The sequence below is a fragment of the Enterococcus sp. AZ078 genome (assembly GCF_051714985.1).
Classification (GTDB): domain Bacteria; phylum Bacillota; class Bacilli; order Lactobacillales; family Enterococcaceae; genus Enterococcus_B; species Enterococcus_B hirae.
On sequence record NZ_JBIOSW010000001.1, the window covers coordinates 57,672 to 115,342 of the forward strand.

General features: G+C 38.0%; 62 protein-coding genes and 1 pseudogene (2 of these 63 cut by a window edge). 61 read left to right on the plus strand and 2 right to left on the minus strand.

Annotated features, from left to right (window positions below):
* The 48 genes and pseudogenes from fusA to IGJ18_RS00495 all read left to right on the plus strand — a co-directional run.
* Nucleotides 1–671, plus strand: the end of a protein-coding gene (gene fusA / locus IGJ18_RS00260) for an elongation factor G (RefSeq protein WP_010720460.1). 1,414 nt of this gene lie to the left of the window's left edge; 671 of the gene's 2,085 nt are visible here — the last part of the coding sequence; its start codon lies off the left edge, out of view; it ends in the stop codon at nucleotides 669–671.
* Nucleotides 672–842: 171 nt separating this feature from the next.
* Nucleotides 843–2,030 carry an elongation factor Tu gene (gene tuf, locus IGJ18_RS00265; protein ID WP_010720459.1) on the plus strand — a complete coding sequence of 396 codons (1,188 nt, stop codon included), beginning with the start codon at nucleotides 843–845 and terminating at the stop codon, nucleotides 2,028–2,030.
* A 353-nt stretch (nucleotides 2,031–2,383) separates the two neighbouring features.
* Nucleotides 2,384–3,221, plus strand: a pseudogene (locus tag IGJ18_RS00270) (PRD domain-containing protein).
* Between the two features lie 9 nt (nucleotides 3,222–3,230).
* Nucleotides 3,231–5,207 carry an N-acetylglucosamine-specific PTS transporter subunit IIBC gene (nagE, locus tag IGJ18_RS00275; RefSeq protein WP_438842709.1) on the plus strand — a complete coding sequence of 659 codons (1,977 nt, stop codon included), beginning with the start codon at nucleotides 3,231–3,233 and terminating at the stop codon, nucleotides 5,205–5,207.
* A gap of 240 nt (nucleotides 5,208–5,447) precedes the next feature.
* A complete protein-coding gene (locus tag IGJ18_RS00280; RefSeq protein ID WP_438842710.1) occupies nucleotides 5,448–6,917 on the plus strand; it encodes a BglG family transcription antiterminator in 1,470 nt (489 codons plus the stop codon).
* Nucleotide 6,918: 1 nt separating this feature from the next.
* Nucleotides 6,919–7,407 carry a PTS sugar transporter subunit IIA gene (locus IGJ18_RS00285; protein ID WP_010720455.1) on the plus strand — a complete coding sequence of 163 codons (489 nt, stop codon included), beginning with the start codon at nucleotides 6,919–6,921 and terminating at the stop codon, nucleotides 7,405–7,407.
* Nucleotides 7,408–7,427: 20 nt separating this feature from the next.
* Nucleotides 7,428–7,742, plus strand: coding sequence for a PTS fructose transporter subunit IIB (locus tag IGJ18_RS00290; protein ID WP_010736797.1), 315 nt, complete (start codon nucleotides 7,428–7,430; stop codon nucleotides 7,740–7,742).
* A gap of 15 nt (nucleotides 7,743–7,757) precedes the next feature.
* Nucleotides 7,758–8,840: a PTS fructose transporter subunit IIC gene (locus IGJ18_RS00295; RefSeq protein ID WP_438842711.1), complete on the plus strand. Its 1,083-nt coding sequence runs from the start codon at nucleotides 7,758–7,760 to the stop codon at nucleotides 8,838–8,840.
* Between the two features lie 24 nt (nucleotides 8,841–8,864).
* Nucleotides 8,865–9,716, plus strand: coding sequence for a class II fructose-bisphosphate aldolase (locus tag IGJ18_RS00300; protein WP_207413853.1), 852 nt, complete (start codon nucleotides 8,865–8,867; stop codon nucleotides 9,714–9,716).
* Nucleotides 9,717–9,734: 18 nt separating this feature from the next.
* Entirely contained in the window at nucleotides 9,735–10,634 is a 900-nt protein-coding gene (locus IGJ18_RS00305) for a ketose-bisphosphate aldolase (protein WP_034697718.1), read from the plus strand.
* A gap of 459 nt (nucleotides 10,635–11,093) precedes the next feature.
* Nucleotides 11,094–11,402 (plus strand): 30S ribosomal protein S10, encoded by a 309-nt coding sequence (rpsJ, locus tag IGJ18_RS00310; RefSeq protein WP_010720450.1) that lies wholly within the window; start codon nucleotides 11,094–11,096, stop codon nucleotides 11,400–11,402.
* Nucleotides 11,403–11,432: 30 nt separating this feature from the next.
* Nucleotides 11,433–12,062 (plus strand): 50S ribosomal protein L3, encoded by a 630-nt coding sequence (rplC, locus tag IGJ18_RS00315; protein WP_002290445.1) that lies wholly within the window; start codon nucleotides 11,433–11,435, stop codon nucleotides 12,060–12,062.
* A gap of 27 nt (nucleotides 12,063–12,089) precedes the next feature.
* Entirely contained in the window at nucleotides 12,090–12,713 is a 624-nt protein-coding gene (gene rplD / locus IGJ18_RS00320; RefSeq protein WP_010720449.1) for a 50S ribosomal protein L4, read from the plus strand.
* Nucleotides 12,713–13,003: a 50S ribosomal protein L23 gene (gene rplW, locus IGJ18_RS00325; protein WP_002290449.1), complete on the plus strand. Its 291-nt coding sequence runs from the start codon at nucleotides 12,713–12,715 to the stop codon at nucleotides 13,001–13,003. The genes rplD and rplW overlap by 1 nt, the downstream gene beginning before the upstream one ends.
* Nucleotides 13,004–13,042: 39 nt before the next feature.
* Complete coding sequence (rplB, locus tag IGJ18_RS00330; RefSeq protein WP_010720448.1) at nucleotides 13,043–13,876, plus strand: 50S ribosomal protein L2; 834 nt, start codon at nucleotides 13,043–13,045, stop codon at nucleotides 13,874–13,876.
* 42 nt (nucleotides 13,877–13,918) lie between these two features.
* Complete coding sequence (rpsS, locus tag IGJ18_RS00335) at nucleotides 13,919–14,197, plus strand: 30S ribosomal protein S19 (protein WP_010720447.1); 279 nt, start codon at nucleotides 13,919–13,921, stop codon at nucleotides 14,195–14,197.
* 21 nt (nucleotides 14,198–14,218) lie between these two features.
* Nucleotides 14,219–14,566, plus strand: a complete 348-nt coding sequence (rplV, locus tag IGJ18_RS00340; RefSeq protein WP_002288657.1) for a 50S ribosomal protein L22 — start codon at nucleotides 14,219–14,221, stop codon at nucleotides 14,564–14,566.
* A 13-nt stretch (nucleotides 14,567–14,579) separates the two neighbouring features.
* On the plus strand, nucleotides 14,580–15,236 hold the full coding sequence (rpsC, locus tag IGJ18_RS00345) for a 30S ribosomal protein S3 (RefSeq protein ID WP_010720446.1): 657 nt from the start codon (nucleotides 14,580–14,582) through the stop codon (nucleotides 15,234–15,236).
* Nucleotides 15,237–15,238: 2 nt separating this feature from the next.
* Complete coding sequence (gene rplP / locus IGJ18_RS00350) at nucleotides 15,239–15,673, plus strand: 50S ribosomal protein L16 (protein WP_010720445.1); 435 nt, start codon at nucleotides 15,239–15,241, stop codon at nucleotides 15,671–15,673.
* Nucleotides 15,663–15,851: a 50S ribosomal protein L29 gene (rpmC, locus tag IGJ18_RS00355; protein ID WP_002288664.1), complete on the plus strand. Its 189-nt coding sequence runs from the start codon at nucleotides 15,663–15,665 to the stop codon at nucleotides 15,849–15,851. Before rplP ends, rpmC begins: the two co-directional genes overlap by 11 nt.
* Before the next feature lie 24 nt (nucleotides 15,852–15,875).
* Nucleotides 15,876–16,142, plus strand: coding sequence for a 30S ribosomal protein S17 (gene rpsQ, locus IGJ18_RS00360; RefSeq protein ID WP_010720444.1), 267 nt, complete (start codon nucleotides 15,876–15,878; stop codon nucleotides 16,140–16,142).
* Nucleotides 16,143–16,199: 57 nt separating this feature from the next.
* Nucleotides 16,200–16,568 (plus strand): 50S ribosomal protein L14, encoded by a 369-nt coding sequence (gene rplN / locus IGJ18_RS00365; protein ID WP_002288669.1) that lies wholly within the window; start codon nucleotides 16,200–16,202, stop codon nucleotides 16,566–16,568.
* Nucleotides 16,569–16,604: 36 nt separating this feature from the next.
* The gene (gene rplX, locus IGJ18_RS00370; RefSeq protein ID WP_010720443.1) at nucleotides 16,605–16,916 is read left to right on the plus strand and encodes a 50S ribosomal protein L24; all 312 of its coding nucleotides are present in this window, start codon (nucleotides 16,605–16,607) and stop codon (nucleotides 16,914–16,916) included.
* Nucleotides 16,917–16,941: 25 nt separating this feature from the next.
* Nucleotides 16,942–17,481 carry a 50S ribosomal protein L5 gene (gene rplE, locus IGJ18_RS00375; protein WP_002288671.1) on the plus strand — a complete coding sequence of 180 codons (540 nt, stop codon included), beginning with the start codon at nucleotides 16,942–16,944 and terminating at the stop codon, nucleotides 17,479–17,481.
* Between the two features lie 18 nt (nucleotides 17,482–17,499).
* Nucleotides 17,500–17,685 (plus strand): type Z 30S ribosomal protein S14, encoded by a 186-nt coding sequence (locus IGJ18_RS00380; RefSeq protein WP_002356214.1) that lies wholly within the window; start codon nucleotides 17,500–17,502, stop codon nucleotides 17,683–17,685.
* A 36-nt stretch (nucleotides 17,686–17,721) separates the two neighbouring features.
* On the plus strand, nucleotides 17,722–18,120 hold the full coding sequence (gene rpsH, locus IGJ18_RS00385) for a 30S ribosomal protein S8 (protein ID WP_002288675.1): 399 nt from the start codon (nucleotides 17,722–17,724) through the stop codon (nucleotides 18,118–18,120).
* A 31-nt stretch (nucleotides 18,121–18,151) separates the two neighbouring features.
* Complete coding sequence (gene rplF / locus IGJ18_RS00390) at nucleotides 18,152–18,688, plus strand: 50S ribosomal protein L6 (RefSeq protein ID WP_010720442.1); 537 nt, start codon at nucleotides 18,152–18,154, stop codon at nucleotides 18,686–18,688.
* A 158-nt stretch (nucleotides 18,689–18,846) separates the two neighbouring features.
* A complete protein-coding gene (gene rplR / locus IGJ18_RS00395; RefSeq protein ID WP_005880747.1) occupies nucleotides 18,847–19,203 on the plus strand; it encodes a 50S ribosomal protein L18 in 357 nt (118 codons plus the stop codon).
* Between the two features lie 20 nt (nucleotides 19,204–19,223).
* Complete coding sequence (gene rpsE / locus IGJ18_RS00400; RefSeq protein WP_002288681.1) at nucleotides 19,224–19,724, plus strand: 30S ribosomal protein S5; 501 nt, start codon at nucleotides 19,224–19,226, stop codon at nucleotides 19,722–19,724.
* A gap of 14 nt (nucleotides 19,725–19,738) precedes the next feature.
* Nucleotides 19,739–19,918, plus strand: a complete 180-nt coding sequence (gene rpmD, locus IGJ18_RS00405) for a 50S ribosomal protein L30 (protein ID WP_010720441.1) — start codon at nucleotides 19,739–19,741, stop codon at nucleotides 19,916–19,918.
* Nucleotides 19,919–19,979: 61 nt separating this feature from the next.
* The gene (gene rplO, locus IGJ18_RS00410) at nucleotides 19,980–20,420 is read left to right on the plus strand and encodes a 50S ribosomal protein L15 (protein WP_010720440.1); all 441 of its coding nucleotides are present in this window, start codon (nucleotides 19,980–19,982) and stop codon (nucleotides 20,418–20,420) included.
* Nucleotides 20,420–21,715: a preprotein translocase subunit SecY gene (gene secY, locus IGJ18_RS00415; RefSeq protein WP_010720439.1), complete on the plus strand. Its 1,296-nt coding sequence runs from the start codon at nucleotides 20,420–20,422 to the stop codon at nucleotides 21,713–21,715. The genes rplO and secY overlap by 1 nt, the downstream gene beginning before the upstream one ends.
* A gap of 59 nt (nucleotides 21,716–21,774) precedes the next feature.
* Nucleotides 21,775–22,422: an adenylate kinase gene (locus IGJ18_RS00420; RefSeq protein ID WP_010720438.1), complete on the plus strand. Its 648-nt coding sequence runs from the start codon at nucleotides 21,775–21,777 to the stop codon at nucleotides 22,420–22,422.
* Between the two features lie 191 nt (nucleotides 22,423–22,613).
* Nucleotides 22,614–22,832 carry a translation initiation factor IF-1 gene (gene infA / locus IGJ18_RS00425; RefSeq protein WP_002288695.1) on the plus strand — a complete coding sequence of 73 codons (219 nt, stop codon included), beginning with the start codon at nucleotides 22,614–22,616 and terminating at the stop codon, nucleotides 22,830–22,832.
* A 32-nt stretch (nucleotides 22,833–22,864) separates the two neighbouring features.
* Nucleotides 22,865–22,981: a 50S ribosomal protein L36 gene (rpmJ, locus tag IGJ18_RS00430; RefSeq protein WP_002288710.1), complete on the plus strand. Its 117-nt coding sequence runs from the start codon at nucleotides 22,865–22,867 to the stop codon at nucleotides 22,979–22,981.
* Between the two features lie 17 nt (nucleotides 22,982–22,998).
* Nucleotides 22,999–23,364: a 30S ribosomal protein S13 gene (gene rpsM, locus IGJ18_RS00435; RefSeq protein ID WP_002288713.1), complete on the plus strand. Its 366-nt coding sequence runs from the start codon at nucleotides 22,999–23,001 to the stop codon at nucleotides 23,362–23,364.
* 27 nt (nucleotides 23,365–23,391) lie between these two features.
* Complete coding sequence (gene rpsK / locus IGJ18_RS00440; RefSeq protein ID WP_002288714.1) at nucleotides 23,392–23,781, plus strand: 30S ribosomal protein S11; 390 nt, start codon at nucleotides 23,392–23,394, stop codon at nucleotides 23,779–23,781.
* A gap of 79 nt (nucleotides 23,782–23,860) precedes the next feature.
* Complete coding sequence (locus IGJ18_RS00445; RefSeq protein WP_005880735.1) at nucleotides 23,861–24,799, plus strand: DNA-directed RNA polymerase subunit alpha; 939 nt, start codon at nucleotides 23,861–23,863, stop codon at nucleotides 24,797–24,799.
* Between the two features lie 27 nt (nucleotides 24,800–24,826).
* Nucleotides 24,827–25,207 (plus strand): 50S ribosomal protein L17, encoded by a 381-nt coding sequence (gene rplQ, locus IGJ18_RS00450; RefSeq protein ID WP_005880733.1) that lies wholly within the window; start codon nucleotides 24,827–24,829, stop codon nucleotides 25,205–25,207.
* A gap of 272 nt (nucleotides 25,208–25,479) precedes the next feature.
* Nucleotides 25,480–26,319 carry an energy-coupling factor ABC transporter ATP-binding protein gene (locus IGJ18_RS00455; RefSeq protein WP_034697737.1) on the plus strand — a complete coding sequence of 280 codons (840 nt, stop codon included), beginning with the start codon at nucleotides 25,480–25,482 and terminating at the stop codon, nucleotides 26,317–26,319.
* Entirely contained in the window at nucleotides 26,295–27,164 is an 870-nt protein-coding gene (locus tag IGJ18_RS00460) for an energy-coupling factor ABC transporter ATP-binding protein (RefSeq protein WP_025480273.1), read from the plus strand. The genes IGJ18_RS00455 and IGJ18_RS00460 overlap by 25 nt, the downstream gene beginning before the upstream one ends.
* Entirely contained in the window at nucleotides 27,154–27,951 is a 798-nt protein-coding gene (locus IGJ18_RS00465; protein WP_010720435.1) for an energy-coupling factor transporter transmembrane component T family protein, read from the plus strand. Before IGJ18_RS00460 ends, IGJ18_RS00465 begins: the two co-directional genes overlap by 11 nt.
* Nucleotides 27,952–27,966: 15 nt before the next feature.
* A complete protein-coding gene (truA, locus tag IGJ18_RS00470) occupies nucleotides 27,967–28,713 on the plus strand; it encodes a tRNA pseudouridine(38-40) synthase TruA (RefSeq protein ID WP_010720434.1) in 747 nt (248 codons plus the stop codon).
* Nucleotides 28,714–28,998: 285 nt separating this feature from the next.
* Nucleotides 28,999–30,555 (plus strand): hypothetical protein, encoded by a 1,557-nt coding sequence (locus tag IGJ18_RS00475; protein WP_438842712.1) that lies wholly within the window; start codon nucleotides 28,999–29,001, stop codon nucleotides 30,553–30,555.
* A gap of 360 nt (nucleotides 30,556–30,915) precedes the next feature.
* Nucleotides 30,916–33,543 (plus strand): hypothetical protein, encoded by a 2,628-nt coding sequence (locus tag IGJ18_RS00480; RefSeq protein ID WP_438842713.1) that lies wholly within the window; start codon nucleotides 30,916–30,918, stop codon nucleotides 33,541–33,543.
* Between the two features lie 310 nt (nucleotides 33,544–33,853).
* Nucleotides 33,854–34,192 (plus strand): hypothetical protein, encoded by a 339-nt coding sequence (locus tag IGJ18_RS00485; protein WP_096709759.1) that lies wholly within the window; start codon nucleotides 33,854–33,856, stop codon nucleotides 34,190–34,192.
* Between the two features lie 404 nt (nucleotides 34,193–34,596).
* Nucleotides 34,597–35,736 carry a hypothetical protein gene (locus tag IGJ18_RS00490; protein WP_438842714.1) on the plus strand — a complete coding sequence of 380 codons (1,140 nt, stop codon included), beginning with the start codon at nucleotides 34,597–34,599 and terminating at the stop codon, nucleotides 35,734–35,736.
* A 99-nt stretch (nucleotides 35,737–35,835) separates the two neighbouring features.
* Nucleotides 35,836–37,476 carry a hypothetical protein gene (locus IGJ18_RS00495; protein WP_438842715.1) on the plus strand — a complete coding sequence of 547 codons (1,641 nt, stop codon included), beginning with the start codon at nucleotides 35,836–35,838 and terminating at the stop codon, nucleotides 37,474–37,476.
* 486 nt (nucleotides 37,477–37,962) lie between these two features.
* On the opposite strand, the gene IGJ18_RS00500 is transcribed toward IGJ18_RS00495, so the two are convergent.
* Both IGJ18_RS00500 and rpmB read right to left on the minus strand, forming a co-directional pair.
* Complete coding sequence (locus IGJ18_RS00500) at nucleotides 37,963–40,587, minus strand: YfhO family protein (protein ID WP_438842716.1); 2,625 nt, start codon at nucleotides 40,585–40,587, stop codon at nucleotides 37,963–37,965.
* Between the two features lie 360 nt (nucleotides 40,588–40,947).
* Nucleotides 40,948–41,136 (minus strand): 50S ribosomal protein L28, encoded by a 189-nt coding sequence (gene rpmB, locus IGJ18_RS00505; protein WP_010720425.1) that lies wholly within the window; start codon nucleotides 41,134–41,136, stop codon nucleotides 40,948–40,950.
* A gap of 270 nt (nucleotides 41,137–41,406) precedes the next feature.
* Between rpmB and IGJ18_RS00510 the strand changes: the two genes are divergently transcribed.
* From IGJ18_RS00510 to IGJ18_RS00570, 13 genes are all read left to right on the plus strand, one after another.
* Nucleotides 41,407–41,769, plus strand: coding sequence for an Asp23/Gls24 family envelope stress response protein (locus tag IGJ18_RS00510; RefSeq protein ID WP_010720424.1), 363 nt, complete (start codon nucleotides 41,407–41,409; stop codon nucleotides 41,767–41,769).
* A gap of 52 nt (nucleotides 41,770–41,821) precedes the next feature.
* Complete coding sequence (locus IGJ18_RS00515) at nucleotides 41,822–43,495, plus strand: DAK2 domain-containing protein (protein ID WP_034698624.1); 1,674 nt, start codon at nucleotides 41,822–41,824, stop codon at nucleotides 43,493–43,495.
* Between the two features lie 123 nt (nucleotides 43,496–43,618).
* Nucleotides 43,619–45,655 carry an ATP-dependent DNA helicase RecG gene (gene recG / locus IGJ18_RS00520; protein WP_438842717.1) on the plus strand — a complete coding sequence of 679 codons (2,037 nt, stop codon included), beginning with the start codon at nucleotides 43,619–43,621 and terminating at the stop codon, nucleotides 45,653–45,655.
* Between the two features lie 47 nt (nucleotides 45,656–45,702).
* Entirely contained in the window at nucleotides 45,703–46,704 is a 1,002-nt protein-coding gene (gene plsX, locus IGJ18_RS00525; RefSeq protein WP_010720421.1) for a phosphate acyltransferase PlsX, read from the plus strand.
* Between the two features lie 121 nt (nucleotides 46,705–46,825).
* A complete protein-coding gene (acpP, locus tag IGJ18_RS00530) occupies nucleotides 46,826–47,068 on the plus strand; it encodes an acyl carrier protein (protein WP_010720420.1) in 243 nt (80 codons plus the stop codon).
* 270 nt (nucleotides 47,069–47,338) lie between these two features.
* Entirely contained in the window at nucleotides 47,339–48,343 is a 1,005-nt protein-coding gene (locus IGJ18_RS00535) for an ABC transporter ATP-binding protein (RefSeq protein ID WP_010736807.1), read from the plus strand.
* Complete coding sequence (locus IGJ18_RS00540) at nucleotides 48,344–49,288, plus strand: ABC transporter ATP-binding protein (protein WP_010720418.1); 945 nt, start codon at nucleotides 48,344–48,346, stop codon at nucleotides 49,286–49,288.
* Nucleotides 49,288–50,250 carry an oligopeptide ABC transporter permease gene (gene opp4B, locus IGJ18_RS00545; protein WP_010720417.1) on the plus strand — a complete coding sequence of 321 codons (963 nt, stop codon included), beginning with the start codon at nucleotides 49,288–49,290 and terminating at the stop codon, nucleotides 50,248–50,250. Before IGJ18_RS00540 ends, opp4B begins: the two co-directional genes overlap by 1 nt.
* Nucleotides 50,251–50,277: 27 nt before the next feature.
* Nucleotides 50,278–51,192 carry an ABC transporter permease gene (locus IGJ18_RS00550; RefSeq protein WP_010720416.1) on the plus strand — a complete coding sequence of 305 codons (915 nt, stop codon included), beginning with the start codon at nucleotides 50,278–50,280 and terminating at the stop codon, nucleotides 51,190–51,192.
* Between the two features lie 27 nt (nucleotides 51,193–51,219).
* Nucleotides 51,220–52,998 (plus strand): oligopeptide ABC transporter substrate-binding protein, encoded by a 1,779-nt coding sequence (locus IGJ18_RS00555; RefSeq protein WP_010720415.1) that lies wholly within the window; start codon nucleotides 51,220–51,222, stop codon nucleotides 52,996–52,998.
* Between the two features lie 291 nt (nucleotides 52,999–53,289).
* Nucleotides 53,290–53,976 carry a ribonuclease III gene (gene rnc / locus IGJ18_RS00560; protein WP_010720414.1) on the plus strand — a complete coding sequence of 229 codons (687 nt, stop codon included), beginning with the start codon at nucleotides 53,290–53,292 and terminating at the stop codon, nucleotides 53,974–53,976.
* Nucleotides 53,977–53,997: 21 nt separating this feature from the next.
* Nucleotides 53,998–57,576: a chromosome segregation protein SMC gene (gene smc, locus IGJ18_RS00565; protein WP_438842718.1), complete on the plus strand. Its 3,579-nt coding sequence runs from the start codon at nucleotides 53,998–54,000 to the stop codon at nucleotides 57,574–57,576.
* Nucleotides 57,577–57,584: 8 nt separating this feature from the next.
* Nucleotides 57,585–57,671, plus strand: the beginning of a protein-coding gene (locus IGJ18_RS00570; RefSeq protein ID WP_161652151.1) for a Cof-type HAD-IIB family hydrolase. The gene runs 723 nt beyond the window's last position; only the first 87 of its 810 coding nucleotides appear in the window; the start codon lies at nucleotides 57,585–57,587; its stop codon lies off the right edge, out of view.

A 57,671-nucleotide genomic window follows, 5' to 3' on the forward strand; every position in this document is an offset into this window, starting at 1 on the left:
CAAACGTTGGTGCTCCACAAGTTTCATACCGTGAAACATTCCGTGAAGCAACAAAAGCTGAAGGTAAATTCGTACGTCAGTCTGGTGGTAAAGGTCAATACGGTCACGTATGGGTTGAATTTACACCAAACGAAGAAGGTAAAGGCTTCGAATTTGAAAATGCAATCGTCGGTGGGGTCGTTCCTCGTGAATACATCCCTGCTGTTGAAAAAGGACTAGAAGAATCTATGAATAACGGTGTTCTTGCTGGCTATCCATTAGTGGATATCAAAGCAAAACTTTACGATGGTTCATACCATGACGTCGATTCAAATGAAACAGCCTTCCGTGTTGCTGCATCTATGGCTTTAAGAGCTGCTGCAAAACACGCACGTCCTGTTATTTTAGAACCAATGATGAAAGTAACGATTACTGTTCCAGAAGATTACTTAGGTGATATCATGGGACACGTAACTAGCCGACGCGGTCGCGTTGAAGGTATGGAAGCACATGGTAACTCACAAATCGTTAATGCGATTGTTCCATTGGCTGAAATGTTCGGTTACGCAACAACATTGCGTTCAGCAACTCAAGGACGCGGTACATTTATGATGGTATTTGACCACTATGAAGATGTTCCTAAATCAGTCCAAGAAGAAATCATTAAGAAAAACGGCGGTAAAGCTGAATAATTTCTTAAAACAAGATCGTCTGTTTGACAGATTATCTAAAGAGACTGTATTTTTAATATAGTTTCGTGTAAAATAATTATCGATGATATGGGCATGTGATAGACTTTTGGTTTATCACATACCTATCAGACAAATAAAAAATATATTGTATTTTTAGGAGGACATTTTAAAATGGCAAAAGAAAAATTTGACCGTTCTAAACCACACGTTAACATTGGTACAATCGGGCACGTTGACCACGGTAAAACAACTTTAACAGCAGCAATCACAACTGTACTATCTAAGAAAAACGGCGGCCAAGCTATGGCTTACGATCAAATCGATGGTGCTCCAGAAGAACGCGAACGCGGAATCACAATTTCAACAGCTCACGTTGAGTACGAAACTGACACTCGTCACTACGCTCACGTTGACTGCCCAGGACACGCGGACTACGTTAAAAACATGATCACTGGTGCTGCACAAATGGACGGAGCTATCTTAGTAGTATCTGCTGCTGATGGTCCTATGCCTCAAACTCGTGAACATATCCTATTATCTCGTCAAGTTGGTGTTCCATACATCGTTGTATTCTTGAACAAAGTAGATATGGTTGACGACGAAGAATTACTAGAATTAGTTGAAATGGAAGTTCGTGACTTATTAACAGAATACGAATTCCCTGGTGACGATGTTCCTGTAGTTGCTGGTTCAGCTTTGAAAGCTTTAGAAGGCGACGCTTCATACGAAGAAAAAATCCTTGAATTGATGGCTGCAGTTGACGAATATATCCCAACTCCAGAACGTGACAACGACAAACCATTCATGATGCCAGTCGAAGACGTATTCTCAATCACTGGTCGTGGTACTGTTGCTACAGGTCGTGTTGAACGTGGACAAGTTCGCGTTGGTGACGTTGTAGATATCGTTGGTATCGCAGAAGAAACAGCTCAAACAACAGTTACTGGTGTTGAAATGTTCCGTAAATTATTAGACTACGCTGAAGCTGGAGACAACATTGGTGCTTTACTACGTGGTGTTGCACGTGAAGACATCCAACGTGGACAAGTTTTAGCTAAACCAGGTACAATCACACCTCATACAAAATTCTCTGCAGAAGTATACGTGTTGACAAAAGAAGAAGGTGGACGTCATACTCCATTCTTCACTAACTACCGTCCACAATTCTACTTCCGTACAACTGACGTAACAGGTGTTGTTGAATTACCAGAAGGAACTGAAATGGTTATGCCTGGCGACAACGTAACAATGGAAGTTGAATTAATCCACCCAATCGCTATCGAAAACGGTACTAAATTCTCAATCCGTGAAGGCGGACGTACAGTTGGTGCCGGTGTCGTTACTGAAATCAAAGCTTAATCTTTGATCAACTGAATTGTAAGCAACATTGTATTCGGACAATAAAAAGTCATGGTGTCATTAGACATCATGGCTTTTTTTATGGCTTATTTTAAACTTTATTGAGTAAATGAAAGCATTTTGTTTGACAAAAGGAAAAAAAGATGTTGACAAAAAAACGTTCCCTCGATAAAATTAAAGCGTTAACATATTTATTTTTCATGTGACTAGATCATACTAGGCATGGGAAGATTCCGTCGATAAGGAGACTTTGGTGGAATTTTTCTATGCTTTTTTTGTTGTCAAGCTTAAGATTGATAAAGGATGATTGGTCCATGAAGTAACTTTAATTCTGCAGAAAAAGGGTTATTATTATGAAAATCAAAAAGATTTTTAATCAAAATGCGGTCTTAGTCGATGACGATGGACAAGAAAAGGTCGCAATTGGTAAAGGTGTTGGATTCGATAAAAAGCGCAATGACTTGATTTTTCATCGAGAAATTGAGCGGATGTTTGTGATGGAGCCAGAAAGTCAAATGAAACTACAAAGTTTGCTGAATCAAATTGACGAAAAGTTTCTTTTTGCTGCTGAACACATTATTGATCATGCAGAAACAGTTTTAATGAAAAAGCTGAATGAGCATGTGTTGATCGCGTTAACGGATCATATTGCTTTTGCTGCTGAAAATATTCGTAATGGAATTGTTATTCGAAATAAATTACTGCGAGAAATCGAGGCGCTGTACCACGAAGAATTTAGTATTGCGCAATGGGCAGTTGATTATTTGAATCACACTTTAGCTATTCCTTATACATATGATGAAGCGGGTTATATAGCGATACATATCCATAGTGGTCATAGCGGACAAACTAGTAATCATCGTAGCATTCGCGAAGTCACGATCGTGTCGGAAATTATCCAGTTGATTGAAAAAGAGCTGAGGATCGATATCCATTCCGAACAAATGGCACTGAATTATTCTCGTTTAGCAAACCATCTTCGATTGTTGATCCAACGGTATCACAATCAGCAGTATGCGGTCTTAGACGAGGAGATTATTGAGATAGTCAAACGAAAATATTCAGGAAGTTATGCAGTCGCAAAAAAAAATTCGAGTACTTTTAACTAAACAATATCAAATGTCTATTACAAGCGAAGAACTTGGTTATTTAGTTATTCATATCGAACGCTTGCGAGGGACAACAGAATAGGAGAACAAAATGAAAACATACTTACAACGAATGGGACGTTCCTTGATGTTACCAGTAGCAACCCTTCCAGTAACTGCTTTATTCATGGGGATTGGTTATTGGATCGATCCGACTGGTTGGGGTGGCAATAACATTTTTGCCGCTTTTATGATCAAAGCTGGAGGAACAGTCTTAGATAATTTAGGAATCATTTTTGCTGTTGGATTAGCATTGGGGATGTCTAAGGACAAAGATGGTTCATCAGCATTGGCAGGATTGATCGCCTTTTTAGCACCAGTCACATTAGTCAATAGTGCTTCTGTTGCATTGTTTACTAAAGTGGATGTTGAAAAAGTGAATATCGCTTTTGATGCAATCAATAATAAAAATGTATTTATTGGGATTTTGGCAGGCTTAGTCGCTGGTGCGATGTATAATCGCTTCAGCGGAGTTAAATTGCCAATGGCGTTATCTTTCTTTAGTGGAAAACGAGCAGTACCGATCGTAACAGCTGGTTTAATGGCAATTATTTCTGCTTTATTGATTTTTGTTTGGCCACCAGTTTATGATACATTGGTTAGTTTCGGTGAATTGATCTCTGGAATGGGCGCGTTAGGTGCTGGTCTATATGGCTTCTTCAACCGTTTGCTGATTCCAACTGGTTTACACCATGCACTGAACAATGTTTTTTGGTTCAATTTGGCTGGAATTGATGATATCGGTAAATTCTGGGCAAGTGAAGGGGTAAAAGGAGTCACCGGTATGTATCAAGCTGGATTCTTCCCGGTCATGATGTTTGGGTTACCTGCTGGTGCACTTGCTATCTATCAATGTGCGCGACCAGAAAAGAAAAAAGTGACTGCATCTTTGATGTTAGCTGCCGCTTTCGCTTCTTTCTTTACAGGAGTGACTGAACCGTTAGAATTTTCATTTATGTTTGTCGCTTGGCCATTGTATGTCGTTCATGCTGCTTTAACAGGGATTTCGATGTTTATCGCAGCAACCTTCCATTGGACAGCGGGCTTTAATTTCAGCGCCGGCTTTATTGATTTCTTTTTAAGCTTACGTGTACCTATTGCCAATCAACCATTAATGCTATTGGTATTAGGCTTGGCGATGGGTGTGATTTATTACTTTACATTTTTATTTGTCATCAAAAAATTCAATTTGATGACGCCGGGGCGTGAAGAAGATACTGGAGTTGCAGAAAATGGGGAAGTAGGAACAGTGCCAACTGGTGACAATCGATTTGCCACGCTAGCTAATCAACTTTATCAAGCATTAGGTGGTGCAGCGAATGTTGTTTCCATTGACAATTGCACGACACGTTTACGCTTGTATGTAAAAGATACGGCAAAAGTTGATCAAGGGAAAATCAAAGCGACTGGCGTTCCAGGTCTGAAAGTAATTGATGCCAAAAATATTCAAGTGATCGTTGGAACGGAAGTCCAATTTGTTGCAGATGAAATGAAAAAAATTCATGGAAGTAGCAGCAAAGGAACTGCTCAGTCCACGCCTACTGTGACAACCAAAACAGTCGTTGATCCACAAAACCAAGATATTTTTGCGGTAGCAAATGGGAAGCTAATGCCAATCACAGAAGTGGCAGATGATGTCTTTTCACAAAAAATGATGGGAGACGGGTTTGCGGTTCTACCAACGAATGGCGAAGTGTTTGCTCCAATCGCTGGTACGATTATCAATATTTTTCCAACGAAACATGCAGTTGGTATCAAAACGGAATCAGGAATTGAAGTTCTCTTGCATATGGGGATCGATACCGTGAACTTAAAAGGAGCGCCTTTTACGATCTACGTTGAAGAGGGACAAAAAGTCGCACGTGGTCAATTAATTGCAACCATGGACTTGGTGGCACTACAATCGGCAAACAAACAATCAGATCTGATCGTTGCTTTTACCAATGGTGAAAAAGTGGCGAAGCTAACGATGGATGCTAGTGGGGTAGTTAAAGCAAATGCTGTGATTGGTCATGTTAAGAGTAATTAAGGAAGAAAACTACTGACACCAATCAATAGTTACTTATTTTTATCGTTTCGTCTATTCATCACTTTTATGTACTCTGATGTATCATGTAAAACACCGAAGACAGGTTTTTGCCTGCTTCGGTGTTTTTTGTCTTTTTTGCCACTTTTTGTAAACGCTTTTAAAAATGTCCAGAGTAATGGACAGAACAAAAAATGAGTTGTCAGAAAATTCCGTTATAGTATAAACAAGGAGGTTGAACAAATGCAGCTAAGCAAAAGAGAGAAAGAAATGGTCGAATACTTTGTTAAACATGGCTTATCCCTTACAGCTCAGGAGTTAGCTGAATTTGCCCATGTTTCTACGAAAACGGTCTACCGTACGATTAAAAAGATAAATGATGTGTCTGAAAACGGGGAAATCATTTTGGCAGAGGCAGGCAAAGGATTTCGGTTAGACTACGATAAATATTTAAATGTGAGTGCAACGCATAATGAAAGTCGAACGAGTCAAGGACCTTTGGAAAGAAGAAATGCGATTTTGCTTAATTTGTTGTTTAAGGCACCCAAGAAGTTATTAATCAATGAATTGTTCCATCCGTATTATGTGAGTGATCCGGTAATTAGTAATGATTTGGCTAAGATCAGTTTATTTTTAATGAAAAACCACCTCCAACTTAAACGACAAGGTACCCGAATTGGTATCGAAGGAACAGAAAAACATATTCGTAAAGTAGTGAATATGCTATTAAGTATCCATTTATTGGAAGATAAAAAAGTGGTTCCTAGTCACCCAATGATCAGCTCATTTGATATCAATTTTATTACTTCGATCGTTGAGTTTATCGAACAAAAACTAGTCAGCCGAATTGCCTATCCATGTGCAATGAATATTTTTTCTCATATTTATATCTTAGTCAAACGCTTCCGTGAAGGGATCGTGTATTTAGAAGAAGATACGTGGGATTTAGATGAAGAAGATCAGGCGTTGATCCATTATAACCAGGAACTGTACCAACTATCAAAGCAAGTCATGCTCAAATTAGGTCAATATTTAAATACGACTCTCCCTGAAAGTGAAACTTTTTATCTTTTTCAATACTTGATTTCCTCCAGGATCGAAAATGGTTCGATTAAACATCAAAATATCTCAAATGAAGCTGAAGAAATCACCCGTTTTTTTTCTGCTACGATGAGCCGGCTCATGGGAGTGGCGATTGATCAAGAACGAAACCGACATGATTTGTATAGTCACATTCAGCCGCTATTGTATCGATTAAAACATGAGATCACAATCAAAAATGATTTATTGCACGACATTGAATTAGAGTACCAGGAAACGTTTCAATTGGTAGAATTTGTCAGTAAAATGGTCCAAAAAAAATTTCATACAAACCATATATCCAAAGATGAAATTGGATTTTTAACATTATACTTTGTGAGATACAAAGAGTTAGCCCCAATAAAAAAACGTGTATTGATCATGTGTAGTAGTGGTGTTGGAACTTCAGAACTATTGAAAGTCAAAGTAAAAAAAGCCTTTCCTGAATTAGAGATTATTGCTGTTTTATCTTCTCGGCAGTACCAGAAAAACCAAGCGGAATTTAGTAAGATCGATTTGATTTTAACAACGGTTTGTTTGAATGAGCCACCGAAGATTCCCACGATATTAGTAAACTCAGTATTTACCAAGCAAGACGAAAAACGTGTGAAGCAAATGTTAGGAGAGATGTGAAATGGTTACAAAACAGGTAATGTCAGAATTTAGTATCGCAAATGTGATTACAGAAAAACTGATACGTTTAGAAATGAAAGCGAAAACAAAAAAAGAAGCGATTCTCGAATTAAGTGAATTACTAAAAGAAAACGGCATTATCAAAGATGTTGATGATTTTTCATCAGATGTCTTTCAACGGGAGAAAGAAGGAATCACAGGGATTGGAAACGGTGTGGCGATTCCCCACGGAAAATCAGCGAGTGTCATTCAGACTTCTTTGGTTGTGGGTAAAGTCGAGACCCCGATCCCTTGGGAATCATTAGATGAGCAGCCTGTAAAGGTCATTATCTTATTTGCAGTAAAAGATACAGATGCCAATACCGTTCATATCAAATTATTACAAAAAGTAGCAATGTTATTAGCAGAAGATACCATTATCGAAAAAATGAATCAGGCAACTAGTAAAACAGAATTAATGGAACTATTAGCAAAAGAACCAACTGTCTAAAAGAAAAGGAGGAAGGAAAAATGAAGATCGTCGGAGTAGCAGCCTGTACTTCAGGAATTGCACATACGTATATTGCCAAACAAAAATTAGAAAAAGCAGCAAAAGCATTAGGACATGAAGTGCACATCGAAACACAAGGAACAATTGGTACAGAAGACGAGTTATCGAAGGAGGAGATCAAGCAGGCAGATGTCGTCATTATTGCAGCAGATATCAAAATTGGTGGCAAGGAGCGGTTCGAAGGAAAAAAAGTGATTGAGATTCCTACGAACATGGTCATTAAAGCACCGAAAGGGTTGATTACTAAAATTGAAGAAGAACTCAGTAAAACATAAAAGGAGAGGAATTGGATGCTTCGTCAACTACAATTAAAAAAGCATGCACTGACAGCTATTTCATACATGTTACCAGTTGTTGTGACCGCTGGACTCTTGATCGCTATTGGGAATTTAACAGGTGGGCAAGTCATCAATGATTATCAAGCGTCTTATTCTGTACCCGATGCCTTAGTTTCTCTAGGGGTTTTGGGCATGGGATTATTGGCTCCAGTGATTTCTGCAGCGATTGCCTATTCCATTGCCGATCGCCCAGGGATTGGTCCAGGTTTGTTTATGGGGTTAATTGCCAATGCCATTGGCGCAGGTTTTTTAGGTGGTATGTTAGGCGGTTACTTGGTGGGGTTCTTTGTCCTGTTATTGGTGAAATATCTCAAAGTTCCTAAGTGGGCACAAGGATTGATGCCGATGATGATCATCCCACTGTTAGCGACCCTTAGTATCGGTTTATTGATGTTTTTCGTGGTAGGTGTGCCGATTGTTTGGGCAACAGAAGCGATGACCGATTTTTTACAAGGACTACAAGGTTCTGGGAAATTCCTCTTTGGGTCAATTGTCGGTGGGATGGCTGCCTTTGATTTTGGTGGACCAGTCAATAAGGTAGCCTCATTGTTTGCTGATGGGATGCTTTTGGAAGGTGTGCAAGAACCAGAAGCTGTGAAAGTGTTAGCGTCAATGGTTCCGCCTTTCGGTGTCACCATTTCATGGGTTTTATCTAAGTTATTTCGGCAAACAAAATATTCAAAAGAAGAAGAAAACAACATTAAGATTGCTTTTCCGATGGGACTTTGCATGATTACGGAAGGCGTTATCCCCTTAGCGGCAGTTGATCCGCTTCGTGTGATCATTTCGTGTACAGCTGGTGCAGCGATTGGCGGAGGTTTGAGTATGTCGTGGGGAATTGGGTCACCAGTTCCTTCTGGTGGGGTCTTTATTATCCCAGCAATGACGGATCCGTTGAAGTTTACCTTTGCCTTATTGATTGGTTCTGCAGTTACCGGCATTCTATTGTTTGTTTTGAAAAAGGCGCCAGCTGAACACCCTGTCGTAGAGGAAGAAGAGGAAGAAGTAGATTTTTCTTATATTAAATTATCTTAAAAACTGTAGGGAGAAGGATTTGATATGTATGTGTCAATGAAAGAGATGCTCAAAAAAGCAAATCAAGAAAACTATGCTGTCATGGCGATCAATTGCTTTAATCTAGAAACAGCTAAAGCAACGATCCAAGCTGCTGAGGAATTACATGCGCCGATCATTGTAGATTTATTGCAAGATCACTTAAAGCAACACATTAATTATCATTATTTAACGAAGCCCATCATCCGCATGGCACAGGATGCCAAAGTCGAAGTAGCAATTAATCTAGATCACGGGCAAGACATCGCATTTGTCAAACAGTGCTTACAAGAAGGATTTTCCAGCGTCATGATGGATGCTTCGATGTATCCCTTGGATCAGAATATCGAAATAACGAGAGCGATGGTTCAATTTGCCCAAACGTATGATGCGAGCGTAGAAGCAGAAGTAGGAAATATGGGGGCAGTCACAGGCGACCATTTTACAGATGATGCCATGTGTACGGACCCAGCAGAAGCAATCCGATTGATCAATGAAACGGGTGTGGACTGCTTAGCGATTTCCTATGGCTCCAGTCACGGAGATTATCCTAAAGGGTACAAACCACGTTTTCGTTTCGATATTGTCCAAGAAATAAAAGAGAAGACTCAACTTCCGTTAGTTTTACATGGGGGGTCAGGAGCGGGAAAAGACAACATTCGCCAATCCATTGAGTTAGGAATCAATAAGATTAATGTTGGTTCTGATTTTATGAAGGCGCAACAACAAAGATGCCAACAGCTTCTACAACAGGAGCCAACGATCGAATACCCCACTCTCATCCAACAAACAGTCATAGCAGGAAAAGAGTTAGTTCAGCAATACATTCAACTATCAGGTTCAACCAATAAATCATAGAAATGGAGAAAATAGACGATGTTAATCAATATGAATCAAATGTTAGAAATTGCCAAGGAAAATCATTTTGCAGTAGGGGCGTTTAACGTTGCTGACAGCAACTTTTTACGAGTAGTCATTGAGGCGGCAGAAGAAAATGATGCACCCGCAATCATTGCAGTCCATCCGACAGAATTAGACTTTACCAAAGATGAGTTTTTCCAATATGCAGTGAGCCGAGCGAAAAACAGCGCTGTGCCTTTCGTTATCCATATGGATCATGGCGATAGCTTAGCAAGTATCATGCGAGGGATTCATTGTGGGTTTAGTTCAGTTATGATCGACGGCTCCTTGTTGCCATTTGAAGAAAATATTGCACTAACAAAAGAAGTGGTAGATGTTTGCCATAAGATCGGGGTCTCAGTTGAAGGTGAACTAGGAACGATTGGTAACACGGGTACTTCAGTAGAAGGCGGTGTATCGGAAGTCATTTATACGAAGCCGGAAGATGCACAGGAATTTGTGGAACGTACAGGAATCGATTCGTTAGCGGTGGCAATCGGAACCGCTCATGGTATCTATCCAAAAGATGTCAAGCCAGCATTGAAAATGGATGTTTTAACAAGTATTAAAGAAAAAGTAACCATTCCGCTAGTTTTACATGGAGGATCTGCTAACCCAGACGAAGAAATTGCAAAAGCAGTGCAAATCGGTATTCAGAAAGTCAATATTTCATCCGACTATAAATATGCTTTTTATAAAAAGTGTCGTGAAATCTTAGCTACAACAGAGCTATGGGACCCAAATGCCATTTATCCTGAATGTATCGCAGCAGCAAAAGAAGTGGTGAAGCAAAAGATGGAACTCTTCCATTCAATCAACCAAGCAAAAGTCTATCGTCAAGCGAATATTCAACCTTGGCGACAAGAACAGAACTAAAAAAAATAATCCAAACTTTGTTTTTCAAGAAAAGTGTATGGCTTAGATCGTCTATCACTTCCGATAGTTAATAGAATAAAAAACCGTAGAAACCAACATAATTGGGGGTTCTGCGGTTTTTTTGAATAACTGAAGATAGGCGAACTACTATAGGAAGGAAGTTTAGTAGAAATAAAATGTGACATTTAAGGATAAGAGGCATCTAAAGTTATCTAAATGAAAACTTATGAAAACAAATTGTTTTTTACAGGAAAAAAGCCTTGCTTTGTGGATTTAGATATATTATAATTACAAAGGTGCGTTTACCTAAACGTAAATGTCACAGACGTGATCTATAGGATTTCGTCGGCTAAGAAACGAGAGGTTGCGACACGCCCGGACGCTTTGCCACGAACGAGCGTGACGGAAATTTTCGTGGAGCTATGTCTACTTTTCAAAATAGGCGAAGGAGGGAACAAGATGGCAAAACAAAAAATTCGTATCCGTTTAAAAGCGTATGAACACCGTATTTTAGATCAAGCGGCGGATAAAATCGTGGAAACTGCAAAAAGAACTGGAGCTAGCGTGTCTGGTCCAATTCCATTACCAACTGAACGCAGTCTTTACACAGTTATTCGTGCGACTCACAAATACAAAGATTCACGCGAACAATTCGAAATGCGTACACACAAACGTCTTATCGACATTGTGAACCCAACACCAAAAACTGTTGATGCTTTGATGAAGCTAGACTTACCATCTGGTGTTAACATCGAAATCAAACTATAATATTAAAATAAAATTAATGGAGGTGTACTCATGACCAAAGGAATCTTAGGGAAAAAAGTGGGAATGACACAAATCTTCACTGAATCTGGCGAATTAATTCCAGTAACTGTTGTAGAAGCTACTCCAAACGTAGTGCTACAAGTGAAAACAATGGAAACTGATGGCTACGAAGCTATTCAAGTTGGTTACCAAGATATGCGTGAAGTTTTATCAAACAAACCTGCGAAAGGTCATGTTGCAAAAGCAAACACGGCTCCTAAGCGCTTCATTCGTGAATTCAAAAATGTTGAGCTAGGAGAATATGAAGTAGGAAAAGAAATTACAGTAGATGTTTTCCAAGCAGGAGACATTATTGATGTAACAGGTACTACGAAAGGTAAAGGATTCCAAGGGGTTATCAAACGTCACGGCCAAAGCCGCGGACCAATGGCTCACGGTTCTCGCTACCATCGTCGTCCTGGGTCAATGGGTCCAGTTGCACCTAACCGTGTATTCAAAAACAAACGTCTTGCTGGCCGTATGGGTGGCAACCGCGTAACAATCCAAAACTTGGAAGTTGTTCGCGTTGATGCAGAAAGAAACGTTATCTTAATTAAAGGAAATGTTCCTGGAGCTAAAAAATCATTAATCACTATCAAATCAGCTGTGAAAGCTAAATAATAGTAGGAAGAAAGGAGGAACTAAGGAATGCCGAATGTAGCATTATTCAAACAAGATGGAAGCCAAAACGGTGAAATCACACTTAACGAAGAAATCTTCGGAATTGAACCAAATGAAAGTGTTGTTTACGATGCAATCGTTATGCAACGTGCGTCATTAAGACAAGGAACACATGCGGTTAAAAACCGTAGTGCTGTTCGAGGCGGTGGACGTAAACCATGGCGTCAAAAAGGAACTGGTCGTGCTCGTCAAGGATCAATCCGCTCACCACAATGGCGTGGAGGTGGCGTAGTCTTTGGACCAACACCACGTTCTTACAGCTACAAACTTCCTAAAAAAGTTCGTCGTTTAGCAATGAAATCTGTATTGTCAGAAAAAGTTGCTGAAAACAACTTGGTAGCAATTGAAGGATTAAGCTTCGATGCACCAAAAACAAAAGAATTTAAACAAGTTCTTGCTAACTTATCTATTGACTCTAAAGTATTGGTTGTTCTAGAGAATGGTAACGACTTTGCTGCTTTATCAGCACGTAACTTACCAAACGTAACTGTAGTAACTTCTGATAACGTAAGTGTTCTAGATGTTGTTTCAAATACAAAAGTGTTAGCAACACAAACTGCTCTTACTCAAATTGAGGAGGTGCTTGCATAATGAACTTACTAGACGTAATCAAACGCCCAGTGATCACTGAAAAATCAATGCTTGCCATGGATGACAAGAAATATACTTTTGAAGTGGACACTCGTGCAAACAAAACTTTAGTAAAACAAGCGGTTGAAGCTGCTTTTGACGTAAAAGTTAAAAACGTGAACATCGTGAACGTACGTGCGAAATTCAAACGTATGGGCAAATATGCAGGATATACAAAAAAACGTCGCAAAGCGATCGTTACATTGACTGAAGATTCAAAAGAAATCCAATTATTCGAAGCTGCTGAATAAGCACTTACTAGATAACTCATTAAATTAGGAGGGAAAAACGTGGCGATTAAAAAGTACAAACCTACCTCAAATGGTCGTCGTAACATGACAGGTTCTGATTTTGCTGAAATCACAACATCAACACCTGAAAAATCATTGTTACAACCATTGAAAAACCATGCTGGACGTAACAATAACGGCCGCATCACTGTACGTCACCAAGGCGGCGGACACAAACGCCAATATCGCGTGATCGACTTCAAACGTAACAAAGATAACGTTGTTGCAACTGTTCAAACGATCGAATACGATCCAAACCGTTCAGCTAACATCGCGTTAGTACACTATGAAGATGGAGTGAAAGCTTACATCTTAGCACCAAAAGGACTACAAGTTGGAATGAAACTTGTTTCAGGTCCAGATGCAGATATCAAAGTCGGAAATGCTCTTCCTTTAGAAAACATTCCAGTTGGTACTGTTATCCACAATATTGAAATGAAACCTGGTAAAGGTGGACAATTAATCCGTTCTGCTGGTACAAGTGCTCAAGTACTTGGTAAAGAAGGCAAATACGTATTGATCCGCTTAAACTCTGGTGAGGTTCGTATGATCTTAGCTGCTTGCCGTGCAACAATCGGTTCAGTAGGTAACGAACAACACGAATTGATCAACATCGGTAAAGCTGGACGCTCTCGTTGGATGCGTAAACGCCCAACTGTACGTGGTAGCGTAATGAACCCTAACGATCACCCACACGGTGGTGGTGAAGGTAAAGCTCCTATCGGACGTAAAGCACCAGTTTCTCCTTGGGGACAACCAGCACTTGGTTACAAAACTCGTGATAAAAAAGCTAAATCAGACAAACTTATTGTTCGTCGTCGTAAAAATAAATAATTTCTTTGACCATGTGTCGCACATTTTGAGAGGAGGTTCACCATGGGTCGTAGTTTAAAGAAAGGACCTTTCGTTGATGAGCATTTAATGAACAAAGTTGAAGCTCAAGCAGGGGTTGAAAAGAAAAAAGTTATCAAAACTTGGTCTCGTCGTTCGACCATTTTCCCAAGTTTTGTTGGATATACCATCGCAGTATACGATGGACGTAAACACGTACCAGTTTACATCCAAGAAGATATGGTAGGACACAAACTAGGTGAATTCGCACCAACAAGAACTTATCGTGGCCATGCTGCAGACGATAAGAAAACGAAACGCTAATTGAGGGGAGGATAAAACCAAATGGCAGAACAAATCACATCAGCTAAAGCAACTGCAAAAACAGTTCGCACTTCACCTCGAAAAGCCCGTTTAGTAATTGACCTTATCAGAGGTAAAAGTGTTGCGGATGCAATTTCAATCTTGAAATTCACACCAAACAAATCTGCTGGAATCATTGAAAAAGTATTGATGTCAGCAGTTGCGAATGCAGAAAACAATTTTGACTTAGATGTTGAAAACTTGGTAGTATCTGAAGCATTTGTTAACGAAGGACCAACAATGAAACGTTTCCGTCCACGTGCAAAAGGATCAGCTTCTCCAATCAACAAACGTACAAGTCATATCACGGTAGTCGTATCAGAAAAATAAGGAGGGATAATCAGTGGGTCAAAAAGTACATCCAATTGGAATGCGTGTAGGCATCATCCGCGACTGGGATGCTAAATGGTATGCTGAAAAAGAGTATGCAGAGTTCTTACACGAAGATTTAAGAATCCGTAAATTTATTTCAACTAAACTTGCTGATGCTGCTGTATCAACAATTGAAATCGAACGTGCTACAGGCCGTGTTAACATTTCAATTCACACAGCAAAACCAGGTATGGTTATTGGTAAAGGCGGATCTGAAGTCGAAAACCTAAGAAAAGAATTAAATAAATTAACTGGTAAAAGAATCCATATCAACATCGTGGAAATCAAAAAACCAGATCTAGATGCAAAATTAGTAGGTGAAGGAATCGCACGTCAATTAGAAAATCGTGTTGCTTTCCGTCGCGCTCAAAAACAAGCCATCCAACGTTCAATGCGTGCTGGCGCTAAAGGGATCAAAACTCAAGTATCTGGACGTCTAAACGGTGCGGACATCGCTCGTTCAGAAGGATACTCAGAAGGAACTGTTCCTCTTCACACATTACGTGCGGATATTGATTACGCATGGGAAGAAGCAGATACAACATACGGAAAACTAGGAGTTAAAGTGTGGATCTATCGTGGAGAAATTCTTCCAACTAAAAAAAACACTGAGAAAGGAGGGAAATAATCATGTTAGTACCTAAACGTGTAAAACACCGTCGTGAATTCCGCGGAAAAATGCGCGGGGAAGCCAAAGGTGGTAAAGAAGTAGCATTCGGTGAATACGGTTTGCAAGCTGTTGATTCACATTGGATCACTAACCGCCAAATCGAAGCTGCTCGTATCGCAATGACTCGTTACATGAAACGTGGTGGGAAAGTATGGATTAAAATTTTCCCTCACAAATCTTATACTGCCAAAGCAATTGGGGTACGTATGGGTTCTGGTAAAGGGGCACCTGAAGGATGGGTTGCACCAGTAAAACGTGGTAAAATCATGTTTGAAATTGCAGGCGTGTCTGAAGAAGTGGCTCGTGAAGCGTTACGTCTAGCTTCTCACAAATTACCAATGAAAACTAAGATCGTAAAACGTGAGGAAATGGGTGGTGAATCGAATGAAGGTTAAAGAAATCAGAGAATTAACCACTGCCGAAATGCTTGATCAAGAAAAACAATTAAAAGAAGAATTGTTTAATCTTAGATTCCAATTAGCAACAGGTCAATTAGAAAACACTGCACGTATTAAAGAAGTACGTAAATCGATTGCACGCATCAAAACTGTATTGCGTGAACAAGCTAAGTAATTATGGAAGGAGGCCATTAAGCGTATGACTGAAGAAAGAAATCAACGCAAAGTTTATCAAGGTCGCGTGGTATCTGACAAAATGGATAAAACCATTACAGTTTCTGTTGAAACAAAGAAAAACCACCCTATCTATGGCAAACGCATGAACTATTCTAAGAAATACAAAGTGCATGATGAAAACAACACAGCTAAAGTTGGCGACATCGTGAAAATTATGGAAACTCGTCCATTATCAGCTACAAAACGTTTCCGTTTGTTGGAAGTAGTCGAAGAAGCAGTTATTATCTAATAACACGAGATTTTCCTATATAGATTGAATGCAAAATCTGAAAGGAGGATACACAACGTGATCCAAGCAGAAAGTCGTTTAAAAGTCGCTGATAATTCAGGCGCACGTGAAATTTTGACGATCAAAGTCCTTGGTGGTTCTGGTCGTAAAACTGCTAACATCGGTGATGTGATCGTTGCTACGGTTAAACAAGCAACGCCAGGTGGGGTTGTCAAAAAAGGTGACGTCGTAAAAGCCGTTATCGTTCGAACAAAATCAGGAGCTCGTCGTACAGACGGTTCATATATTAAATTTGATGAAAATGCTGCAGTGATTATTCGTGATGATAAAAGCCCTCGTGGAACGCGTATCTTTGGGCCGGTTGCACGTGAACTACGTGAAAACAACTTCATGAAGATCGTTTCACTAGCACCAGAAGTTTTATAATCTTGAGACACTTATCAAAGGAGGTGCGAAACAGTTATGTTTGTTAAAAAAGGCGATAAAGTTAAAGTTATCACTGGAAAAGACAAAAATAAAGAAGGCGTTGTATTAGCAGCGTTTCCGAAAAAAGATAAAGTCATTGTCGAAGGTGTGAATGTTGTTAAAAAACACCAAAAACCTTCTCAAGCTGCTCCTCAAGGTGGAATTGTTGAGATGGAAGCACCAATTCATGTTTCTAACGTGATGGTGATCGACTCTACTGGCGTAGCTGGCCGAGTTGGCTACAAAGAAGTAGATGGCAAAAAAGTCCGCGTTTCTAAAAAAACCGGTGAAGTTTTAGATAATAAATAAGTTTAAGGAAGGAGGGGCTTACTGAATGAACCGCCTAAAAGAAAAATATCTTAAAGAAGTAACTCCATCATTGATGGAAAAATTTAACTATAGCTCTGTTATGCAAACACCTAAAGTTGAAAAAATCGTCATCAACATGGGTGTTGGTGATGCGGTATCAAACGCTAAAAACTTAGATAAAGCAGTTGAAGAATTAACTTTGATCACTGGACAAAAACCAATGATTACTAAAGCTAAAAAATCAATCGCTGGATTCCGTTTACGTGAAGGAATGCCAATTGGGGCAAAAGTTACCTTGCGCGGAGAAAGAATGTACGAATTTCTAGACAAATTGGTTTCAGTTTCTCTACCACGTGTACGTGACTTCCATGGTGTAAGTAAAAAAGCCTTTGACGGTCGTGGAAACTATACTTTAGGTATTAAAGAACAATTGATCTTCCCAGAAGTAGATTACGATTTAGTAGATAAAGTACGTGGTATGGACATCGTTATTGTAACGACAGCTAACTCAGATGAAGAATCTCGTGAGTTGTTGACACAATTAGGCATGCCATTCCAAAAATAATTAAAGGAGGCGAACTACGTGGCTAAAAAATCAATGATTGCTAAAAACAAACGCCCTGCAAAACATTCAACACAAGCTTACACTCGTTGCGAACGTTGCGGACGTCCACATTCAGTTTATCGTAAGTTCCATCTTTGCCGTATTTGCTTCCGCGAACTTGCCTATAAAGGTCAAATTCCCGGCGTGAAGAAAGCTAGCTGGTAAAAAAGTAAATTCGCATAAGAAGGAGGTAAAAGATCAATGGTCATGACAGATCCAATTGCAGATTTTCTAACTCGTATCCGTAACGCAAACATGGTTAAACATGAGTCTTTAGAAGTTCCTGCATCAAAAATTAAACGTGACATCGCTGAAATCTTAAAACGTGAAGGTTTCGTTCGTGATGTTGAATATATCGAAGATGACAAACAAGGCGTGATCCGTGTTTTCCTAAAATTTGGTAAAAACGGCGAACGTGTTATCACTAACTTAAAACGTATCTCTAAACCAGGTTTGCGTGCTTATGTCAAAGCTGACGAAGTACCAAAAGTATTGAACGGTTTAGGTATCGCAATCATTTCGACTTCTGAAGGTGTTGTTACTGATAAAGAAGCTCGTGAAAAAAATATCGGCGGCGAAGTTATCGCTTACGTATGGTAATCAACTAGAATTTACAAGGAGGTGTCTTTAAGTGAGCCGTATTGGAAATAAAGTTGTTGTGATCCCTGAAGGAGTAACAGTTACTCAAGATGGAAACAACATTACAGTTAAAGGACCTAAAGGTGAATTAACACGTACTTTCTCTTCTGATATCAAAATGAATATCGAAGGAAACGAAGTGACTTTCACTCGTCCAAATGACAGTAAAGAAATGAAAACAATCCATGGAACAACTCGTGCTAACTTCAACAACATGGTTGTAGGTGTTAGTGAAGGATTCCAAAAAGCATTAGAATTGATCGGGGTTGGGTACCGTGCGCAATTACAAGGATCAAAACTTGTCTTGAACGTAGGTTACTCACATCCAGTAGAAATCACACCACCAGCTGGCGTAACTGTTGAAGTACCAGCTAACACACAAGTAATTGTTAAAGGTGCGAACAAAGAAGAAGTTGGCGAATTAGCTGCGAACATTCGCGGAACTCGTCCTCCAGAACCTTATAAAGGTAAAGGTATTCGTTATGTTGGCGAATATGTACGCCGTAAAGAAGGTAAAACTGGTAAATAGTTTAGAAAAATTGCATAGAAGCCAGCAGCAGGAAAAAAGGATTTTGCAGAAGGTTACCTTCATTCAAAAGAAATTTAACTTGTGCCGCAGCTTCTATTTTTCGAGACTTTGGTGTTTCTGCCTAAGTGCAGTACAATAAAATTAAAGAGGTGACAATTGTGATTACAAAACCAGATAAGAACAAAACACGTCAGAAAAGACATCGTCGTGTACGTAACAATATCTCTGGTACTGCTGAGCGCCCACGCTTGAACGTTTTTCGTTCTAACAAAAACATCTACGCTCAAATTATTGATGACGTAGCGGGTGTAACGCTAGCAAGTGCCTCTACCTTGGATAAAGAAATTTCAGGTGGAACAAAAACAGAAGCAGCACAAGCTGTCGGTAAATTAGTTGCTGAACGTGCAACTGAAAAAGGCATTAAAGTAGTAGTCTTTGACCGTGGTGGATACCTTTACCATGGCCGTGTGCAAGCTTTAGCTGAAGCTGCTCGCGAAAATGGACTAGAATTTTAGGAAAAGGAGGAATACCATTCATGGTTTATATCGATCCAAAACATTTGGAATTAGAAGACCGCGTTGTTGCAATTAACCGTGTAACAAAAGTTGTTAAAGGTGGACGTCGTCTACGTTTTGCTGCTTTAGTTGTTGTCGGTGACAAAAACGGACATGTAGGATTTGGTACTGGTAAAGCACAAGAAGTACCTGAAGCAATCCGTAAAGCAATTGAAGATGCGAAGAAAAACTTAGTTGAAGTACCTATGGTTGGTTCAACAATCCCACACGAAGTCATCGGTGCTTTTAGTGGTGGTAGAATCCTAATGAAACCTGCTGTTGAAGGTTCTGGGGTTGCTGCTGGTGGACCAGTTCGTGCCGTATTGGAATTAGCAGGGGTAGCAGATATCACTTCTAAATCTTTAGGTTCAAATACACCAATCAACGTTGTTCGTGCAACTGTTGAAGGTTTGAAACAATTGAAACGTGCAGAAGAAGTTGCAGAACTTCGCGGCAAATCAGTTGAAGAATTAATCGGATAAGGAGGACAAAAATAATGGCTGAATTAAAAGTTACTTTAAAACGCAGTATTATCGGACGTCCTCAAAACCAACGTGATACAGTAAAAGCGTTAGGTCTTACAAAGATTAACAGCTCAGTGGTTAAACCTGCTAATGAAGCAATCAAAGGCATGATCAACACTGTTTCTCACTTGGTGGACGTTGAAGAAATCTAATTAAACAAACCTAGTATATAGTAAGAAATATGAACTAGAATATTAAGGAGGTGCCAAACCTATGAAACTTCATGAATTAAAACCTGCAGAAGGTTCACGACAAGTACGTAACCGTGTTGGACGTGGTACTTCTTCTGGTAACGGAAAAACTGCTGGACGTGGTCAAAAAGGTCAAAAAGCTCGTTCAGGCGGTGGTGTACGTCTAGGATTTGAAGGGGGTCAAACTCCATTATTCCGTCGTTTACCAAAACGTGGTTTCACAAACGTGAACCGCAAAGATTATGCAGTCATCAACCTTGATGTCCTAAATCGTTTTGAAGATGGTGCTGAAGTAACTCCAGTTGCTTTAGTAGAAGCTGGAATCGTGAAAAACGAAAAATCTGGAATCAAAGTATTAGCTAACGGTGAGTTAACTAAGAAATTGACTGTGAAAGCCGCAAAATTCTCTAAGGCAGCTGAAGAAGCAATCGTTGCTGCTGGTGGGTCAATTGAGGTGATCTAATGTTCAAACTGTTAAAAGATGCTTTTAAAGTAAAAGACATTAGATCCAAAATCCTATTTACTGTTTTTGTTCTATTTGTATTTCGCTTAGGTGCACATATCACTGTGCCCGGAGTAAATGCTAGTTCATTGCAAAACCTTTCTTCTTTACCTTTTTTCAACATGTTGAACTTGGTGAGTGGTAGTGCGATGCAAAACTTCTCCATCTTCTCAATGGGGGTTTCGCCTTACATTACAGCTTCGATCGTTATCCAATTGTTACAAATGGATATCGTGCCACGTTTTGTTGAATGGTCAAAACAAGGGGAGGTTGGTCGTAAGAAGTTGAATCAAGCAACTCGATACCTGACATTAGTATTGGCATTTGTCCAATCTGTTGGGATCACTGCTGGATTTAACCAATATGCTCAACTAGGTTTTGTGAATAACCCTAACGTTTCAACCTATGTTACTATCGGTCTGATTTTGACTGCGGGTACAATGTTTGTCACTTGGTTAGGAGAACAAATCACAGAAAAAGGAATCGGTAACGGAGTATCAATGATCATCTTTGCAGGGATCATTTCTCGACTTCCTGAAAGTGTAAAAGAAATTTATGAAGACTATTTCGTAAATATCAATCAATCAGATATCTGGAAATCTGCAATTTTCATTGCTATTTTAATCGTTGCAATCTTATTGATCGTAACGTGCGTTACATTTTTCCAACAAGCTGAACGCAAAATCCCAATTCAATATACGAAACGTGTAGCAGGGGCGCCAACAAGTAGTTATCTACCGTTGAAAGTCAATGCGGCTGGGGTTATCCCGGTTATCTTTGCAAGTTCGTTTATTGCGACACCTAATGCGGTTTTACAAGCATTGAGTGGAAGATTTGGGGCTGAAAACTGGTATAAAATAATGATGCAGATCTTTAACTATAATACTGCACCTGGTGCAACTATTTATACGATCTTGATCGTCGCATTCACATTCTTCTATGCTTTTGTTCAAGTAAACCCTGAGAAATTAGCGGAAAACTTACAAAAACAAGGAAGCTATATACCAAGCGTACGTCCTGGTAAAGGAACTGAAGAGTATGTCTCAAGCTTATTGATGCGTTTAAGTACAGTCGGTGCGATTTTCCTTGGTTTAGTGGCTTTATTACCGATCATTGCTCAAATGATTTGGAATCTGCCTCAGTCCATTGGGTTAGGTGGTACTAGCTTACTGATCGTCATCGGTGTAGCTTTAGAAACTGCGAAACAGTTAGAAGGCTTAATGCTGAAACGTAAGTACGTTGGATTTATCGAGTAAGAAAGCGTGTTGAGGTTTTTCCTCAACACACGTTCTCACATTTATTAGGAGGGAAAACAATGAACCTCATTTTAATGGGGCTACCAGGCGCAGGTAAAGGAACACAAGCAGAAAAAATCATTGATGCTTATCATATTCCTCACATCTCAACAGGAGACATGTTCCGTGCAGCAATGCAAAATGAAACAGCTCTTGGCTTGGAAGCAAAGTCTTATATTGATAAAGGTGAATTAGTTCCTGATGAAGTAACAAATGGAATCGTGAAAGAGCGCTTAGCTGAACCTGATACGGAAAAAGGCTTCTTATTAGATGGTTTTCCCCGTACACTTGAGCAAGCGGAAGCGCTAGATGCAATGTTAAAAGACTTAGACAAAAAAATTGATGCAGTCATCGATATCCATGTTGGTGAAGATGTATTGGTTGAGCGTTTAGCTGGCCGATTCATTTGCAGCAATTGTGGAGCAACTTATCATAAAATTTTTAACCCTACAAAAGTTGAAGATACATGTGATCGTTGTGGTGGGCATGAATTCTATCAAAGAGAAGATGATAAACCTGAGACGGTTAAAAATCGTCTGGCTATCAACATCAAAAATAGTGAACCAATCTTGGCCTATTACAAAGAACAAGGTTTGCTAAACACTATCGATGGTGATCGTGAAATCGATGCTGTATTTACTGATGTCCAAAAAATTATTGAAAAATAGCACGATTGCCCGTAGCCGACTTGCATTAAGCAGTTACTCTTGTCAAGTTCAATAAATTATGATAGAATATGTCAGTCCGACTTCTAGAGAAATCCTCTAGATGATCCATTTTGAGAATTTTGAGGTGGGAACTGCAGTTTCCGCCATTTTATCGTGTGAAAATGCGAAACAAGTACAAGGAGGTACTGTGCGTGGCAAAAGAAGATATGATTGAAGTCGAAGGTACAGTCGTCGAAACTTTGCCGAATGCAATGTTTAAAGTTGAACTAGAAAACGGACACCAAGTTCTTGCTACTGTTTCAGGTAAAATCCGTATGCATTACATCCGTATCTTACCTGGTGACAAAGTGACGGTTGAATTGTCTCCGTATGATTTAAACCGTGGCCGTATTACTTATCGCTTTAAATAATTGTACTCCGTAAAACTACAGGAGGTATTATCATGAAAGTAAGACCATCAGTAAAACCAATGTGCGAACATTGTAAAGTAATTCGTCGTAAAGGACGCGTTATGGTGATTTGCCCAGCAAATCCAAAACATAAACAACGTCAAGGATAATTGGAGGTGCAATAAATATGGCTCGTATTGCAGGAGTAGATATTCCTCGTGATAAACGTGTAGTAGTTTCTCTTACTTATATCTATGGTATTGGTAACACTACTGCTAAAAAAATCTTAGCTGATGCTGGTGTATCTGAAGATGTTCGTGTTCGTGAATTAACGAATGAACAAACAGATGCTATCCGTGCAGAAGTAGATAAATTAAAAGTTGAAGGTGACCTTCGTCGTGAAGTGAACTTAAACATCAAACGCTTGATGGAAATCGGTTCATACCGTGGAATCCGTCATCGTCGTGGATTGCCTGTTCGTGGACAAAACACGAAAAACAATGCACGTACTCGTAAAGGTCCAGCTCGCGCTATCGCTGGCAAGAAAAAATAATTCTTAAGTGAAGGAGGTTAGAACTTCATGGCAGCAAAAAAAGTGAATCGTAAACGCCGTGTGAAAAAGAATATAGAAGCAGGTATTGCACATATCCATTCTACATTCAACAACACTATCATCATGATCACTGATACTCACGGAAATGCATTAGCGTGGTCATCAGCTGGTTCATTAGGCTTCAAAGGAAGCAAAAAATCAACTCCTTTTGCCGCTCAAATGGCAGCAGAAACAGCTACAAAAGCAGCAATGGAACACGGATTAAAAACTGTTGAAGTAACAGTTAAAGGACCTGGTTCTGGACGTGAAGCAGCAATTCGTTCATTACAAGCTACAGGTTTAGAAGTGACTGCAATTCGTGACGTGACTCCAGTTCCTCATAATGGTGCCCGCCCTCCAAAACGCCGTCGTGTTTAATGAGTGCCGCTCATTTTGAGTTCTATTAGTAACGTCATTGAACAAGACACTTTTCGTTTTGAAAGGGGTAAAGATAAGAATGATTGAGTTCGAAAAACCAAGAATCGCAAAAATTGATGAAGAAAAAGATTATGGCAAGTTCATCGTTGAACCTCTTGAAAGAGGATATGGGACTACTTTAGGGAATTCCCTACGTCGTATTTTATTATCTTCTTTGCCAGGTGCTGCCATCACTAATATTCAAATCGATGGTGTACTGCATGAATTCTCTACCATTAAAGGGGTAAGAGAAGACGTCACTCAAATCATCTTGAACATTAAAGGCTTAGCACTTAAAATGTATGGTCAAGAAGAAAAAACCCTTGAAATCGATATTACCGGACCTGCTACAGTAACTGCTGGCGATATTATCGTTGATAGTGAGGTAGAAATTCTTAACAAAGATATGTACATCTGTAGCGTCTCTGAAGGAGCTACGTTCCACGCTCGCTTAACAGTGAAGCCAGGACGTGGTTATGTTCAAGCAGATGAAAACAAAAAAGAAGATATGCCAATTGGTGTACTTCCAGTCGATTCAATCTACACGCCAGTTCGTCGTGTGAACTACCAAGTAGAAAACACTCGTGTTGGACACCGTGAAGATTTTGATAAATTGACGATGGAGATTTGGACAGATGGTTCAATCGAACCGTTGGAAGCAATGAGTTTATCTGCAAAAATCATGACAGAACATTTAGACATCTTTGTAAACCTAACTGATGAAGCTAAAAATGCTGAAATCATGGTCGAAAAAGAAGAAACACAAAAAGAAAAAATGTTAGAAATGACAATTGAAGAATTAGACTTGTCTGTTCGCTCTTATAATTGTTTGAAACGTGCAGGAATCAATACTGTACAAGAACTTACAAATAAATCTGAGCCAGAAATGATCAAAGTCCGTAACTTAGGACGTAAATCATTAGAAGAAGTGAAAGCTAAATTACACGACTTAGGTTTAGGTTTACGTAAGGAAGATTAAAACCTTTTACGAAGGAGGGAAACCAACGTGAGTTATCGTAAACTAGGACGCACATCTAGCCAACGTAAAGCGATGTTGCGTGATTTAACAACTGACTTATTAATTAACGAACGTATTGTGACTACTGAAGCTCGTGCGAAAGAAGTTCGCTCAACTACAGAAAAAATGATCACTTTAGGCAAACGTGGAGACTTACATGCACGTCGTCAAGCTGCGGCTTTTGTACGTAATGAAGTTGCTAGCGTACGTGAAGAAAATGAGGACATCGTCATTGAATCAGCTTTACAAAAACTATTTAATGATATTGCACCTCGTTATGCTGAACGTCAAGGTGGCTACACTCGTATCTTGAAGACAGAACCAAGACGCGGTGATGGTGCACCAATGGTTGTCTTAGAACTTGTCTAAAATCACACTAATAACATCACTTTATAGATGATTCTTTTAGAGTGTTATGATGTTGGAAGTTAACTCTTCCGAGTCTAGCTCAGCGCTACTCCCCAAATCTATCGGTTTGGGGAGTATGCACTCATCATAAAGTGTTTTTTTGTACCTTCAATTACCTGTCAAGACATCTAATTAAAGGTGTAAAAAAACACTTTAATTAAAACGGAAACAATTGAAAAATCAGGTGTTTTTTGATAGTGTTAGTAGGAACTTAGGATGGAGAAGGAGTAATTATGGAGCCAATAATTGAATTAGGAAAGATTAATTACAAATATCAACCTGATGACCCTCGTCCAGCATTAAAAGACATTTCATTTACCATCAAGCAAGGTGAGTGGATCGCAATCATCGGACATAATGGATCAGGGAAATCAACACTTGCAAAAACAATCAATGGGTTGCTTCTACCAGAGTCTGGTATTGTGAAAGTTGGCAATCAAACACTTAATGAAGAAAATATCTGGTCGATCCGTCGAATGGTTGGAATGGTTTTCCAAAATCCAGACAACCAATTTGTTGGATCTACTGTTGAAGATGATGTTGCTTTTGGTCTTGAGAACCAAGGTATACCTAGAGAAGAAATGGTGATCCGTGTACAAGATGCGCTAGAAAAGGTACGTATGATCGATTTTGCCAAACGTGAACCAGCAAGACTTTCTGGTGGACAAAAACAACGAGTAGCCATTGCTGGAGTCGTAGCTCTACGTCCAGATATTATTATCTTAGATGAAGCTACTAGTATGCTTGATCCAGAAGGTCGTGAAGAAGTGATTTCCACGATTAAAAAAATCAAAGATGAAAGTAATTTGACCGTCATATCTATCACTCATGATATCGATGAGGCAGCAAATGCCAATCGGATATTAGTGATGAAACAAGGAGAATTAGTCAATGAAGGCACACCAGAACAAATCTTTTCTGCTGGCCCAGAATTGATCAATTTAGGGTTAGATCTTCCTTTTCCTGAAAAATTGAAAAGCGCCTTGAAGCAACGAGGAATTGATGTTCCTAGTGAATATATGACAGAAGAAAGGATGGTGGAATGGTTATGGACATCCGTTTTGAAAAAGTAGATTTCACCTATCAACCAAACACACCATTCGAACAACGTGCATTATTTGAGATTGATTTAATGATTAAAGAAAATAGCTACACAGCCTTAGTCGGGCATACTGGAAGTGGGAAATCAACCTTACTGCAACATTTGAATGCGTTGATTAAACCTACCAGCGGGATCGTACATATTGGCGATCGACAAATCAAGCCCGATACGAATAATAAAAACTTAAAACCCATTCGTAAAAAAGTAGGCATTGTTTTTCAGTTTCCTGAAGCCCAATTATTTGAAGAAACGGTAGCAAAAGACATTGCTTTTGGACCAAAGAACTTTGGTGTCAGTGAGGAAGATGCACGAGATTTAGCTAAAGAAACATTAGCACAAGTTGGTTTAGATGAAACTTACTTAGAGCGTTCTCCTTTTGAATTATCAGGAGGACAAATGCGTCGAGTAGCGATTGCAGGTGTACTTGCTATGAAGCCGGAAGTACTAGTATTAGATGAACCAACGGCTGGACTTGATCCTCAAGGTCGAAAAGAAATGATGGATATGTTCTGGCGACTGCACAAAGAACAAAAAATCACGATCGTATTGGTCACTCATTTAATGGATGATGTGGCAAATTACGCTGATTATGTTTATGTCTTAGAAAAAGGTAGGATTGTAAATAGCGGTCAACCTCATGCAGTTTTTCAAAATCTATCTTGGCTAAAAGAAAAGCAATTAGGTGTTCCGACTGCGACAGAATTTGCGGAAAAGCTGAATAGTCGAACAGCGCTTTTTTCCGAACTTCCAATCACTGCAGATGAATTAGCAGATCAGCTCGTAGCATTAGTAGGGGGACAACCTGATGATGAATAAATTAATTTTTGGTCGATACATGCCTGGAGATTCCTTGATCCATCGATTAGACCCTCGAGCAAAATTATTAGCAAGTTTCTACTTTATTGGAATTATTTTTTTAGCAAATAATTGGCAGACTTATGCGTTATTAGCTGTTTTCACTTTACTTGCTGTCTTTCTCTCAAAGGTAGATTTCAAATTTTTCATCCGAGGCATCCGTCCTTTGATCTGGTTGATTTTATTTACAGTGGCACTCCAAGTATTATTTACTAGCGGTGGTGCTACCTACTGGAGTTGGGGAATCTTCAATATTACGGAGTTCGGTGTAATGAATGGGCTGTTTATTTTTTGCCGATTTGTACTAATCATTTTTATGTCTACCTTATTAACATTAACGACTCCACCTTTGGAATTATCTGATGCGATTGAGTATTTACTTCGCCCATTAAAAGCAGTTCGCTTTCCGGTGCATGAAATTTCGTTGATGCTTTCGATTGCTCTACGATTCGTACCAACGTTGATGGATGAAACAGAGAAAATCATGAATGCACAACGAGCCCGTGGGGTTGATTTTGGTGAAGGAAGTCTAGTCCAAAAAATGAAAGCAGTTATTCCTTTGCTGATTCCTTTGTTTGTTAGCAGTTTTAACCGGGCAGAAGATTTAGCGACTGCCATGGAAGCAAGAGGATACCAAGGTGGTGAAGGAAGAACAAAGTACCGCATACTGCATTGGCATCAACGAGATACGATGGTCCTTGTTGTTTTTGTCTTGATGACCATTGCATTAGTCTTTTTAAGAAGTTGATGAGTAGGTGAAAGTATGACACGTTATAAAGCAATTATTGCCTATGATGGTACCCATTTTAATGGTTTTCAGAAGCAACCAAATGGTCGTACTGTCCAAGAGGAAATGGAAAAAACGCTAAAGAAAATGGCCAATGGAAAAGAGATCACTGTCTTTGGTTCTGGCCGTACTGATGCAGGGGTCCATGCGATGGGGCAAGTGATCCATTTTGATTATCCTGAAGAACGACCTTTAGAACGTATGCGTTTTGCATTAGATACGCAATCGCCAGAAGATATCGCAGTTAAAGCCGTTGAGATCGTTTCAGATGATTTTCACGCGCGCTATTTAGTAAAAGAAAAAACTTACCAGTTTCGGGTCGATATTGGAAAACCACGCAGTCCGTTTCGTCGGCATTACGCAAGTTATTTCCCCTATCCACTTGATTTATCGAAAATTCAACGAGCATTGCCTGACTTAATAGGTACCCATGATTTCACTTCTTTTTGTGCTTCTGGAAGTTCAATCGAGGACAAAGTAAGAACGATCTATGAAGCAAAGATGGAAGTCAATGAGGCCGGGGATGAGTTGTTATTTACTTTTCGTGGGAATGGTTTCTTGTACAAGATGATTCGGATCCTTGTCGGTACGTTGCTGAAGATTGGGAACGGGCGACTCTCAGAGGATAGTATACCCGAAATCATTGCGAAAAAAGATCGAAATGCTGCAGGACCCACAGCTCATCCAGAAGGGTTATATCTGTATGAAGTGGTGTATGATTAATAAAGACCTTTCATTCACACGTTTCGTTTAGAGAAAAAATATTTCTCTAAACGAAACGTTTTTTTATTTTTTTATGAGTTTTAACTCTCTAAAAAATAATAACAGTAACACGATATTACTAGTATCTAAGTAGCTAAATGATCAATTTTATATAAATATAAAATAACTATTATTTAAAATAACAATCGAAATAACATAAAGTATATAAAAAAGAAAAAGTTGTTGCTAAAGAGAGGATTCTTTTCTTTATAATAGAACCTAATGAGCGAAAGGAGAATAAATGATATGAGCAATGAAAAATTAGATCAGAATACTTTAATCAGCATACTGGGAGAAGTACATGAGGAAAAACCCTTTATTGAGACGAGACTAGATGAGAAAGAAAATTTTAAAAACGCTATGGGTAATATATTCCAACAAAACCCATCCATACAGCCAAAAATAGTAACACCAGCCCCAGCAAAAAATTCGGCAAACAATAATCCATCAGTACTATCGAGTGTGAAGATGGAAAATTCAACTAGCATATTGGGAGAAACAACCGGTTCAAAATCGTTTATGGCTATGACAGCAGCTGAGAAAAAAATTTTTAAAAACGCTATGGGTAATATATTCCAACAAAACCTAACCATACAGCCAAAAATAGTAACACCAGATCCAGCAAAAAATTCGGCAAACAATAATCCATCAATACCATCGAGTGCGCAGATGGAAAATCCAACTAGCATATTAGGAGAAACAACCGGTTCAAAATCGTTTATGGCTATGACAGCAGCTGAGAAAGAAAATTTTAAAAATGCTATGGGTAATATATTCCAACAAAACCCATCCATACAGCCAAAAATAGTAACTCCAGATCCAGCAAAAAATTCGGCAAACAATAATCCATCAGTACTATCGAGTGCGAAGATGGAAAATTCAACTAGCATATTGGGAGAAACAACCGGTTCAAAATCGTTTATGGCTATGACAGCAACTGAGAAAGAAATTTTTAAAAACGCTATGGGTAACATATTCCTAAAGAACCTGCCCATACATCAGACAACAGTAATACCAGTGCCAATAACAAAGGAATCGTCAGAAACTAAACCTTCTGATCAAGGAGAGCATAGAAGAAAATTCGTTGATGTATTAAACCAAATAAAGTTAAATAATCCAGTAGCACAAGAAAGAACAGCAGAGTCTGCAAAAAAAGAATTTACAGAAAACACCTCTTTGATATTACCGAGTGAGGAGAAGTCAGGACAACCCGAGTCAACAAGAATAGATCTTACGGAAAACACTCCTTCGGCATTAACGAATGAGGAGAAACCAAAACAACCCATGCCAACAAGAACAGATCTTACGGAAAACAATTCTTCAAAACTACAAGGTGATCAAAAACTGCAACGATCAATCTTTGATAATGTATTAAACCAGTTAATGTTAAATAAACTAACGGCACAGAAAATATCAGTAGGACAAACAGTAGAAAACTCGGCAGACGATAATCCTTCGAAACTATTGAGCGAAGAGAAACCAAAACAACCCGAGCCAGCAAAAAAAGAATTTACAGAAAACATCCCTTTGACATTACCGAGTAAGGAGAAGCTAGAGCAACCTGGGCCAACAAGAAGAGATCTTACGGAAAACATTTCTTCGAAACTAGAAGTTGATCAAGAAAAGCATAACAATAAAACCAATCAACTGGTACCAAAAACAAATGTCAAAGCGTTAACTAAGTTTTTTGAAACAAAGAGTTCTATAAACGAAGCTTGTGATAGAGCAAAACAAGGTGCGGAGTTAGAAAAAAATAGAATTTCCCAAAATACTGTGACAAATGGACAATCTTTATCTAGGTAATAGCTGATAATCAACCCTTAATAAAGAAGTCAGATGGATTTTATACGGCTAGTGAGTACACCTGTTGTTTGATTATTTGAGAACGTACCATAGCTACTCAAGGTGAGCCATTTTTGTAGGATAGAATGCTTCAATTCATGATTTTGTTTTATGAATATGCGAATCGAGTTCAGTACTCAGCTAAATATTGGAAGAGTAGATATGAAAAATAATGACTAGATATTAAGTTAGACGATGTGTACGAATGTCGAACATTTTTACTAAGCGAAACATAAATTTTAAAAAAAAGAAAAAATAGGTAAAGGAATGATTGGATTTTAGTATACAATATGGACTAACTTAACGGAGGGAGATTTTTTAATGGAAAATAATCAGGAAACATTAATGGAAAATAATCAGGAAACATTGGAGACTATACATGGAGACCTTATAGCGATAGCTAACAATCTAGGATTTTATGATAGCGAAACATTTCATAAAAAAATAAGTGAAGAAACAAAGAAAACGTTATCGAAAGACAATAAGCAATTAACCAAAGAAAAACTAGAAGTAGCAGTGATGAACTTAACTGAAATGATACCGAATACTATAAAAACTAAACTAAAGGCACATGAAAGGCTAGTAGCAAGTAAAAGCACACGTTTATTTACACGTGCTGTAAGCGAAAAAAAGCAAGATTCAGATGGTATTTTACAAGATATACTATCATATAACAAAAGTATTAGTGATGGAGTGGAATCACTGAAGAAAGCTAGACCGCATGAAAGAGAACAGCTAATTAGTTCAATTGAAGAAGGTTGGGAAGCTGCTAAGAACAATTTGAACCTATTAAAAAAAGACGAGGGTATTGCTCCTGATGGAATGACTGACACTGCAGTAATAGAATCTCTATTATTTCAGAGAAAGAATTTTTTAAATACATATCACATGATACATCAAGTAAGGGAACAACTTGGTTTAAAACAAATTCGAAGGCAAGATTTAAGTGTTGGTGCTAATAGCCAAAACTCTTCGGTTAGTTTAGCAGAAGCGGTTAAAATGAAATTTAAAGAATTCCAAAAGAAACAACAAGAGAGTCTAAAAAACAATTCAGAGGACAACACAATACATAGTTCCCAGCTTACGAGTCAAGGACAAAACGGAAATCATGCTGTTGATGATAATGGGTATGACGAACCAGTTGAATATGGTGAAGTAGGCATTTATGGGGAGAACGGGAATCCCGAGGGGCTAACTCCTCGTTCAAGTGCTGTTGCTGCTCATGTGTATGGCGAACCAGTTGAATATTATGAAGTAGACATTTATGGGGAGAACGGGAATCCTGAGGAAGTAAGTTTAGAGCCAACTCCTCGTCCAAGTAATGCTTCTACCACGTCTTCAATATCTTTTAGCATCTATGATGAAGTTGCGGATATTAATAATGATTATGAAGTCGTAGATAATAACCGGGATCAAGGGCCAAAACCGGAACTTTGGCAATCCATGAACTCTTTAAGAAATGAAAAGCAAAAACTATATAAAGAGATCATTCAGTTATCTAAAGAACATAAAGTAGGTACAAAAGAATTTTCTGAAAAAGTAGAGAGATTACTAGATATTCGCTATAAAATCGCCATAAAAAAAGAACTGATTCAAAAGGTTGGTTTTGATTTCACAAAAATTTTAAATAATTCTAAATTTTTAGGTAGAGACAATCCAGACATGATAAACAAATATGATGATGCAATCAGTAATTTTATAAACCAAACAAAAACTAATATACCACAAGTAACAACTGACAATACTAAAGATGAGAATAAGAAAAAAAGAGCTAAATTATATCAGAAAATGAAACATCAATTTAATACCAATCAAACATTGTCTGGAAGAGAATCAGCTGCACAGATTTATCCACTTATAGTAGAAGTATTGAACAAAAATATACCTAATAACCTATCGACCTATGATTATTACGATTTGAGTAAAAGTAAAACGTTGAAAAAGGCCGGTCTTCATAAATGGGGAAATGTTGAGAAGATATTGGATGCTTCGAATCGATTAAAGTTTAATTATCCGTCACCTGATACTAAAAACTTGCAGTACGTTAAACAAAGCAAAAAAGAGTTAAAGGAACTTGAATTGGTTTTCAATAAACAAGTTACTAAATTTTATAAGCTTTTTAAAAATGCTAAAACTTCACTAAATAAGGATGTGCATGAAAAAGAATTCATCACTAATCTAAGCAACTTACGTGACATCCATCATCAACTTGAGACTAGAAAAACGATCGAACACATGCTTGGGATGGACTATGAGAAATTTTGTCACAAATTTGCTGAGCGAAACAACGTTGATCCCCAAAAAATCATTCATGCATGGCAGGAGACAGCAGCAACGCAATTAAAAGATAAAAGTCCTAATCTGGTGGATGATTTTACACAGGAGGTTAGCAAAAGATTTCAGGATGTGACAAGGAGTGCTGACCCGTTATCAGTTGGGAAGTTGAATGAATTTTTTAATATGGATCTATATAAGGCTAGAATAGCGAAGAACTATTTAGACTCCAAAAAGGTTGATTATGCTCAAGATAGAGCTTGGATTATTAATAAGGTCAATTATATAAAACGATTGGATAAAGAGGGATCATATAAAAGGGCGAATGAAGAGTTCATAAAGCTACTACCAGAAATAGATAAGCTACTTAATCAATACACGCTAATCGAACAACCATTTTATCACATTAATACCCCTATTAATGAGTGTCCTACATTAAAGAACTTAGGAATTAAAGATTGCCGTGAGTATTTACCAGATCCTGTGAAAAAAATAGAACCCCTTTACGCTGAAGTGAATAAAAATAAGGGAATGAATCCAGAAAATGCCCAAGGACGATTATTAAATATAATAAATGGAGCACAAAGTAAAGTACATCAGGATGCGCAAAATCAACAACTTGATCCGTCTAAAGGAAAGCCTAGTAATGATTTATTAAGAGAGACTAGTGTCTAATTTAAATTATAAAATGTAAAACAAACAGTTAAAGAATCTGAAACCATTTTTGTACCGATCCCTAAAGATTAGCTCAAAAACTAACTTCTGGGGGTCGGTAGTTTTATGAATAAATAGACAAAAAAGTAAGGGACAAAAAAAGACACCACAACATTATAATTTACCTATGACATAAAGTCTGAAAGAGCGAAGGGAGAAAAAAATTATGGAAAATAAGCAATCAATAGGACAAGGTAAGCACCATGGAAAATAAAAAGAACGATGGTATCCCTAAAGAGCAGGCAATGCGATCCGATCCAAGTATCATCAAATGACAATAAAACAATTGCAACAAACAAAAAAAGAATTGTATAAAACTATTATTGCGTTATCTAAAAAAGGGGAGGTAAATACCGAAACATTTAAAGAAAATCTATCTAATTTGTTGGAAATAAGATATCAACTTGCAATAAAAAAAGAATTTGAACAAAGTATTGGTGTAGATATTTCCATTTTTTATCAAAAAGAGTCATTATTTACTATGCCAGCTATAGAATCAAGTTTGGAGCAAACTTTAGAATCAATACAACCTTTAAATCAAATTTACAAAAATAAAATGACTGAACTTTATCAAAAAAACCAGCAATCATCAGAAGGTCCTTCTGTATAATTTACCATCAACAAATAGTTTTTCTAATAGTCGATCGAAACCTGTAACTAGAAATGATCATTTACAACCAACAAATGGTGTTTCTAACAGTCGATTGGAAACTGAAACCAGAAATGATCGTTCTTTTTAACTAATAGATAAATAAAGCATCAAGAGTGGCAGAAGCATTCAGCCAGGATGTATCATTTGTGTTATTTTATTTTTGGAGTTCCTAATTGGAAGACTCAGGTAAGCTTGCGTACTACGGGCAAATTCTAAAATAGATCAATCAGTTTACTGAATCCTCTGTTACTATACAGAACTTAAATTTTAAAAATAAAGAAAAAAATGGACTAGGAACCACTTGTTTTGAGTATATAATGTGAAGGACTTAGTAGGTTTATTAACGAAAGGAGAGTTATTTTATGGGAACTGAAGAAGATAAATATCTAGGAACATCAAGCTTTAACCGTATTACTTACCATCAAAGTTTTGACGATAGTTCGGATTCTGAGGATGAGTTTGAACAAGCTGCAGACCCAAGGGAGAATGCTGGGGCTAACGAAAACCAAGCCATGATCGTTGACTATAGTAAGCTAACAATGAAAGAGTTGAAACACAAGAAAGAAGATTTGTACAAAGAAATCATCCCAGCTTATGAAGAAGGGGATTTGGATACCAATCAATCGAAAGAAAAATTACGTAACTTGTTAAACATACGATACCAAATTCTTGCTAGAAATCAGCTTAAAAAACAATTCGGTATTGATGTTCACGCTTTGTATCATAAAGATCATTTGTTTGATGATCGAAGCGTAGAAGGGCAACCATTGAATCAAACATACAAAAAAAAAATAGTTGCTCTTTCTAATGGAATCTCAGACCCTCCAGAACAATCAGTAGATTATTTAGATAAACCATCAAAAAAAGATCTAAAAGAAATTGGTGAGCTCTATAAGCAAATAAAGAAGTTAAAAACAAAAGATTTAGAAAAAGCAAGGAGTTTAGTTAAGCTTTTGCATAACAAACTTCAACCTGAATTGAATAAAAAATTACAATACCTAAATGATCGACATAGCTATGACTATTACGATCTAAGTCGAAGCAAAACTTTACAAAAAGCAAGGATACACGATATAGATAGTAAAAATATACTTATAACAAATAGCAAAGAACGTTTAACTCATAGAAGCTATAATCATAAAACATTTGACTTTGACATCCATACTAAAAATAAGAAGGAACTAAAGCAACTAGAAGAGAAGTACAATAAATCACTTGCTTCGTTGATTAAAAAATCAAGAAAGCAAGAAGTCCCTGGTTTGAATGAGCGTATTAAATGGACTATAGGACAACTACGTGATGTCCGTCTTCATCTTTATGTCGTAAGAAACGTGGATCGTGTTTCTAGTATTGACCTGCGCGAGTTTTGTGAAAAATATGCTCCAAGAATAGGGGAAAATCCGCAACGACTCTATCGGTCGTTTCAATTGACACTGGTAGATCATTTAAAAACGTCGGGGTCTAACTTAAGTGAAAGGCAATCTATTGATGAAGAATATTAAGAATTAAAGAAAGCGGATAGTGAAATAACCTGGAATGAATCGAAGAAGAAGATAAACGAACTCTGTTCTAAAATATTTCAGGTACTTGAACATAATGGCTTGATAGAAGCTAACGCCTATAAGTACAAAAATGACTTAGAAAATAATAGTCCTATCTATAAGCTATTTGAAAAAGAGATTGAAGAGATCAAAAAGACTACATTAGAAAATGCTGTTCCTGAAATTTCAAAAAAACGAAGTGAGTATGTAGAATTAGGAATAAAAGATTTGAGGAAAACAAAAGAGAAATTATATGATGAGATTATTACGGCGTATCAAAACGGGTATATAGACACTCCAAGCTTTAAAGAAAATTTACGAGATTTACTAGAAGTTCGTTACCAAATTGCAATGAAAAAAGGGTTGAAACGAAATGTTTTTATCCTAATGACAAAAGCGGAAAATTCAGTCGCAACAAAAAGCTATAATTATTACGATCTCAGCACAAGCAATACGTTAAAAAAAGCAGGTATACATAACATAGATAGTAAGATGATTCTCAGTAAGGAAAATGAATACACATTAAATGAACAAGATCAAGAATATCTTACAAAAAATGAGCAAGAATTGGAACAAGAATTAGCTGATTTGAAAAATCTGAAGAATACACTTGATAAACAATCAAGTGAACAAACAGATCCTCGGCTGAAAAAGCAAATGGAAGTGGGATTAGCTGAATTAACAGCTCAAATAGAGGACACTTCTCTTCATCATCGTGTATTGCGAGATATAAACGGATTTGTTGGTATTGACCTCCAAGAGTTTTGTGAAAAATATGCTCGAAGAGTAGGGGAAGATCCACAAAAATTACATTATATGTTTCAAAAAAAAGCAGTAGAAACATTAAAAACGTATAATGGAAATGTTGAAGAAACAAAGTCAGAATTAAAATTTGTTGCTGAGAGCTACGAGAGCATAAAACAGGATGATAAAAAAAAATACTGGAAGAAAGCGAATAGGGAGATAAACACCCTTATTTCAAAAATAAACAATGTATTTGAAACGGATAAGTTAACCGAAAATCAACACTTACAGGAACCACGATTATCTGTGGAAGAAGGACAATCAAGCAGAAGTAGTTTCGATCAATCCGCTCGCAGCTCTCAAACCGGCTCCGAATTTTCAATTAGTAGTAGTTTATTGGATAAAGAAAATGATGCAACTCCAGAAGAAACAAATTTATATCTAGAAGCGAGAAATACTACATTAGCTAGTGAGATAAAAGGAGCAACAGACGGTTTAGGCAAACCCGCTTGTAACTTTAAAACTGGCTCCAATACTTCAAACCAGAGTAATTTAACAGATAAAGAGATTAATCCAAATCCAGAAGTAACACAGCTTAGTGGAAACAGCAAGGAAGAAGGAAAAACAGGCAGTTTAGATCAACTTACCTCTCAAACCAAAAAAACATCTTTGTTTAGAGCTACATATGCGGATATCAGAGACTTGCAAGACAACTTAATATATCAAAAAAAAGCTAGACAATTAAGTAATGAAGTGGGGAATAATGGCAAGTTTAATAACGGAGAAGTAGATAATGGAAAGGTAGATAACGGTAGGTTGAGTAATAGTCAGAAAAAAGAACTGAGAGTAATTTTAGGAAACAGTGGCACACAGGAGGCCAAAATGCATTCTACAGCATCTCCAAATCTTGTAAGCCGGGTAAATAATCCTAAGGGCGCCGTTGGGTACGACAGATGAGTAATCAATAAACCAGAACATTTAACTTTTTAACTTCGTTGAGGAATGATCAGAAATTGATGTTGGTTATGAGAGATAGAATAATTGGGACAGAAAGAAGAAAAGTTTCTTTCTGTCTTTTTTTATTTGGTAGGTTTTGCCATGACGGAACATGTTTTGTAGGTTGAAATAATAAAAATAAGCGATTGGATCCTTGACAATTCACCCTCTCTTTCCGGAGGTGGGAATTTAAATAAGGGCAGTTCATCTAATCAACAGGGTGATGTTCAACGCTTAAGAGAGCTTTTGGAGAAAAGACGTGAATCAAGTTCGAGTCTGCAATCAACGTCAAGGATTGCAGGCTCCACAAGTCCTGTAAGGAAGATAACAGAACATAATGAAATTACTGAATACGGTAGTAGATAAGTAATCAGAACTATAAGAGTCATCAACGTAAAAATCAGCGCCATCATTTCAATTTTAGAAATGATGGCGCTGATTGGATCATTAACTATGTTTATATCGCTTATTTACTTTGGGCTCTTTTTTTTGATACCACACATATAGGATAAAAAGTCCGATACAAAGAACGAACAAAATCGATCCGATGATAAAACCTTGAGGTAAGTAACTAAAAGTGACGGTATGTTTGCCTGCAGGTAGTTTGATCATTACAAAGGCATCTTTGAAGTTTTCGACTTTGACTGCCTTTCCATCGATTTTTGCGGACCAGCCAGCATCATAAGGGATCGTTGTGACTAGCATTCTTTCTTCGGATGTGTTGACAGTACCAGTGGCTGTTCGGCCGGTCGTTTTCATAGCAACACCATTTTCTTTGATTTGGTTCATTGCTGCTTGATAAGCAACAACATCAAGTCCAAGAACTTTAGGTTCCATAAAGCTAACCTCTTTTGTGCCATAAAAACTAGCGGAGAAAGTAACTGTTGTGTCTTGAGGATAATATCCTAGATCATAATATTGTCCAGAAATACTGATCTGAGTCTTTCGTGACACACCGTTGACAGTAATCGTGGCGGTAGAACTTTCTAATTGGGCATAGTTAGTAGGGAACAAACTGAGATAAGCTTGTGTGTTTGCTGGTACACGCACTTCCCAAGTGAGCGTTTTGGGCTGGTTATTCGTGGTTTCAGAATAAGTCACCCCGGTAGACGTCTTGTTTACTGTAACGTTTTGTTGGCTTTTCAAAGTTGGTGTGTAGAAAGTAAAATACCGCTCATTTAAATCAGCCAGCCGATTGATCAAATTGGTTTGACTCGTGAGATTGTCAGTTAATGGTTGTTCCACGTGATTAATATCTACTGGTGCTGTAAAAGCTAGCGGTAAAGCATTTAGATTTTTATAGAGTGTATAGTCACCGCTCTGACTTTCTTTCACAAAGCCATATTTGCTAAAGCTACTGTCGTTTTTAGCAATGTTATATTTTATTCCTGTAAACCCATCCATCAATAAGGTATTGTTTGCGTATCGGATATTAAGATTTGTTCCCCTTGAACGAAAGCCTAACGAATCTAGATAAGCAGAAGAGTTCCTGTTTCTAATAGAAGAAAACAAACTGATACCACTATAGCCATAGTTAATGGAATCATTAGGAGAAATCGGATCAAGATTTTCTAATCGATAAAAAGTATCCGATTCTTTTTTTGTCTGGTCAACAAGTGACTTGATGCTAGGAGCAGGATCAGTATATAAGCTTCGTGAAGCATAATTCCAATCATCTAATATCCCATGAATCATACTATTCGTATTGACACTTGCTTCTCCTGTCATCAGTAACAGTAACAATAAGCTAAGGTATTTAACGGGCTGTTTTGGTTGCTGGAAAAAGCCAATTGTTAACGCGTAAAGACTCAAGAAAACAATCGTTAAGACAAACGATGTCGTTGTAATATAAGAGTAACTATTATTAGGCTTAAGTCCCCATGCGATAGCAAAAACTGCTGCTAAAATGATGATGATACTGAGGAGTAAGCCCTGATCCTCTTTAGTTATTCGTTCCCATCCTTTGGCCGCTAACAAAAGGACGAGAAAAGAAAACAAATAGGAATAGCGGAACAAAAACATATTAGGCGCATGCATACCATGCCAAAAGAGGTTGAGTGGTACAAGATAGAAACTAGCAATTAATAAAGCAAATAAACTACCATACAAAAGTTTGTTCTTTAAGTTGATTTTTCGACTAGCAAAATAAAATAGACATAAAACTAATGGAAACAAACCAGCATAAATAAAAGGAATGGAGCCATATTTGGTTGTGTCATAGACACCGATCATGTTTTTCATGATGATATCCAAATATGAGGTAGCTTCGGTTTTTAGTGTAGTGATCTGTGTTAATGTTTCGCCATTTGATCGGAGATCCAAGACTGCTGGAAGAATAATGATCATTGATGCTCCACCAGCTAATAAGGAAGTAATCCCATAAAGTACAATCGATTTTTTGTAGAGTGACCATTTTGTAAACAGCCTTGCCATAAAATAAAGAAAAGAAAAAATACCGATCATAAAGCCCATATAAAAACTGGATAAAAAGAGCAATAAGTAACTAACAAATAATAATGTTGGTCGTTTATAATCCATGACCCGATGGATACCCAAAATAATAAGTGGAAGATAAATAAACGCATCCAACCACATAATGATCTCAGAATGAGCGGTAATGAAAGAGATCGAAGCATAGCTAACACTTAAAGCCACTTGTCCCCAACGTGGAATTTTATACGTCCGTGCAAGGAACCAAAAAGATAATCCAGCAAACCCAACTTTAAGCAGAGTTAGAAAATATAAAGCATCAGGCATCATATTATTAGGAAACAAAAGAACAAGCGGAGTAAATAATCCGCCTAAGTAATATGAAATTAAAGATAAATAATTCAGACCTAATGAGGCGTTCCAAGTATAAAAAATACTTTGCTTTCCTAATAACATGTTCCGAAAGCTTGCATGGAAATTTGAAAATTGAGAAAATGCATCACTTGCAAGAATGCTTCGGCTACTTCCTGGATAAATTCCGATACTTAAGTAAACTAACGCAAGTATCAAAAAAGGGATCAGAAAACTAGCAAAAGCATAACGACCATTTTCTTTAAAAAAAAGTTTGATTTTTGTTTTCATTGATTCATTCACCAAATTTCTATGAAATATGAAGTTATCTCTAGTTTATCATATTCATATTTTTAACTACATGAAAAGACTTGGCATTTCCAAAAAAATAAAAAAACAATAATAAATAACGTTTATTTTGAAAATAAAAGGCAAAAAAACTTATATAAACTGATTTTATAAATGATAAAATACCAGTTTTTAAAAGAATACATGTTTAATATTAAGGATTTGGCAAAACCTAAAAAGCCTACAAATGATCGTTCATCAAGATCATTTGTAGGCTTTTCAACTAACTTCTTTTATGAAAAGTAAGGCATTATAATAAAAATAAAAACCGTTCACGCACCGAACGGTTCAAACTTCATTCAATTAAACGCGTGCAACTTTTCCTGACTTCAAAGCACGAGTTGACACCCAAACTTTTTTAGGTTTTCCGTCGATCATAACGCGAACTTTTTGTAAGTTAGGTTTAACAGTACGTTTTGTTGAGTTCATCGCATGAGAACGATTGTTTCCACTTTTTGTCTTGCGACCAGTAAAGTAACAAACTTTTGCCATGTAATTTTCCCCCTTTACCTCGATTTGGAGCGATAGAATAATTCAGCTCATACCAGAATAACATATCATATGAAGGGGTAATATGCAAGTGTCTTTTCATAGCAAGAATTGACAATCCATGGGAATAATTGTAAATTATACAGGACTAATTTTAAAATTTTCAGCGGTTTTTGAGTACTTTAGGGTAACTGCCTTTTATTTCGGGTGACGCTATGATAAAATATGATAGAAGAAAAATGGGAGTATTTTGCCCGTTAAGGAGGCTCATTCATGGCTGTAAAAATTCAAACGTCAGCTGGAACCATTGAAATTACCAATGATGTGATTGCAACAGTTGTTGGTGGCGCCGCAACAGATGTGTTCGGTGTTGTAGGAATGGCCAGCAAGAACCAAATAAAAGATAATATTACTGAAATTCTACGAAAAGAAAATTATTCTCGAGGAGTAGTTGTTCGCCAAGAAGCTAATGGTATCGCAGTAGATGTTTATACGATCATTAGTTATGGTACAAAAATTTCAGAAGTTTCTCGCAATGTCCAAGAAAAAGTAAAATACAACTTGGAGACATTACTAGGTGTAACAGCCAATTCTGTTAATGTTTTCGTCCAAGGTGTTCGTGTACTGCCAGACTAGGCAGAAGGCTTGCTGAATGATTCAGCAGTCGATCTGAAGGAGGATTATCTAGGTGAGTGTAACAGAAATCAGTGCAAGCCAATTCCAGGAAATGGTTCAGGCGGGCGCGAATCGTCTGCAAGTAAATGCAGAATATGTCAATTCGTTAAATGTATTCCCAGTTCCTGATGGAGATACAGGTACCAATATGAATTTATCTATGACAAGTGGAGCTAAAGCAGTTGCTGATTCTACTTCTGAAAAAGTAGGCGAGTTAGCAGCAATGTTATCAAAAGGCCTACTAATGGGAGCCAGAGGAAATTCAGGAGTTATTTTGTCTCAATTATTCCGAGGCTTTTCAAAGCAAATACCTGACGTGACAGTGTTAAACGCTGCAGATTTAGCTGCGGCTTTTACGCATGGCGTTGAGACAGCTTATAAAGCAGTCATGAAGCCTGTTGAAGGAACCATTTTGACAGTAGCCCGTGAAGCTGCAAAAGCTGGAGAAAAGAAAGCTAAAACAAGTGACGACGTTGTTGAAGTGATGACGGCTGTGGTAAAAGGTGGGAAACGTGCCTTAGCGAAAACACCTGATTTGTTACCAGTGTTAAAAGAAGTCGGTGTCGTCGATAGTGGCGGTCAAGGTTTGCTATTTGTATATGAAGGCTTCTTAAGTGCCTTGAATGGTGAGTTCAAAATGACAGAAGTCTATGAACCATCACCAGCTGAAATGGATGAAATGGTCAATGCTGAGCATCATCGCAGTGTCCAAGGTCAATTAGCAACAGAAGATATCCATTATGGTTACTGTACAGAAATCATGGTAAAAATCGGTGAAGGGCCAACCGTCGATAGCCAATTTGACTATGAAGAATTTCGTAATTACTTAGATGGAATCGGTGATTCATTATTGGTTGTTAATGATGATGAGATCATTAAGGTCCACGTGCATACCGAAAATCCAGGTGAAGTATTAAATTATGGACAAAAATTTGGTTCATTAGTAAAAATCAAAGTCGACAACATGCGTTTACAGCATGAAACGATTTTAGAACACGATGAGCAAGCGAAGCCACAAAAAGCAGCTCGTACACCTTATGGGATTGTAGCGATTGCAGCCGGTAAAGGAGTGCAAGAGTTATTTGAAAGTTTAGGAGCAAACTACGTCATTAGTGGTGGACAAACGATGAACCCAAGTACGGAAGATATCGTTAAAGCAATCAAGGAAGTCAATGCGGATAAAGTCATCGTATTACCAAACAATAAAAATATCTTCATGGCTGCGGATCAAGCGGCTGAAGTAGCAGATATCCCAGTAGCGGTCGTACCATCAAAAACGATCTCTCAAGGACTAACTGCGATGCTTTCATTTAATGATCAAGTATCGTTGGAAGAAAACAAAGCGACTATGACAGAAATGCTTGCAAGTGTCGTTAGTGGGCAAATTACTCATGCGATTCGTGACACAACCATTGATGGTGTGAAAATTACTGAGGGCGATTTCTTAGGGATGATTGATGGGAAAATCGTTATCTCAGATTCTGACATGATGGCAACTTCATTCGCTACCTTAGAAAAAATGATCACTGAAGAAACAGAAATTGTGACGATTTTAGCAGGTGAAGGTGGTTCGGTTCATCAAGCAGAAGAATTATCAGCTAAATTAGTTGAACAATATCCAGATTTAGAAATTGAAATTCATCAAGGCGATCAACCGGTTTATCCGTATTTATTCTCTGCAGAATAGAAAAGGACAATCCTTTTCGCCTGAACGAACGGTAAAAGAACGGGGGCTGTACCAGGTTGTTGGTGCAGCCCTATTTCTAAGGAATGGATTGATAGTGAAACATACGGTAAAGGAGGGTGAAATATGAGGTCTTTAAATGATCCAGTGACGATGTTAGCCGGTGTGGGAGCAAAAAGGGCGGATAGTCTTGCTGGTCTGGGAATCCAAACCATCGAAGACCTATTGACCTATTATCCTTTTCGCTATGAAGACATTCAAGAAAGAAATTTAAATGAAATACTTGATCAAGAAAAAGTGACTTTAAAAGGCCTGGTTGTTTCACCACCAGTAATGAGTCGCTTTGGCTACAAAAAGAATCGACTCCAATTTCGTATGATGCAGGATCATGCTGTTTTCAATGTTTCTTTTTTCAATCAACCATATTTGAAAGATAAAGTGATCTTATCCGAAGAAATTGCTGTCTATGGAAAATGGGATGCGAAACGGAAGTCATTAAATGGTATGAAAATTTTGGGTTCTCAAGCGGTGGATGATTTTTCTCCAATCTATCATGTCAATAAATCAATCCGTCAAACAACTTTAGTCGATTTGATTCGAAGAGGGTTCGAAGAGTATGGTGATTTGATCGAAGAGAATCTTCCCAATGGATTAGTTGAGAAATATCGACTGTTGGATCGGTCAACAGCTGTTAAGAGCATGCATTTTCCGAAAAATCATGAAGAAAACCATCAAGCAAAACGAAGAATTGTCTTTGAAGAATTCTTTTTATTTCAAATGCGACTTCAAGGGCTTAAAAAATCGGAAAAAGCAGAAACAAATGGCATTGAAATTTTATATGACATCCAGCGCTTGAAACAATTTATTCAAAAACTACCTTTTGAATTGACGGATGCCCAAAAAAGAGTCACGAATGAAATTTGTCGTGACTTAAGAAGTCCGCAACATATGCAACGCCTATTGCAAGGTGATGTAGGTAGCGGAAAGACGATTGTTGCAGCAATTGCCTTATATGCGGCGGTCACTGCAGGGTTTCAAGGCGCATTGATGGTACCAACTGAAATTTTGGCACAACAACACATGGAAAGCCTTCTTCAATTATTTGATGCGCAAGAAGTTAAACTTGCTCTGTTAACGGGTTCGACAAAAGCCAAAGAACGAAGAGAACTACTCGAATTGCTGGAACAAGGAGAAATCGATATCGTTGTCGGTACCCATGCGTTGATTCAAGAAGGAGTCGAATTTCAAAACTTAGGTTTAGTTATTACGGATGAACAACATCGTTTTGGTGTGAATCAGCGAAAAGTACTCCGTGAAAAAGGCTGGCTTCCAGATGTTTTATTTATGACAGCCACACCAATTCCTCGGACTTTAGCGATTACTGCATACGGAGAAATGGATGTTTCGGTAATTGACGAACTTCCAGCTGGCCGGATTCCAATAGAGACGAGATGGGTTCGTACGCCACAATTAAATAGTGTGTTAGATTGGACATGGAAGGAACTGGCGAAAGGACATCAAATGTATGTCATTTGCCCGTTGATTGAAGAGTCAGAAGCATTAGACGTTAAAAACGCTGTTGAAATTTATGAAAAATTAAGTGCGCTTTTTGCGCCTCAGTATGAAGTCGGATTGTTACATGGTAAAATGAAGAACCAGGAAAAAGAAGCAATTATGGAAACATTTAAAGAAAACAAGATGCAAATCTTGGTTTCAACGACGGTCATCGAAGTGGGTGTAAACGTTCCGAATGCTACAGTCATGTTGATCATGGATGCTGATCGTTTTGGATTAGCACAGTTACATCAATTACGTGGACGTGTTGGACGTGGTAGTGATGCTTCTTATTGTGTATTGGTAGCTAATCCTAAAAATGAATTAGGGATTGAGCGAATGAAAATAATGACAGAAACGAACAATGGCTTTATTCTAAGTGAGAAAGATTTAGAGTTGCGTGGACCAGGAGAAGTATTTGGTTTTCGCCAATCAGGTTTACCGCAATTTGCAATTGCTGATCTTGTAACAGATAGTAATATATTAGAGGTAGCTCGTGATGAGGCACAAAAGCTATGGCAGTTAAAGGATTGGCAACTATTGCCAGAATACCAACATTTGGTCCGCAGTTTAGACTTGGAAAATCAAGATAATCGTTATTTTGATTAATAGACTGTGCTATACTTTATAGTGATGATAAAAAAGGAGTGGAAATAATGAAAATTGCCGTAGATGCAATGGGTGGAGATCACGCACCACAAGCCATTGTGGAAGGTGTGGCTTTAGCTCAAAAAGATTTCCCAGATGTGGAATTTATCCTTTATGGTAAGGAAAATGAAATAAGAAAATATCTAACAACAGAACACAATGTGACGATCATTCATACAGATGAAAAAATCGATAGTGATGATGAACCAGTTAAAGCCATTCGCCGTAAGAAGAATGCTTCGATGGTTTTGGCAGCACAAGCTGTCAAAAATGGTGAAGCAGACGCGATTTTTTCAGCGGGGAACACTGGCGCATTATTAGCAGCTGGACTCTTTATTGTTGGTCGTATCAAAAACATCGAACGCCCTGGTCTGATGTCTACTTTACCGGTAGTCGGTCAACCCAATGCAGGGTTTGATATGCTTGATCTAGGTGCAAATGCTGAAAATAAACCGGAACATTTATTACAATATGGCATCTTAGGCTCATTTTATGCAAGAAAAGTCCGAGGAATCGGTAGACCTCGAGTTGCGTTATTGAATAATGGGACGGAAGCAACAAAAGGAAGCGAATTAACTAAAAAAGCTTTCGAATTACTTCAAAATGAAACCAGTTTGAATTTTATTGGAAACGTTGAAGCGAGGGAACTATTGAACGGGGTAGCAGATGTTGTTGTAACCGATGGATTTACAGGCAATGCAGTATTGAAATCCATTGAGGGAACAGCAATGAATCTGATGGACCTTCTGAAAGCTGCCATTTTAAATGAAGGGTTTAAAGGAAAAATGGGCGCACTATTGTTGAAAGATGGGTTACGTTCATTAAAATCAGAAATGGATTATTCAAAACATGGCGGAGCAGTTCTTTTTGGATTAAAGGCACCAGTCATCAAAACTCACGGTGCGACTGGACCAGATGCAGTGAGACATACCATCAGACAAATCCACACTATGCTGGAAACCAATGTGGTAGGGCAGTTAGTTGAACAATTCGAAAAACCTGCAGAATAATGTTTCTGGTTGCTCGTCGACGACCCTATAGAAAAAAAGGTGGACAATCTTAGAAAATGTCAGTAAAATTAGCCTTGGTGAAGGAAATCGGCAATTTTGATAATTGTTGGAGGTGAAAACATTGTCACGTGAAGAAGTATTTAATAAAGTAGCGAAAATTATTTCAAATCATTTTGAAATTGATACAGATAAAGTAACTGATGAATTAAATATCAAAGATGACCTAAAAGCTGACTCAATCAGCATCATGGAATTTGTTTTGGAACTTGAAGATGAGTTTGGAACAGAAATTTCTGACGAAGATGCAGAACAAATTGAAACAGTTGGTGGGGCAGTTGACTACATCAGCAATCATCTTAACTAATCATCAGCATGAAAGTGAGTAAAGATCAATCGGATCTTTACTCACTTTTTTTTAATTTTTCAAGTGATTTATCTTTATTTTAAATAGATTTTTCTGACAATTCTGGCAACTGACTGAAATTTTCTTGCATTGTAGAGGGGTTTTATATATAATTATTAATAATATATTGCACTATCCTTAGAATAACGCTTATTATAAAACGTTTTATTCTGTGGGATATCATTTTTTATTAAGAAAACTTCCAACCAGGGAGCAGAGAGGGGTATTCGATTGTCAGATAATCAACTATTAGATGTTCAGAACCTACATACAGGCTTCCGTCTTAAAGATGAGTATTACGATGCAGTAGATGACGTTTCTTTTACATTAGATAAAAACGAGATCTTAGCAATCGTTGGAGAATCTGGTTGCGGGAAAAGTACATTAGCGACTACTATTATGGGGTTACTTGATCCAAACAACACAAAGATCACAGGCGAAATTTTATATAATGATTTAAACTTGATTGAATTGAATGAAACTTTGTATAACAAAATCCGCGGGAATGATATTGGGATGATTTTCCAAGATCCGTTATCTGCGTTAAACCCTTTGATGCGTATTGAAGATCAAATTAAGGAAGGGTTATCTTATCATACCAAAATGAACGCTGAACAACGGCAAGCTCGTGCCTTGGAATTGTTGGAGCAAGTTGGGATTCCTAATCCTGCCAGAGTCGGACGACAATATCCCCATGAATTATCTGGGGGGATGAGACAGCGGGTAATCATCGCCATTGCGATTGCGTGTAAGCCACCGATTGTTATTGCGGATGAGCCAACGACAGCGCTAGATGTAACGATTCAAGCGCAAATCCTTGATTTATTAAAAGACTTACAAGAAGAAACCAAAACAGGAATCATTCTGATCACGCATGACTTGGGTGTCGTGGCAGAAATGGCTGATCGGGTAGCGGTAATGTATGGCGGTCAATTTGTTGAAGTAGCTGGGGTCAAAGAACTTTTTGAAAATCCTAAACACCCTTATACCCGTTCATTGTTGAACTCTATTCCTCAAGAGGGGAACCATGAAGCTGAGCTCCATGTGATTGAAGGCGTTGTTCCTTCTTTGAAAAACATGCCACGAACTGGTTGTCGTTTTGCTCCTCGGATTCCTTGGATTCCAGCCAGTGATCACGAAGAAAACCCTGTCCTTCATGAAATTGCTCCGAATCATTTGGTTCGTTGCTCTTGCTACAAACATTTCCACTTTAGAGACGAAAAAGGAGAGGTGTAGATGACAGAATTAATTACAATCAGCGATTTGAAAGTACACTATCCTATTCGTAGTGGATTCTTTAATCGAGTAACGGATCATGTATATGCAGTAGATGGTGTCGACTTCATTATTGAAAAAGGAAAAACGTATGGCTTAGTCGGAGAATCTGGTTCTGGTAAATCAACGACAGGGAAAGCAGTCGTTGGATTAGAAAAAGTGACTTCAGGACAAATCATTTATGAAGGTAAAGATGTCACTAAAAAAAGTAACCGACAAAAAATTGGCTATAACAAAGATGTTCAAATGATCTTCCAAGACTCAATGTCCAGCTTGAATCCTAAAAAGCGAGTATTGGATATTATTGCAGAACCGATCCGTAACTTTGAACGTTTGAGTGATCAAGAGGAAAAGAAAAAAGTGAAAAATCTACTGGATATCGTAGGGATGCCGGAAGATGCGCTGTATAAATATCCGCATGAGTTTTCAGGTGGACAGCGTCAACGTTTAGGGGTTGCACGTGCAGTTGCGACAAACCCAAAGCTCATCGTAGCAGATGAACCAGTTTCTGCATTGGATTTATCCGTTCAGGCGCAAGTATTAAATTTCATGAAACGAATCCAACAAGAATTTGGTTTAAGTTATTTATTTATTTCTCATGACTTGGGAGTCGTGAAACATATGTGTGATAATATCGCAATTATGTATAAAGGTCGATTCGTTGAAATTGGTACACGAGAAGATATTTATAATGATCCACGTCATATTTATACGAAACGTTTACTGTCTGCTATCCCTCGGATTGATGTCGAAAATCGGGAGTTACACAAAGAGAATCGACGAAGAGTGGAACGTGAGTACATCCAAAATCAAAAGGAGTACTACGATGCAACTGGTCGAGTGTACGATCTCCGTACGATCACACCGACGCATAAAGTAGCGTTGAAAGATGGAGGTGCCAGCTAATGTGGAAAACGATATTACGACGTGTATTATTAATGATCCCACAAGTTATTATTCTTAGTATTTTGATCTTTATGTTGGCAAAAGCGATGCCTGGAGATCCTTTTACCGGGTTGATCAACCCCAACCAAGATCCAGCAGTCATCGAGCAAATGAGACAGGCAGCTGGTTTGAATGATCCTTGGTATGTCCAGTATTTCCGATGGATCGGGAATGCGTTACAAGGAGACTTCGGTCAAAGTTTCTTATACAAACGTTCAGTTTCTGATTTGATTGGTGAGCGTATCGTCAATACTCTTTACTTGTCGATCTTAACAGTTATCATTACTTATTTGATTGCTGTACCACTAGGTATGTTGGCGGGTAGATACCAAAACTCATTTTTGGATAAAGCTGTTGTAATCTACAATTTCTTTAGTTTTGCTGTTCCGTTATTTATCTTTGGATTGATTATGTTATTTGTATTTGGTTATCGTCTAGGTTGGTTCCCAACCAGCGGCTCCCAGACGTTAGGAATCCAAGGGGGCTTTTTCACCCAGTTGATTGATCGCATGAAATACATCATTTTACCATCGATCACTCAAGCCTTTTTAGCTACAGCTGTAACGATCCAGTATTTACGTAGCGAAGTCATTGATTCAAAATCTTTAGACTTTGTGCGAACTGCCCGTTCAAAAGGGGTACCAACCAATAAAGTATTTAGTCGTCATATTTTCCGAAACGCGGCATTGCCGATGGCTTCACAAATGGGTTATGAAATTACTTCCTTGATTGCTGGTTCAGTAGTTATTGAAAAGATTTTTGGCTACCCAGGAGTTGGTAAATTGTTTATTGATTCGATCGGACAACGTGACTATACAGTTATTACCTCCTTAGTATTGATTTTAGGAATTGCGACGTTGATCGGAACCTTGCTTTCAGATATCATCATGAGCATTGTTGATCCACGTATCCGTATCCAATAAAATTCAATCAGAAAGGAGAAAAGACAAATGAGTGATAAAAAGAAAGACGTTGTGCAAGAAAGTATCCCGCCAATGGGGTTACGAATGATTGCCCGTGAATTTAAAAAAGATAAAATCGCCATTTTTTCATTAGGCTTACTCGTTATTTTATTGTTAGTTATCTTTATCGGTGCGTTATTTACAGACCAAGATAAAGTAATGTATGTCAGCATCTTTGATAAATATGCAGCTCCAGGTGCTATCTCTACCGAGGGGACAAAATTTATTTTAGGAGCAGATGAAGGTGGTCGGGATGTTTTAGGACAACTGATTATCGGTGCAAGAAACTCCGTCACCATTGGTTTTGCAATCACAGTCATCACTTCGATTATCGGGGTTGGACTAGGGATCATTTCTGGGTTTTATGGGGGGATCATCGATAACATTTTGATGCGTATCGTTGACTTCATTATGATTTTACCGATTATGTTGATTATTATCGTATTTGTATCGATTATCTCTAGATATAATGTTTGGTCGTTCATCTTCATTATGAGTGCATTTTATTGGGTTGCTAAAGCTCGATTATTCAGAAGTAAAACTTTATCAGAAGCAAGGCGTGATTATGTGAGTGCTTCAAAAACAATGGGAACAAGTGATTTTAAAATCATGTTCCGTGAAATCATGCCTAACTTAAGTTCATTGATCATTACCAACTTAACGATGAACTTTGCAGCAAATATTGGGATCGAGACCACTTTGACTTTCTTAGGGTTTGGCTTACCAGCAAATGTTCCTAGTTTAGGAACGCTAATCGGTTATGCCAGCAACGGTGAGGTTTTAGTGAATCGACAATGGATCTGGTTACCTGCGTCAATTCTAATTTTAGTATTGATGTTGAGTATAAACTATGTTGGACAAGCGTTTAAGCGTTCTGCCGATGCACGCCAACGATTAGGTTAAAGAAGAAAGCAAAGGGGGAAATAAGGAATGAAGAAATCAATTTTAGGCGTTGTTACACTTTTTTCAGTAATGGCATTAGCTGCTTGTGGAAGCGGCGGAGGTTCTAACTCTTCTGGGAGTTCAGCAAATAACGGTGAGAAGAAGGAATTAACATTTCCAATCTCAACGAAAAATGATAAAGATGCAATAAAAGATGGCGAATTGGAGGCTGCAGTAGCAACCGATAGTCAATTCAAAGGATTGTTCCAATGGGAATTTTATCAAGATTCTTACGATGCAGCATTTATGGCACCTTCTCATGAAGCACTATTTACAAATGATGCGGACTTCAAGATCACAAATGATGGTGCAGCGAGTTTAGATTTAGACCAAGAGACGAAAAAAGCAACGATCAAAGTAAAAGACAATGTAAAATGGTCAGATGGTAAAGATGTAACCGCAGATGACGTGATTTTCCCTTATGAAATTATCGGTAACAAGGATTATACAGGTATCCGTTATGATGATAACTTCCGAAACATCGTTGGGATGGAAGAATACCATAGCGGTAGCGCTCCGACAATCTCAGGTATCAAAAAAGTGGACAATAAGACAGTTGAAATCGAATATAAAAAAGTGGAACCAAGTATGCTTCAATCAGGTGGTGGGATTTGGGCATATGCAGCTCCAAAACACACACTTGAAGGTGTAGCAATCAAAGACATGGAATCAAGTGATCAAGTACGTAAAAATCCAGTGACTTTTGGTCCATATTACATGAGTAATATCGTTGCAGGAGAATCAGTAGAGTATCTACCAAATGAATATTACTGGAATGGCAAACCACAATTGAAAAAAATCACGATGAAATCATTGCCGATTGCTAGTGCAACAGAAGCTTTGAACTCAAAACTTTATGACATGATTTTCCAAATGCCTACAGATACGTATGACACATATAAAGATGTCTCAGGTTACACAAACTTAGGACGTGAACAAACATCATACACTTACTTAGGCTTCAAATTAGGTAAATGGAATGCTGAAAAGAGCAGTGTTGAATACGATCCAAATTCTAAAATGGCAGATAAATCATTGCGACAAGCAATGGGTTATGCATTAGATAACGATGCAGTAGGGGAACGTTTCTATGCAGGGTTAAGAAGCAATGCTACTTCATTGATTCCTCCTGTATTTGAATCATTCCACGATGACGATCTAAAAGGATTTACGCAAGATATCGATAAAGCAAACAAATTATTGGATGATGCTGGCTATAAAGATGTAGATGGTGATGGGTTACGTGAAGATAAAGACGGAAATAAATTAACGATCAACTTTGCTTCAATGTCAGGTGGCGAAACAGCGCAACCATTATCTGATTACTATGTGCAACAATGGAAAAAAATCGGCTTAGATGTGAAATACACGACTGGACGTTTAATCGAATTTAACTCATTCTACGATAAATTAGAAAATGACGATCCTGAAATTGATGTATATCAAGCAGCTTGGAGTACAGGAACTGATCCAAATCCAAACGGACTATGGGGACCAAATGCAGCATTCAACTACACTCGTTTTGAATCAGAAGAAAATACGAAATTGATCAATGATATCAATTCAAGTGAAGCATTTGATGCAGATTACCAAAAAGAAGCATATAAAAAATGGCAAGCATATGCATTTGAAGAAGCTTTCGCAATTCCAACATTGTTCCGTAATGAAGTACTACCAGTGAGCGATCGTACTAAAGATTGGGATTGGTCATATGATGCACCAAATCCATGGGCGAAAGTAACGGTAACAGCAGAATCACGTTCTTAAAATAAGGACATACATGCCGTTTAGCGAAAGTAATGAATGAATCTGGCAATGAGAAAGACCTCCCAAACACGGAAACGGTTTGGGAGGTCTTTTCGTATAGCTGGCAACTTTTGAATACTATTTATCAAATCAATCAAATGATCAGCTAATAAATTCTTTAATCGAAAAAATCATTGGATCCTTGAGGTTTATTAAACCTTTACTTACCTTTTGTCGGAACCATTTCAAATTTAGACAAAAACCAGTATAATAAGGAAGTATTGAAAAAATATCCATAAAGGAATGTGAAAAATGGACAATCAGCTGACAAATGAATTAAAAGAAAAGTATACTATCGTTTTTCACGATCTCAATCTACTTGAACAAGCTTTTACCCATTCATCCTATGTGAATGAGCATCGCAACCTTCAACTATCAGATAACGAACGATTAGAATTTTTAGGAGATGCCGTATTAGAATTAATGGTTTCAGAATATTTATATCGTTTATATCCAGATATCCCAGAAGGTAAACTAACAAAGACACGTGCGGCGATCGTTCGTGAAGATAGTTTATCCAAGTTTGCCAAAGAATGTGGATTTGATAAATATATCATGTTAGGTAAAGGAGAAGAAAATTCTGGGGGAAGAACCAGACCAGCTCTTCTTTGTGACTTATTTGAAGCCTTTCTAGGTGCTTTGTACCTTGATCAAGGGTTTGAAGCAGCCCATGCCTTTCTTCAAACAGTTGTCTTTCCAAAAGTCAAAGCAGGTGCTTTTTCACATGAGATGGATCATAAAACGAAGTTGCAAGAAGTGTTGCAAAAATCAGGTGATGTATTTATTGAATACCGATTAATAAAAGAGGAAGGTCCGGCACATGAACGGATTTTTTGGATCGAAGTCTATGTAGATGACAAGTTGATTGGGACTGGGCAAGGAAAATCGAAAAAACTAGCAGAACAAGCTGCTGCAGAAAATGCACTGGCAGCACTGTAAAAGTAAGTGAGGGAACGCTTCGTGTATTTAAAACGAATTGAAATAGCTGGATTTAAATCCTTTGCAGATAAAACAGTGATTGATTTTGAAAATAGTGTGACAGCCGTCGTTGGACCAAATGGGAGTGGCAAAAGTAATATCACTGAAGCAATCCGCTGGGTTTTAGGCGAGCAATCTGCTAAGAGCCTTCGAGGTGGGAAAATGCCCGATATTATTTTCGCTGGTTCAGACTCTCGTAAGCCTTTGAATGTGGCAGAAGTTACAGTACTTTTGGATAATACCGATCATTATTTACCATTGGATTATCAAGAAATCAGCGTGACTCGTCGCTATCGACGAACAGGCGAAAGTGATTTTTTTATCAATAAACAACCTTGTCGATTGAAAGACATCCAAGAACTGTTCTTAGATTCAGGTTTAGGAAAAGAATCGTTTTCGATCATTTCACAAGGGAAAGTAGAAGCAATTTTTAGTAGTAAGCCAGAAGACCGTCGGGGAATATTTGAAGAAGCAGCAGGTGTATTAAAATATAAACAACGCAAGAAAAAAGCGGAACAAAAGTTATTTGAAACAGAAGATAATCTTAGTCGAGTGCAAGACATTATTTACGAGTTGCAAGAGCAATTAACACCTCTAGCTGAGCAAAGTGAAATCGCTAAGAAATTTTTGCAGTTAAAAGAAGAATTAACCCAAACGGATATAGCGTTGATGATTACAGAGATCAACGTAGCGAAAAAAGAGTGGGAAGAAAAACAAACTCAGCTGACACAATTCAATCAAGAGCTGACAAAATTAGCGACACATATCCAATCGCAAGAAGCCGTGCTATCAGAAAAAAGAAAGCAAAACGCCAAAAAAGACCGTCAAATTGAAAAAGGTCAACAAAGTCTGTTGGCATTGTCTGAAAGATTAAAACAAGCAGAAGGGCAAAAAGATGTCTTAATAGAGCGGACAAAGCATACACAAAAGAGTACGCAAGAATATCAGGCTTCTTTGGCCGAGGCGCAAAAGAAAGTAGCGCATTTTGAGGAACTTCAGGAAAAATTGACAAAAGAAACAACTGAAAAAGAAACAGAAATCCAAGAAGCACAACAACAGTTGATGAAGACACAACAAGAATTGGAAAAATATCAAAAATCAACGAAGGAATTATTATCTGAATTACGAGATCAATATGTTGATTTGATGCAAGAACAAGCGAATGTCGGAAATGAATTGAAATATCTTGAACGTCAATATTTACAAGAAACGTCCAAAAGTAAACAAACATTAGCGAAGCAATCAGAAGTAGAAGCCTCTGTCTTGGCGTTATCCTCTCAAAAACAGGAACTATCTGAAAAACAAGCAAATCTTCAACAAGCTTTAGTTAAGAACCAACATGAGTTGGAAGAAGTTCAAACAAAAGGGAAAACAGTACAAACTAAATTAACCAATGAACAACCTAAAATGTACCAATTGATGAACCAAGTCCAACAATTAAAGGCACGCCAAAAAAGTTTACAAGAAATCCAAGAAAACTATTTTGGTTTTTACCAGGGCGTTCGGTTAGTTTTACAACATAAACAACAATTATCTGGTATCGTAGGTGCAGTCGCTGAGTTAATTGATGTACCTAGCTCTTTTACCCTTGCAATCGAAACAGCTCTAGGTGGAGCAGCGCAACACGTCATTGTTGAAAACGAACACGATGCACGTCAAGCAATCACTTATTTGAAAAAGCAAAGAGGGGGTAGAGCGACCTTTTTACCGTTAACAACGATTAAACCTAGACAGTTACCTGCGCACGTTCTTTCGCAAGCAGCAACGGTAGATGGGTTTTTAGGTATTGCAAGTGAACAGGTGACATTCCCTGCAGAAATTCAAACCGTGGTCCACAATTTATTGGGAACGATCTTATTAGCGAAGGATCTAACTAGTGCCAATGCTATTGCTCAGACCATACGATACCAATACCGAGTAGTGTCTCTGGAAGGAGACGTGATGAATGCTGGTGGTTCCATGACGGGTGGAGCAAATAAACGGGGGAATCAAGGCAGTCTCTTCTCTCAAAATCAAGAATTGAAACAGCTGACAGCAGAATATGAACAAGCAGATCAGCAGTTGCAAAATCAAGAAAAAATTGTTCAAGAACTACAAACCAAAGTCGCTGACTTGAGCCAAAAACAAGAAAAGTTGCGTACGCAAAATGAACAATTGCGGTTTGAAGAGCAGGAAATAACGAATCAACTGCAAAATATCACGAATGACTTAGCACGCTTTGAAAAAGAAAAGCAACTCTCAAACTTTGAAACGAGAGAATTGCAACAATTCATCGAAACATATCAAAAACAACAAGCAGAGTTAACGGCAAGACAAAAGGAAATCGAACAACAACGACAACAAATCGATGAAGAGATCAAATCACTGAACCAAGAAAGTGATCAAATGGAAGAAAAACGATCACAAGTCCAAGCACGAAAAGCACAGGAACAAGCAGATTTAGCTGTCTTGAAAGAGCAATTCAATCATTTACAGATCCAATTACGCGGAGCACGTGTTCAAAAAAATGAAGCACTTGAACGTCAGACAAGTTTAGAGCAACAATTAGCAACATTGACTGCAGATTTTTCTGATCATGAAATCACTGAAGAAAGTTTAGCGAGCCAAATCACGGAACTTGCGCAACAGCGTGAAGAACTGCAAGCAGAACTAGTGGCAGTGAAGGAACAACGAGAACGTACGCAAAAAGAAATCGATCAGCTTGAAACAGTACTTGCTGAAAAAAACCAACAACAAAAACAACAACTAACAGAACAATCGAAACTGGAAGTGCAAAAAGACCGTGCAGAAATGTTGTTGGATCATCAGCTGAGCTATTTGCAAACGGAATACCAAATCAGCTTTGAAAAAGCTGTCACTGATTACCAGCCAACTTCCGATATTGTAAGTAGTCGCACGAAAGTAGCAGTCTTAAAAGAGCAGATCGCAGACCTTGGACCAGTGAATATCCGTTCGATTGAGCAATTTGAGCAAGTGAATGAACGACATACGTTTTTAGCCACACAACGTGATGATTTGTTATCTGCAAAGAACCAATTGTTTGAAACAATGGAAGAAATGGATGCTGAAGTACGGGCTCGCTTTAAAGAAGTATTTGAAGCAATCAGGCAAGAGTTTAAAGTAGTCTTTCCTAATATGTTTGGTGGCGGTCGCGCAGAATTGGTATTGACTGACCCATCGGATCTATTAAAAACAGGGATCGAAATCGAAGTGCAACCACCGGGCAAGAAATTACAAAGTCTGAGCTTGCTTTCTGGCGGAGAAAGAGCATTAACTGCTATCGCCTTGCTGTTTTCAATCATCCGAGTTTGTCCTGTTCCATTTTGTATTTTAGACGAAGTAGAAGCTGCGTTAGATGAAGCAAATGTGAAAAGATTCGGACGTTATTTAAGTGATTTCCAAGATGACACTCAATTCATCGTGGTCACACACCGAAAAGGTACCATGGTAGCTGCCGATGTTTTATATGGAGTAACCATGCAAGAATCAGGTGTTTCAAAAATTGTGTCTGTCCGCATGGAAGATATCAATGAAGAAGGAAAAATGGAAACGAAGGTGTAAGGAAATAAATGATTAAATTAATTGCGATCGACTTAGACGGTACATTATTGAATGAAGAAAAACAAATTTCAGATGAGAATAAGCAAGCTTTAGCG

Coding starts and splice junctions, on each gene's coding strand:
- IGJ18_RS00475 (WP_438842712.1), top strand. CDS start 28,999: ATGAGCAATGAAAAATTAGATCAGAATACTTTAATCAGCATACTGGGA.
- rplW (WP_002290449.1), top strand. CDS start 12,713: ATGAACTTACTAGACGTAATCAAACGCCCAGTGATCACTGAAAAATCA.
- plsX (WP_010720421.1), top strand. CDS start 45,703: ATGAAAATTGCCGTAGATGCAATGGGTGGAGATCACGCACCACAAGCC.
- IGJ18_RS00490 (WP_438842714.1), top strand. CDS start 34,597: ATGGGAACTGAAGAAGATAAATATCTAGGAACATCAAGCTTTAACCGT.
- rplO (WP_010720440.1), top strand. CDS start 19,980: ATGAAACTTCATGAATTAAAACCTGCAGAAGGTTCACGACAAGTACGT.
- IGJ18_RS00280 (WP_438842710.1), top strand. CDS start 5,448: ATGCAGCTAAGCAAAAGAGAGAAAGAAATGGTCGAATACTTTGTTAAA.
- IGJ18_RS00500 (WP_438842716.1), bottom strand. CDS start 40,587: ATGAAAACAAAAATCAAACTTTTTTTTAAAGAAAATGGTCGTTATGCT.
- rpsE (WP_002288681.1), top strand. CDS start 19,224: ATGGTTTATATCGATCCAAAACATTTGGAATTAGAAGACCGCGTTGTT.
- IGJ18_RS00550 (WP_010720416.1), top strand. CDS start 50,278: ATGAGTGATAAAAAGAAAGACGTTGTGCAAGAAAGTATCCCGCCAATG.
- truA (WP_010720434.1), top strand. CDS start 27,967: ATGACACGTTATAAAGCAATTATTGCCTATGATGGTACCCATTTTAAT.
- opp4B (WP_010720417.1), top strand. CDS start 49,288: ATGTGGAAAACGATATTACGACGTGTATTATTAATGATCCCACAAGTT.
- rplP (WP_010720445.1), top strand. CDS start 15,239: ATGTTAGTACCTAAACGTGTAAAACACCGTCGTGAATTCCGCGGAAAA.
- IGJ18_RS00420 (WP_010720438.1), top strand. CDS start 21,775: ATGAACCTCATTTTAATGGGGCTACCAGGCGCAGGTAAAGGAACACAA.
- recG (WP_438842717.1), top strand. CDS start 43,619: ATGAGGTCTTTAAATGATCCAGTGACGATGTTAGCCGGTGTGGGAGCA.
- IGJ18_RS00300 (WP_207413853.1), top strand. CDS start 8,865: ATGTATGTGTCAATGAAAGAGATGCTCAAAAAAGCAAATCAAGAAAAC.
- IGJ18_RS00455 (WP_034697737.1), top strand. CDS start 25,480: ATGGAGCCAATAATTGAATTAGGAAAGATTAATTACAAATATCAACCT.
- rpsQ (WP_010720444.1), top strand. CDS start 15,876: ATGACTGAAGAAAGAAATCAACGCAAAGTTTATCAAGGTCGCGTGGTA.
- rpsK (WP_002288714.1), top strand. CDS start 23,392: ATGGCAGCAAAAAAAGTGAATCGTAAACGCCGTGTGAAAAAGAATATA.
- rpmC (WP_002288664.1), top strand. CDS start 15,663: ATGAAGGTTAAAGAAATCAGAGAATTAACCACTGCCGAAATGCTTGAT.
- IGJ18_RS00285 (WP_010720455.1), top strand. CDS start 6,919: ATGGTTACAAAACAGGTAATGTCAGAATTTAGTATCGCAAATGTGATT.
- rpsH (WP_002288675.1), top strand. CDS start 17,722: ATGGTCATGACAGATCCAATTGCAGATTTTCTAACTCGTATCCGTAAC.
- rplC (WP_002290445.1), top strand. CDS start 11,433: ATGACCAAAGGAATCTTAGGGAAAAAAGTGGGAATGACACAAATCTTC.
- rplD (WP_010720449.1), top strand. CDS start 12,090: ATGCCGAATGTAGCATTATTCAAACAAGATGGAAGCCAAAACGGTGAA.
- rpsS (WP_010720447.1), top strand. CDS start 13,919: ATGGGTCGTAGTTTAAAGAAAGGACCTTTCGTTGATGAGCATTTAATG.
- rnc (WP_010720414.1), top strand. CDS start 53,290: ATGGACAATCAGCTGACAAATGAATTAAAAGAAAAGTATACTATCGTT.
- IGJ18_RS00485 (WP_096709759.1), top strand. CDS start 33,854: ATGACAATAAAACAATTGCAACAAACAAAAAAAGAATTGTATAAAACT.
- rplV (WP_002288657.1), top strand. CDS start 14,219: ATGGCAGAACAAATCACATCAGCTAAAGCAACTGCAAAAACAGTTCGC.
- rplX (WP_010720443.1), top strand. CDS start 16,605: ATGTTTGTTAAAAAAGGCGATAAAGTTAAAGTTATCACTGGAAAAGAC.
- rpmJ (WP_002288710.1), top strand. CDS start 22,865: ATGAAAGTAAGACCATCAGTAAAACCAATGTGCGAACATTGTAAAGTA.
- IGJ18_RS00465 (WP_010720435.1), top strand. CDS start 27,154: ATGATGAATAAATTAATTTTTGGTCGATACATGCCTGGAGATTCCTTG.
- rpmB (WP_010720425.1), bottom strand. CDS start 41,136: ATGGCAAAAGTTTGTTACTTTACTGGTCGCAAGACAAAAAGTGGAAAC.
- IGJ18_RS00555 (WP_010720415.1), top strand. CDS start 51,220: ATGAAGAAATCAATTTTAGGCGTTGTTACACTTTTTTCAGTAATGGCA.
- rpsM (WP_002288713.1), top strand. CDS start 22,999: ATGGCTCGTATTGCAGGAGTAGATATTCCTCGTGATAAACGTGTAGTA.
- IGJ18_RS00295 (WP_438842711.1), top strand. CDS start 7,758: ATGCTTCGTCAACTACAATTAAAAAAGCATGCACTGACAGCTATTTCA.
- IGJ18_RS00510 (WP_010720424.1), top strand. CDS start 41,407: ATGGCTGTAAAAATTCAAACGTCAGCTGGAACCATTGAAATTACCAAT.
- IGJ18_RS00540 (WP_010720418.1), top strand. CDS start 48,344: ATGACAGAATTAATTACAATCAGCGATTTGAAAGTACACTATCCTATT.
- rpsJ (WP_010720450.1), top strand. CDS start 11,094: ATGGCAAAACAAAAAATTCGTATCCGTTTAAAAGCGTATGAACACCGT.
- rplE (WP_002288671.1), top strand. CDS start 16,942: ATGAACCGCCTAAAAGAAAAATATCTTAAAGAAGTAACTCCATCATTG.
- tuf (WP_010720459.1), top strand. CDS start 843: ATGGCAAAAGAAAAATTTGACCGTTCTAAACCACACGTTAACATTGGT.
- nagE (WP_438842709.1), top strand. CDS start 3,231: ATGAAAACATACTTACAACGAATGGGACGTTCCTTGATGTTACCAGTA.
- IGJ18_RS00445 (WP_005880735.1), top strand. CDS start 23,861: ATGATTGAGTTCGAAAAACCAAGAATCGCAAAAATTGATGAAGAAAAA.
- IGJ18_RS00480 (WP_438842713.1), top strand. CDS start 30,916: ATGGAAAATAATCAGGAAACATTAATGGAAAATAATCAGGAAACATTG.
- IGJ18_RS00305 (WP_034697718.1), top strand. CDS start 9,735: ATGTTAATCAATATGAATCAAATGTTAGAAATTGCCAAGGAAAATCAT.
- secY (WP_010720439.1), top strand. CDS start 20,420: ATGTTCAAACTGTTAAAAGATGCTTTTAAAGTAAAAGACATTAGATCC.
- rpmD (WP_010720441.1), top strand. CDS start 19,739: ATGGCTGAATTAAAAGTTACTTTAAAACGCAGTATTATCGGACGTCCT.
- IGJ18_RS00460 (WP_025480273.1), top strand. CDS start 26,295: ATGGACATCCGTTTTGAAAAAGTAGATTTCACCTATCAACCAAACACA.
- IGJ18_RS00290 (WP_010736797.1), top strand. CDS start 7,428: ATGAAGATCGTCGGAGTAGCAGCCTGTACTTCAGGAATTGCACATACG.